Raw genomic sequence first — 53,869 nt, 5'->3', positions numbered from 1 at the left:
GACGATCGCCGCTCCGACCGCTCGCCCGAGATCATCGCCGGCTATCCCAAGCTCGGCACCTTTGCCGAGCTGGTCGAGTTCTGCCGGCTGGCGCGCGTCGACATGCTGATCATCGCTCTGCCGCTCTCGGCCGAGCGGCGGATCCTGACGCTGTTGCGCAAGCTGTGGGTGCTGCCGATCGATATCCGGTTGGCCGCTCATGCGAACAATCTGCGCTTCAGGCCGCGCAACTATTCCCACATCGGCCAGGTGGCCATGCTCGACATCTTCGACAAGCCGATTGCCGACTGGGACTCGGTCGCCAAGCGGATTTTCGACGTCACCTTCACTCTCTTGGCGCTCATGCTGTTCTGGCCTGTCATGATTGCCGCCGCCATCGCCGTCAAATTCTCCTCTCCCGGCCCTGTCTTCTTCAAGCAGAAGCGCCACGGCTTCAACAATGAGGAGATCGAGGTGCTGAAGTTCCGGTCGATGTATACAAATCAGGCCGACCCGAGCGCACGCAGAGCGGTCACCCGGGGCGATCCGCGCGTCACGCCGATTGGCCGCTTTCTGCGCAAAAGCTCGATCGACGAACTGCCCCAGCTCTTCAATGTGCTCAAAGGCGATCTGTCGCTGGTCGGCCCGAGACCGCATGCGGTTGCCGGCCAGACAGCCGACCGCACCTATGTCGAGATCGTCGAAAGCTATTTCGCCCGTCACCGGGTGAAGCCCGGCGTAACCGGCTGGGCCCAGATCAATGGCTGGCGCGGCGAGATCGACAGCGACGACAAGATCCGCTTTCGCACGGCCCATGACCTCTATTACATCGAAAACTGGTCGCTTTGGTTCGACCTGAAGATCCTCCTGCTCACGCCGATCCGGCTTCTGAACACGGAGAACGCCTATTGACCCTCGTGGCCTCCTCCGAGGGACTGCGGCTGCGCATCCACGCCGACACCCTTGCCGATGGCGCCCTGTGGCTGGGCGTGTTTCTCTCCGGCTTCGTCATCGTGGAACCTGCGCCCTATGAACTGATGATGGCCGGGCTGATCGCGCTCTGGGTGCCGATCGCCTTCCGGCTATCGCGCACGGTGGCGCTTCTGGCGGCGTTCCTCCTGGTCTTCATGATCGGCGGCCTGCTGTCGCTGACGATGGTCACGGATTTAAGCATCGGCCCGATGTATATGGCGGTCTCGGGCTTCCTGGCACTGACCGCGATCTTCTATGCCGGCGTAATCGAGGCGCGGGCGGCCCGCATCGCGCTGATCTTCCGTGCCTGGAGCATTTCGGCGGTGATTACCGCGCTGCTGGGCATTTTCGGCTATTTCCACCTTCTGCCCAATAGCGAGATCTTCACGCTCTATGACCGTGCCAAGGGCGCGTTTCAGGATCCGAACGTTTTCGCACCCTTCCTGGTGCCGCCCTCGCTGCACCTCTTGCATGGCGCACTGAAGGGACGGCTGGCCGACCTTCCACTACGCGCCGCCGGCCTGCTCATTCTCGGCCTGGCGGTTTTCCTCTCCTTTTCGCGCGCCGGCTGGGGGCTCTATGTCTTCGCCGTGGCGATGCTCGTGCTGGTGATGCTGATCCATGAGCGCTCCGGCGCCTTTCGCCTGCGCATGCTGATGGTCGTGCTCGCAGGCGCTTTCGCCATGGTGCTGGCGCTGTCTCTGGCGCTGCAGATCCCGCGCGTGGCCAATCTCTTTTCCAACCGCTCGCAACTGGTGCAGGAATATGATGGCGGCCATCTCGGCCGGTTCGAGCGCCATCGCATCGGCTTTCGCATGATGCTCGAGAAGCCGCTTGGCATCGGCCCGCTGGAATTCAGCAAGATCTTTCCGGAAGACGAACATAATATCTGGCTGAAGTGCCTCACGACCTATGGCTGGCTGGGCTTTGCCGCCTATCTCTCGTTGACGATCACGACGCTGTCGGTGGGGTTTAGGCTGCTGCTTTATGATCGACCTTGGCAGCCCTTTCTGACGGTGGCCTGGATCTCGCTTCTCGGCCATATCATGATCGCCGCCGTGATCGACATAGACCACTGGCGCCATGTCTATCTGCTGTTCGGTATCCTCTGGGGCTGCTTCGCGCTGGAGATCCGCTGGCGCCGGGTGAGTCATGCTCCAGGGTGAACTTGGCCGCCTCTGATCCTGACCGGCAAGGCTGGGCGCTGTCACGCGCGTTCGTCAGCACCTCAGCAGATCAACCATAACGACGAAAGGCGGGCCATACGCGGCCCGCCTCGCCTTTTCGCACTGGTCTGCCCTCAACTGTAAGGCGAATAGCACTGACGGCGGGGGCCGTTATAGGGCTGGTAGCTGTTGTCATAGGCGCGATAGGAGCGGTAGCGCGCAGAGCACCAGTTGACATGCGAGCCGCCGACGCTGCGATAGACCCTGCGCGGCGGGGGCGGAGCGGCAATGGCGCCGCCGATGATGGCGCCGGCAGCCAGCGCGCCGAGCGGCACGCCCCAGTCGCGATAATGATGGCGGTAGGAACGATCATGGCGCCAGCCATAATGGCGATGACGCCGGTCCCAACCGCGATCGTGGCGCCAGCCCCCCCGATCATGGCGCCAGCCGCGGTTATAGCCGTGATGCGGTCGCCAGCGGCGATGATCGTCCACCCGGATGACGTCGGACGACGCCTCGGGCGCAACAACCGGCGCGCGCGGCATGGCCTGCGTCGGCATGGCAACCGGCAAGGACAAAGCTGCCGACAGAACAAGAATCAAAAGCTTTTTCATCTGCCTCTCCCTTCTGGCGCAGCTCATGGAACGGCCACGCTCTGTCACGCGAAACGCGGGCATATGCGCCGCCGTCTCGGCGGGCTAATGGCACGAAGGGCGAAGAGGTTCCCGACAAGCCATCACGTTTTCGCGACCGCGACCCTGATCAGGCAGGAGAAAGCTGCGCTAAAGACGATACCGGCTTTTGAAGGACGTAAACCTGGAAAAGCTTCACTGGCGAGAAAGGCAAAGGGCAACAGGAAAATCGACATATGGAAAAGGATCGTGTCCCGCAGCGTGGTGTAGCTGACAAGGTGGCCACCAGTGTTTTCCGGTAGGGTCGGGTTGCTTAGAGCCTGACGGACTCTATCAAAATTTGGAGGAAGTTCAGGGACTCAGGTCACCATGTTCTCCTGATCGGGGTGCGCGACTATTCGCTGGCAAGTATTCCGTCTCTGTCGTCGGTGGGGCCAAGCGTTGACGCCATGGCCACATGGTGGAGTGAACTGATGGGGCATCCACCCCATCAGTTCAGGGGCCGCTTCGCCACGAGGATGCCTGTCTTCCAAGTTGGAATGCGACAATGCCCAGTGCCGTCTGCCCGTTTGGCTTCGTGGTGACGTGGACATCAGAACTCCTTCCAACTGTCGCCGCCCGCCAAGGCCGCGTTCCCCTGGAACGCATGAACAACCTTGGCTGTCATCTGACGCACCGCGTTGGCCGCCGGGCAAGGTGTCGTCGATGCACTCTTGAGAGCCCCACGTTGGGAATGCGTTTCGCCGATATTGAACTGGGACAAAAGGTGGAAGAGGGCGTCGGCTTCTTTCGCCAGACCATGCGCGGCCGCGGATGTCTCCTCGACCATCGCAGCGTTTTGCTGGGTGCCTTGGTCAATGGTGTTGACGGCCATATTGATCTCTTTCAGACCTGTCGCTTGTTCTCGGGACGCTTCGACGATCGCGCCGACATTGCTGTCGACATGGACCACCTGCCCGACGATCTCCTCCAATGCCTTGCCGGTTTCGCCGACGAGAGAGACGCCATTCTTGACATGTCCGTTAGACGCACCGATGAGATCTTTGATCTCCTTCGCCGCTTTGGCAGAGCGCTGGGCAAGCTCCCGAACCTCCTGCGCGACAACCGCGAAGCCTTTGCCGGCCTCGCCGGCGCGGGCAGCTTCAACGCCCGCATTCAAGGCGAGAAGATTCGTCTGGAACGCGATTTCGTCGATCACGCCAATGATATTGGCGATTTCAGCTGCTGACGCCTCGATCTTACCCATGGCTTCAACTGCCTGCTTAACCACCGAGCCGGAGCGGTCGGCGCTCTCCTTCGTCTTGCGGACGAGTTGGCCAGCCTCCCGAGCCCGCGTGCTGGAATCGGATACGGTCGTCGTGATCTCCTCCAGGGCGGCGGCCGTCTCCTCGACGGAAGCAGCCTGCTGCTCGGTGCGGCGTGAAAGATCATCGGAGGCTGCTCTGATTTCCTGCGATGCAGCGGCGATCGCACTGGCATTCTGCGACACCGTCTCCATGGCAGACAGGAGTTTAGACGCAGCGCCGTTGAAATCCGTTCGAAGCTTTTCCAATGTCGGCAGGAAGGGCATGCCGAGTTTCTGGGTAAGATCACCTTCGGCAAGTCCTCGCAGCGCGGAGGCAAGCTGGTCGACGTTTTCAACGCGCTTCGTGACGTCGGTTGCGAACTTGACGACCTTGAAGACCTTGCCCTTCATATCGAAGATCGGGTTGTATGAGGCTTGGATGTAGACCTTCTTTCCGTTCTTCCCAAGGCGCATGAACTCATCGGCTATGAACTCGCCCCCTGCCAATCTTGTCCAAAAGCGGCGGTAGTCCTCGCTGTTGGTGTAGGTAGGGTCGCAGAACATAGAGTGATGCTTGCCCTTGATTTCAGCCAGCTGGTATCCAAGCGTGCTGAGAAAGTTCTCGTTGGCCGTCAAAATCTCGCCTGCAGGCGTGAACTCGATCACGGCCGAAGCCCGTGACAGGGCGTCCAGCTTTCCGGCGTCGTCGGCGCTTTTAAGCTTTATCGCAGTGATATCGGTCGCGAATTTCACCACTTTGTAGGGTTTGCCGCGCTTGAACACCGGGTTGTAGGAAGCCTCGATCCATATTTCTTGACCGCCTTTCCCGATGCGCCTGTATTGGCGTTTGTCAAATTTCCCGTCTGCAAGATCGCGCCAGAACTGGCGGTATTCCGTGCTCGAGGCCTCGGTCGGATCGACAAACATCCTGTGATGCTGCCCGACGATTTCGCTCAGCTCATAGCCGATCGCGGCACAAAAATTCGCGTTGGCGGACAGAATTTTGCCAGTGAGATCAAATTCGATGATCGCCTGAGACCTGCTCATTGCGGCGAGCACGGCACTCGCATCGGACGAGAAACCAAAAGACATAACACCCACAACACGCTCCATGTCTGCCGAGGGCCTGGGCTGGATGGTTCGCACCGGCGCCGCGGCAATTTGCTTTGGTTAAGCCAGGTTGACATCTCTCTCATGCTCTCCCGACACCCCCAGTTTTGGGAGCGACTTCTAAAAAAGGTCTTAAAGACAATGCAAGCAGGTGAGGAATAGCTAAATAAGCACTCCTTTTCCCCGTTACTAACTAGTGACCAATCACTAGAACGCAAAAGGGCCGCCTTATAACGGCAGCTCTTTTTGCAGTCGCATTCGGATAGATTGTCGGCTACGTGACAAGTCCTCTACGGATTGCCTCGGCGATCGCGTGAACGCGGTTTTCAGCCTTGAGCTTCCGGATAGCGGTCTTCATATAGCTGTTGACGGTATCAGGTGTGTAGCCGCTCACCGCGGCGATCTCGTCCGTCGTTTTGCCCAGGCTGGCGAATTTCAAACAGGTGATCTCGCCCTCGATCAGCTTCAGGGTCTGCGCAGAGAACCTTTCCATGATTGGTCGCGTCAGGACGCGGTGCGTGGTCTCCGCGACTTCACCCAGAAACTCGATTTCTTCACTGGAGAAAGGCGTCGCACGTGAGAAGGTCACTGCGCCGAACCCTACCTCGCCCCGCCTGATCGGAAACAGAGTGCGGTTAAGAACCCCAAAAGTCCTGGCAAGATATTGCAAGCGCTGAGGCGGAGGCGTCTTCGCGTAGACTTCCTCTTCAATGACAACCTTGTTTGTGTGCATGGAGGCTATCACAAAAGGGTCGGTTTTCAGGAGGTCATCGCCGTAATAGGCATCGAGAAAAGCTGGTGGAACATCGGTGTCGATCGAATGTCCGCTTCCGAACCGGTAGCCATCGAAATCCAGGCCTGTCACTGCGAAGAAATCAAACGGGACGGCTGCACGCAGTCTTTCAATAAACGGATGCGACACCACGTGCCTCCGCACGGGCAGCGACCGCAAATCAGGAGCTTCATCCAGAGGGATGCTAGGAGCAAGTGCGCGGGAAAATGGCAATTCCAATCTCCAAATCAGAATAGAATTCAATTTCTGGAGGTGGGCGGTTAAAAATCAGTAAATGCGCAATTCGGAGACTTATCCCGCGCATCGCACAATTCAGCCGTGCCATGCTTCTGTTCGCTGTCGTCGTACATGACTGAAGTGTTTGCTTTGATGGCATCGCTGCTAGGCGTGAAAGAACGGACGGCCTTTCGCCATCCGCCGAGCATTCACGGCGCGAGCTTTTAAAGACAAGTCAAAATGACCGTCCACGACATACGCTTTCCGGCCGATATTTCGCTCGGCGCCTCCGGTGGCCCGGAGCGCAAGGCGGACATCGTGGCGCTTGCCTCGGGGCATGAACAGCGCAACGCGCCCTGGGTCAATTCGCGCCGGCGCTATGATGCCGGAAAGCGCGGCGCGCGAGCGCATCCGTTTCGCACTGCCGCCAAGCCTGTTGCGGCTTGAGCCTTCGGATGTCGTGCAATTCGTGCCGACGCGCAAGCTCGTGCGGCTCACCGACGTGACGGATGGCACGGCGCGCATGATGGAGGGGGCGTGGGTCGAGCCGCTGGCTTTCGCGCCGCTCGCCATCAGCCACTCGCTTGGCAAGGTGCCTGTGCGCACCCGCCACCTGGAAGCAAAGGCCGTCTTCATCGATGGACCGCTGTTGCAGGATGGCGACCGCGATCATGCCGCCTATGTCGGCGGCGTCATGCTGCCTTTGCGCAAGGAGATCGCGCTTTACCGGACGCCTGGCGAATCGGGCTTTGTCCTCGATGGCGTCCTCACCATGGCGGCGACGATGGGTGTCACCACCGCGCCGCTTCATGCCGGCCCGCTCTGGCGCTGGGATCGCGGCAACAGCCTGTCGGTCAGGGCTTGTGCGCGGCACGCTGGCCTCTCATTCGGACACTGTCGTCTTCGGCGGCGCAAATGCCCTGCTCGTCGAGAATCAGGATGGCGAATGGGAATTGCTGCAATTCGCCGATGCCATGGGCGATCCTGTACCGGCCGGCGCGCGCGTGATCGTTGCGAACACGGCGCTGGGCCAGACCGGCATCTCGGCCGACATGCTCGGCCTGGCGCTCAACTGGCGGGCCGGGCCGGCGGGAAGCTCTCTTGGCGGCGACGATTATGTCGCGCAGACCGTGACGCTGCGGGGCAAGGCAAGGCGCCCGCTCGCGCCGGTTCATCTGCGATCGATCCAGCTATCAAACGGTGACTGGCGCCTGTCCTGGATCAGGCGAACGCGGATCGGCGGCGATAGCTGGGATCAGGCCGACGTGCCGCTCGGCGAGGAAAGGGAAGCCTATGAGGTCGACATTCTCGATCCGGTGAACGGTCATGTGCGCCGGGTCGTCAGGGCCATCACCGCGCCGAGCCTGACCGACATCGTACTGGACGGTGAACGACAATCTCGAAACGGGGCTTGAGGTGGACGTGGAAGCCAATAGCGCAGGCGCGCATGTCTACGGCAACATGCAAATCAACACCAACAAGGGTTCGAAAGATTGCTGGGCCATGTATGGCCAGAGGGGCCAGGGTCCGGGCCCGACCGATGCCTATCATCTGAGCCTGAAAACCGAAATCGAAACGCCTTATAGCGATTCGACAAGCACGGGCTATATCGCCGCCACCATCAATGTCGCGCTCGATGCCAATGCGACATGCGCAATCTCGATTCAACGCCAGTGGGGATATCGCCGCTTTCCGGCCACGGCCCTGCCCAACTAGCCGTTCGTGCGGACAATTCCCGATGTGGCCTTGCGATCATCCAAGCCAGAGTGTTCCGGGGATTTTCCGGGACATTCCGCATTCAAACCGGATTTTTGGATCTCTTATGTTCCGCTTGAAGGCGTGGCAATGATCGATAGGCACGAAAGAGATGACAGGGATATCAAGAAGTTAGATGGTCGGAGCGGCGGGATTCGAACCCACGACCCCTTGACCCCCAGTCAAGTGCGCTACCGGGCTGCGCTACGCTCCGACACGGCGAGATCCCTATAGGACCAATGTTTTAGGCGCAAGCCCCCTTCGCGAATTTTCTTTGGGAAATGGAACAGAAGGGGCCAAAATGCGCGATGCAGAACAGAAAGTCCCACCAGTTTCCCACGATACGTTTTCCGTTCGTTCCGTGATCGGCGAAGCCGCCACGCCAGCATCCATTAATCAGCAAACAGGGTTAATTCAGCACAGCCGAATAATTTCTTAATCTCTTGAGCTCAATTGAACCATAATCAGGTCGTTCAATGCGAATGCCGTTGACTCTTCGTCCATGGACTGTCCAATTATCTGCTAGGAGATAGTTCGTGGCAGACCCTGTGGATGTTGAAGGTTGGCTAGCTCTTGTGAGCCAGCATGAGCAGGCGGCTCGCAAGCTTAGCGAAGACAAAAAGAGTGCGCGGATGGGCTATTTCCACGCCGTGATGGCGGTCGAATGCGCATTGAAAGCATATATCTGGTATATTGAGCGCTTCAATCAGCCACCTGACATAAAAACAAGGCCCGATTTATTCAGCCACAACCTTAGGCTTCTCAAGGACAAGGCTGGCATCAAGGTAAAGTCGACGGACGCGCAGGCTCCATCGTGGCTTGTCATTCTACAAGCGGATCGATCACAATATTACGATCCGGCCCCTATGCCTCGAAAAACCGCCCGCGCAATGGCCGATGCAGCATTCGGTGAGAAAGGAGTGGTCACATGGATACGCACAGCCTTGACAAGGCGCTCCTAGAATGCGGGCATAAGTATGTAGACGCTCTTGAGCATCTCGGCATGAAGCCAGAATGCGCATTTTGGGCTTACGACGAAGAGCTTGAGCAGTTTTTTTTGGTGCTGATCACCAGCATGTTTGACTATGCTGGACCTTTAAAGTTGGCGGAGAAACTTTTCAAAGCATACAACAGTCATGGCCTTCCGGCGGAGATTGACCCTTTCCAAGTGCGCCTACATAGTCCCAAACAAACCATCTATCGCAATATAGCCCCTTTGCTTACTCAGCGCATAACTGGTGCTGACTTTGCATTGGAGAACCCTCATGTAAATATTCCAGAGTCACTTTTATCACAGCCAATCGCAATTAGGTCTGATGGCCTCTATGTGCATCCTGATTGGATCTACCGTTTCGCCCCGGTCAAACGGAATGAGGTTGGGAGACAATGGAATAAGTTTGTGACGCGTGTTGATTCCTTAGCCGCGTGAAGGCGTTCAATGGGTGAGCTGTTCTCCTCAAGTACTCCAATTGGATACATTAACAAAGCTGAAGCCTATCGCGTCGGAGCGCAGGTGCTGGCCCGTGACCTGAAAGGCGTCGGCGGCTGGGCAGGCGATCCAACACGCTATTTATATTATCATTGCATTGAGCTCTACATGAAGGCAGCTTTGATCTCGGCAGGGAAGACGGAAGCCCAGCTACGATCATTAGGACATGGCTTTGTGAAGCTCGCTAAAGCCTGCAACGAACAAGGGTTAGGCTTGAATGACGATGACGACCTCAAAATACTTGCACTAATCGACACTGAGAACAATTATATCAAATCGCGCTACCACCATGTGGGCAACTTCACGGTTGCTACGGTTCAAGCTCTTGATTGGACTGCTAGTGAACTAGCAGTGCTAGTAGTGAAAATGGTCCGGCGCTCAGGCCTTCAGGTACACGCACCCAGACCAGCATTGCCCTGTGAGTATAGGTTTCAGAGCATGTGAGAACGCGCGCTTTGAAGAGGCCACCTGCGCTATCTACTACGTCGTTTCTAACGATTCACAGCCATTATTCTAGCCCATGCCTGTGTTGAAATTCAATATTCGCAATGCTTTAGCGTCATTCTAGACACGTCTGCCCTATCGCATTTCATTGCGCTTTTCGGATTAGTATCCAGGCATTCGATCTGGCCGATGATCTCCGCACCACCAGTCGGATTGACCCTTCCCCTTGTCATAGCCGAAGCAGCCCCAGCGCTTACAGCCCGGCGCCTGACACCAATGCTCGACATGCACCGCGTCTGTGGACCCGGCGGCTCGCTTATCCTCTGTCATTTTTACCCCTTGATGTTCTTATTTCGTTCGCTCATGCTTTAGGACATGAAGCATAGGGATAGGACAGAAATCAAGGTGAGATGGTGACGGTTGATCCTGTCGAACGGCTGCGCGAGGCGGCCTCCATGCATTATCGCCTGATGCCGCAGTCCTATCGACGGCGCTTTGCCGGTATGGCCGTGGGAAAGCGAAGGGATTTGACCGTGGTTTCCCCGATCGCGAGCGGCATGATCGAGCGAATGGTCTTTGAATTTGAGGGGAAGCCGGCACCCGACTCGATGGTTCAGCAGCCCATCGAGGGCGCCTTGCTGGCCGTCTCCGATCAAGACGCTTATGCCACGCTGCTGATGAATGGGCCTGAAGGCATAGCTGCCATAGACGCCATGGTCCAACGGATCGTTGCGGCGCTATCGTCGACCTTCGAGATGCGTGAGGCCGTGCGGAATATTTACTATAGCCCCGTGCACTCCGACCCGGAAAAGCCCAAGGCTCCTGCGCTGCCCAACGGCTGGATGCCCTGCCATAGGATATCCCTGGAAGCCAAGCCGAAGCGGCGATGGGTGCGGACGTGGCTGGACGGCGATGATTTCATCGGCTTTGACGGCGCGATCGTGATGGGTCGCATTTTTCGCATCGCTGCCTTGAGCGAAGGTGACCGGGAAAAATGGCTTTGGCTGCTGGCGCATGCACCTGCGCAGATCAAGCTGGATCATCCATCCTGCGGATGGGAAGAGACGGCGCGGCAAGCCGCTGTCCGGGTCGAAAACTGTTATGAGAAAATTCTCCGCTCGATCCATCGAGACGCCTATGACACCCTGCAGAAGCAGGGGAAGCGCTAGGAGGCCGGAATGTGCAATCTGTACAATGTGAGCACCAACCAGGAAGCCTTGCGCGCCTTTCGCCAGGCGCTTGATCGCCTGGGCAACCTTGAGCCGTCGATCGATATATATCCTGACCGCCCGGCGCCCGTCCTGCGACGGACTGGAGATGGCGAGGCTTGGGATCGGCTCACCTGGGGCATGCCCACGCCGCGCTCGATCCTGGGCGACAAGCCGGATACGGGCGTCACCAACATCCGCAATGTCACCTCGCCGCACTGGCGCCGCTGGCTCGCGCCTGAGAACCGGTGCGTCGTGCCTTGGACGACCTTTTGCGAATGGGAAGACACCAAGCCGAAGAAGCGCAAGCGTTGGTTCGCGATCGACGAAGACAGGCCCCTCGCCTTCTTCGCTGGCATATGGACGGACTGGAAGGGAACGCGGGGATCCATGAAGAACCCGCGCGAAGGAGAGCACCAGCTCTTCGGCTTCCTCACCACGGAACCGAATGCCGTGGTCAAGCCGATCCACCCGAAGGCCATGCCGGTTATTCTCACGACTGCCGAGGAAGTCGATGTCTGGATGCGGGCGGAATGGGCCGAGGCGAAGGCGCTTCAGCGGCCGTTGCCGGATGACGGGCTGCTGCTTCTGCCGGCGGAGGATTAAGCCCTATTCATCCCCTGCCACGCTGTCAGTGAAGGACAATAGGTAGACAGAGTGATCGGCTTCCGCCGACGACTTGAAGGAGAGAACGATGACAAGCAAGGGCAAGCTGATTGTGCTGGCAGCGTTTGACAAGGACGATGAAGGCAATCTTCTACAGGCTTTTGACCCTAGGCAGGTCGACACAGAGGAGCGGGCGAAACGGGAAGCGCGAGCCATCGCCGACAAACACACTGGTGTCGTCGCGTGGAGTCGCGAAGCTGATCCAACTCTAGGCGAATACGGACCGCCGATCGTGCTGTTCCAGTCGGGGGAAGTACCGGAGCTCGAGTAACAAGATCATGGAGAGCGCAGCGAGCGATGGCGTCAGATCGGAGGGACCGGCAGAAAAGCATCATAGACCACGAAAGCGCGCCGCCAACGCGTCTTCCGTTATGGGGGTCATTTATTCGATGATCGTCTGGTTGATGCTTATCGCGATCAGCATGCTGCTGATCGCTCGGTGTGCCGGCGCCGTCGAGATCTGCTCGGGTGGACATCGCGCAGAACGAAAGGTGACATGCGTCGTTGACGGTGACACGATCTGGCAACGTGGCTTAAAAATGCGATTGCTGGACATCGACGCGCCGGAGACGTTCGGTGCGGAATGTCCGCGAGAAAAGGCGTTGGGAGAAAAGGCCAAGCTCAGGCTGCAGGAGCTGATGGGCGGCGGCTACAGAATCGCGAACAGTGGCCTAAGCGACCGGACGACTGATCATCGTGCGCTTGTTCGTGTGTTTATTCGGAACGGTCGAGATGCGGGCCAAGAACTTGTCAAAGAGGGGCTTGCTCAACCCTGGCCGAATAAGGGGAATAAGTGGTGTGGACGGTGACGCCAGCCGCGCCGGTGATCCCAGAGGTAAGCTTTACAGAATCAGTGAGTGACAATCGGCCGTTTATCGCGGCCGATTGTCCTCAGTCATAGCGGTTACATCCTTCGCCCACCGGTGACTTTTCTATTCGTCACAGGCTGACCACCCGCGCCTGCCTCAATCGCCGCCATTCCGATCAGGTAGACCAGCAACGGCTGCTGATCTCTCGGTACTGGGCGTGCCAATTCCACTAGCGTGCTTGCGACGTATTGCAATGTATGCTCGTTCATTAGAATCTCCTTTTATGAACGGGCATATGAACTCGTGTTAATTCAACTAAGGGATAGGTCTACATCGCACTTTCTGTACGGATCGGGCCTATGCGACGGTTTGCCACAAACGCAAACGGCCGCCCGAAGGCGGCCGAGTGGCATTGTCACGTACAGCTTTAAAAGGCCGGCATGTCGTATCGACGATACCCCCAAGGGCGCGACAGCGATACCGCGGCCGTTCCATTCGCAGGAATGGCGACATATACGACGAGGGCGGCATAGGCCGTCGCCGTCGACCCAGGCAAAGTGCCCTCGATCTCAGTCTTGAGATCGATATGATAGGCAGATGTCGGCCCTGGGCCTTGAGAAGGCAACCCAAAGAGCGCCCATGCGTTTTTCGTGCCGCCGCCAGCTGTGCTGATTTCGAGCGCGCCGTAGACATGCGCGCCGCCTGAATTCGCCTCGACATCGACGCCGACGCCGGCCTCAAGCAGGTCCTGGATCTGCCAGTATGTGGTCGGCGGACTGTCAAATTCGATGCGTGCCACGACGGCCGAAGCACCAGCCGTCAAGGCGAAACGGACTTTGTTGCCGCTATTGGCGTCAGCCGCGTCATAAGCAGCGCTGGTGATCGCGACCGAGCAAGGTCCACTTGGCGCTGGTGCCGAGATCTTCGTGTTGGCCGGAACCGTACCGCTGGACACGGTAACGTTAGCGCCCGTGATCCCACCGGAAAGCGTCAGGAAAAACGGGTTGGTGATGATCTGGCGCGGATTGTTGGGGCGGCTGTCCGCTGCTGTCGCCACACCCTTGTCGCGATACACGAAGTTGGCCTTGATCCAGTCCACCGGCCCGGCATTGGCCTGAAGGAAGGCGCCGAGCGAGGAGAAATGCGTGGGATCAGACGGCTGCAGCACGCCGCTCTTGAAACGGAGCAACGTCCCGCTCTGTGTCGCCGCCCAGACGACTGGCCCGAAGTCGAACAGGTGCACGCTCTTTGCTTCTGCCCAGGCCTTTTGCCGGAGATTGAAATCCAGCACTGCATTGACCTGGGCGGCGTTGAGCGCGGTCGATCCGGTTTCCGCGACCAGGACAACCTTCTTCCCGCTGTCAAGATCGAGCTGCCATTCCGCGACGAGGTTTGCGTAGGCAACCTGGACAACATTGCTCACGTCGACATAGACGCCGGTGATCGTATCCGTGTAACCCGTCGAGGTGATCGTGGTCGAGGCGACTGTCTGGGCCGTATCGACCTGATAAGTGCCTTCTTTGCCGGGCGTCCCAGTGAGCTGACTGACGATTTTTGTCCCAGGCGTGACACCCGAGCCGCTCAAGATGCCGCCGGGGTTGAATGTGCCCGCAACGGTATTGACCACAAGGGTCATCGTTGTGCCGGCAATAGATCCCGTTGCGGTCTGCGCACCGGCATGGGAAACATCGTTCACGACCGGAAAATTCCAGATCGAGATCCCGGCATTGGATGCCAGACGGCTATCCCTGTAGTAGCTGATATACTGGTCACTCCGGAAGCCGGAGACCGCGAAAAGGCGGTTGATCCGCAGGCGGTTGCCGGTCAGAGCATTGGCCCAGTTGAGCCAGTGGATATTCGATAGCCCGATATGCCGCGCAGGCGGAATAACGGCAACACCGCCCTGGGCAGCACGGGAATCGCCGTTGATATCCGCCAGATAGGCGTTGAGGGACCGCTTCCAAAGGGTGGATGCGGAAAGGGTTCTTGCTGCCATCACACGGCCTCCGTGATCCGCGCGCCATCGATATCCGTCAGGATCGCGCTGTCATTGTCAGAAAGAAAAATGGATCCGAATGGCGCCCTCGGCACGCTGGTGCCGGGTTTGTCGCCCAGCACCTTGACTGACTTGCGCAAGCCGCCGAACTTGTTGAGAGCATTCATGCCAGCACCCATGCCAGCTTGTCGCCGACTGCCACATAGCGATCGACGGGACCATCGTCCGGCAGAATCAGCTCGCGCGCCGAGCTCGTGGTGGAGCCAGTCGTCTGGCTTGCATCCGGCGCAGACCCCGTCGCGATGTAAGTCGGCGCCGAGACGCGCACGCGGAAGATGGACCCGGCGGACGCTGCGGCATTGGTGGTAGTCCCCGCCGCCGCCATGGTCTGCGACCACTGCGGCGAGACCAGCAGAGGCTGGCGGGTATTGCTGTAGTCACCGTCCTGGCCGGCAAGGGCGCACAGGACATGGAGCCCGGAAAAAGCCATGGTCATTCTCCAATTTTCGAGAGGTTGAGGAAAGGACAGGCGGCGCGAAGGCTGTCTTAGCGGCCGATAAGCAGGGCGCCGATACGACGCAAAGCCTCGCCGAAGGTGACGCCGATCGCCATGCCGCCAATGCCGATCATGCCCAAAGCGCCGAGGCCCATAAGCTTCCAGCGGCGGACATCATCCGTCACGGGTCGCATCTCGGATACATCGCCACGTACATCGGCGATGTTGGCCTCGACGGCTGCCAAGCGGCTGTTGGTGTCATCGATCTTGCGGTACATTTCCGCCCGGCTGGCGGACGCCTTGTCGTCGGCACGACGCAGCGTTTCCTTGACCTCCGTTTGCGTCTCACTGATCGAGCGCAAAGAGGCGGCCATTTCGCCAAGCTGGCGATGGATGCTCGGATCCGTATCAGGGGCCATCGGCACTACCGCCCGATGGGCCGGCGCGCCTTGAGCCGACCATAGAGCGCATAACCCGCCCCGAGGATCGGCGCGGCGGCAAGGATGAGGTCGATCAGCTTGCTCTGCATCTCCAGGTCAAAGCCGACGCCGAACAGCGCCAGGATGGCGGCAAGGATCGTCATCAACGACCCCAGCACCACGCGCGAGCGATACCAGGGCTCGTTATTGGTGGCGTGCAGCACATCGGGAAGCACGGTTTGCGTGACGGCCGCTATGATCGGGCCAGCGGCCTCGGGCGCAGCGTTGACATCGGGATCCTGCACTGCCCGCGTCACGGCTGTCGTGATCGCTGCCTGCAGGGTGCGCGCATTGTCGTTCATGGATGCGATCCTTTCGCGAGGGAGTAATGAAGATCAGAGGCGCGCGGCCTGGACGTGCATCCAGTCGAAGTCGCGTGCGCGGCCGAGCGAGAGCCAGCCTTGTGTCTCCCAGGCCAGCCAGAAGGAGACGGCGTCGGGATGCGAGAGCCGCGCCTGCGGCTTGGCCGTGGTCAGCCCGTTTCGCTCGGGGTCGAAGTCGATGGCGATGCCCCAGCTATGCATGCTGTAAGCCTTGCCGCCCCGCATGCGCCGGACGTTGAGGGAGCCGCCGAAGATATCGATGCCGAGATCGGCCCGCTCTTTGGCCGAGTAGACCTCGGCGATCCGCTGGAGTGCGATGAGCGCCGAGGGCGCCACCTTCTCATGCAGTGTCATCTTGCGCACGACGGTTGATCGCGCCCAGGCCAGCCGCATGTCGAACGGGATATCAATCGTTGTCTGCCGCGTCCCGACCGGACCATAAAACTCCATGCAATCGGCCTGGCGCGGCCACTGGATGGCCGAGGGCTGGCGCACATCGATCGTCGGCACACGGTCGCGATCGGGGATTTGCGTCATGGTCTTGGGCGGTACGGCGCTGGCGCTGGCCTTGAGCGCCGCCACCACGGCCGGATCGGCGATACCATCCACTTTGAGGCCGTTCGCGCCCTCGAAGGCTTTGAGCGCGGCGATCGTCGCCGTGCCGATCTTACCGTCGATGGGCCCCACGGCATAGCCGTGCGCCGTCAGCCGGCTTTGCAGCCACTGTTCAAACGTCATAGCGATGTTCCTTGAGTGTGCGGGCGCGCTTAGACCGCGCCCATCCGGGCGCGGTTGACGTCCCAGTCCTGGGCGATCATTTCTTCCATGGTCCGCTTTGACTTCGCAAAGTCCTGCAGCCAGGCGCGGCGGAAATTGCCTTGGAAGGTGCCGCCGGTAAAATCGGCCGGGCAACCGATCAGCGCGTTGCCCGCTGTCGTGGCGGGCAAAAATTCGCGCACCTTGGGAACGGCTGTGCGCGCCCCGCGCAAACCACGGCCGAGATAAAAGCGCTGGTCGAAATGCGTACCCGCCTGGTTCTCCTCATATTCATACCCCATCAGCAGGATGGACGAATTGAAGATATCGTTGGCAACCGATAAGCCTGAAATAGAGGCCAGCCCGTAGGTCGTATCGCCCGGCCGGCAGTAGAATTCGAGTTGCGCGACCTTGTTGGTGTTGTCGCCCGTAGGCGCCACATACCACTGGTTCACATTGCCAGGCGCGTTAAAGCCGGCAATCCGGTTGTTAAACCCTTCCCGAATCGTCGGCCCCATCTGCACCCAGAAGGCCATCCCGAAATGTTTCAGGCCCGTATCCAGCTTCCACGCCGGGGGCAGCACAAGGTTTTCGCCCTTGTCGCCATCAAAGGCAATTGCACCACCGGCGACCGTAAGCGGATGGTTGAACTTAACCGGCGGCCCCTCCTGCTCGAAGGCGCGCGCATCGAACTGCTTGTACTCCTTCGTCGTCGAGACAGGCGTGACGATCTCGTAATCGGGCCAGGTATAAGGGTCCATGAAATCGATGACGGAGAGCGTGCCCTCATCCATGATTTCATCCGGCATCAAAAGCGGCCCGGAGGCCACCACGTCGCGAAGCTGCGTATAGAGACCGGCCATCACGCCCATCCTTTTGCCTGGAAGATGTTGACATAAAACGTCGCCGTGACGGTGCGTCCGGCCGCGTTGGGGTGGATCCTGTCGGGCTGCATCAGCGAGGGAGGCGGATAGCCGGCGGCGATTGCCGCGGCATCGTCAGGATCGGCAGGATTGCCGGCCGCGATGAAGGCCGCCAGCTTGTCCACGGTATTGTCTGGCCAGCGCTTTCGGCATTCGGCCAGAAGCCAGGCGCGGTTGCGCGCGCGAGGATGGTTCGTGAGGACCTCGTCCCGCTCCGGCATGAAGGGGCAGACAAGGAATTGTTTGACCGCCGTCGGCTGCGCCGCGATCGTCGCCTCGAAGTCGGCCAGGATCCGCTCCGGCTCATCCGGATTGTTGCGCCCCCAATCGAGGATTAGACGGCGCTCCAGAAGATCCGGAAGAGCAGCGCCGGTAATGTTTTCGATCGGCGGCCAAATGCAGGGCAACGATCCAGTGAGCGGAATGGCTGCGCCCGGCGTGGTGCGGGTCCAGCGCATGACACCGGACGGGCGATCCCAGGAGAGCATTCCCGCCACCCCGCCCCAGAGGGCGGGGATGCCGGAGACCGAGCCCTCTGCGTAGAACGAGGCGAAGCCCAGCTTGTCCAGCGTCGAAACCTGGACAGTGCCGGAGGCCGGGATCTCGCCGGTCACCGAATAGAGCCGCAGCGGCACGGCGCCGACGCGTGCCGCACAGTTGCGGCTCGTGGCTGCGGATCGTCCGATGTTGCGGAAGGGGATCCCGCTCATCGTGGCGAATTCCGCCCCCCAGTCGGCCTCCATCAGACTGTCGCCGACGCCCAGCACCTCGCGCATCGGCATCACCCGATGCGACTTTGCGACATCAACAGGGGAAAACCAGGTGGTGCCGTCCGCCGTCCAGCGCGCCATTCCATCCGGAGCGATGAGCGGCGCGCTCGCCACCTGCCCGGTGCGTGAGAGCTTGAGCCGCGCACCTGTCTTCCGATCATTCGAGATGACCGCGCCGCCTTCGAGCGTAAGCTCAAACCCATGATCCGGCGGATCCGGCTGCACCTCACCTTCGGCATAGCGCGTCCCGTCAGCCTTGACGGCGGTCAGGATGTTTCGCGCGGGATCGACATCGGCGCGCAGGAAGCCGGAGCGCGCCAGCGCACGGGGATCGATCCCGTTCCACGCCTGAAACCGCGTCTGAATACCGGCCGCGCCGATCATCTCGCGATCGAGGCGCGGATGCTGGCCTCGGATCAGGTGCCCGGCTCGGTCAAAAAGGGCACCGACAATGCCCGAGCGCGCATATTTGTCGCCCCGATCCAGGCGGATACCCGCCACGTCGAGGCGGCGGCCGAAAAACACATGCGCGCCGTCCCGCAGGCGATAGGCGGAGATCAGGCGTCGCGCGCTATCGATCACCGGAGCGATCAGACCGGAACGCCCCAGCCGGCGTTCCTTCGCCATGCGCCAGCCGCCGCCTGTCTCCAGGCCCGTGGCGCCGATCAGAAAGGTATCATCGCGCAGCCGAAGGCCTGTAACGATCCGGCCGAGACGGTCGAGGACCGCCGCGGCGAGACCGGACCGGAGAAAGCGGGGATCGTTGTCGACACGGTAGGCGGCCATTTCGAGCGCGCGCGTGCCGATGATCGATGTATCGTCGCGTTCGCGATAGGCCGAGAGGATGCGCCAGTTGATGCCGAAAACGACATTGTCATAGCCAGCGCGGACGTATTTTTTGGCGAGATCGAGAATGTCCCGGCTGCCATAGCCGCTGATCTTGTCGTCGTGGATTGCATCGGCTGCCAGACGCGCGGTTACTTCATCCGCAAGCGCCTGATCGCCGGCATCGAGCCGCCCATCCAGCGTCGGAAAACCGTTGCGCGCCGTCGTCACCTCCAGCTCCAGCGCATCGGTGCGCCCATCAAGAGCGTGGTCGGCCGCCTCGCGCGCAGCCACCTCATCCGCAAGCGCCTGATCGCCGGCATCGAGCCGCCCGTCCAGCGACGGGAAGCCGTTGCGTGCCGTCGTCACCTCCAGCTCCAGCGCATCGGCGCGCCCATCAAGGGCATTATCGCCCGCCTCGCGCGCTTCACGCTCGCTAACCACAGACGTGCGGATCATTGCATCCTGTCGTTCGCGCTCGTCCGCCTCGAACTGCAGATCGCCGCGAAATCCGTCCAGATCCTGGCGCAGCTCGGCATCGTCGGCGGCCCGCTCGTCTCTCTCGGTCTCGATGGCCTGATCGATGTCCTGCAGGCGGTTCTGCAGCCCGTCGATCCCCGGAATATTCAGGTCGGACCGACGCGCGAAATGCTCCTCTGGGAACAGGGCTGCAGAGTCGAGGTCAAGCTTTTCGCGCGCGGGCGCGGCGCGCAGGTCCAGCGCATCCAGCAAGGAGATTGCCATACGGCAGATCCTCTTTGTTCAGATTGTTAAGGATGTCGGGCGGAAGAGCCGCCGGGTCAGTGCGCGATCCAGTGCACCGTGCCGGCGCGCAGCATGAAATATTCGCCGGCGGGAATGCTGACCGTCGCGGCGCCACTGCCCTTCGGGCCGACGAACTGACCGGAGGGCGTGGCGAGCGTGTAGGCGATCGAGCCGGAATTGTAGATTTCCAGCTCCGCGCCCGAGAAGTCCGAGGGGTTGGGCAACGTTACGGTATAGGTCGTGGCGCCGCCAAGCTGGACATAGCCCCCCAGGGCGCTTGGCGGCAGGGTTCTGGCGGCGCCGAGAAGCGTGAAGGAATAGCTTTGATAGACCACCACCCAGTTGTCGTAGCCGGCAATGACCCAGACGAAGGCATTGCGGGGCAATGTCAGGGTCGGGCCATTGGACCCGCGCGGACCCACGAAATTCCCGCTTGGCGTCGCCAGCGTCTTTTCGGATGCGCCGGCATTGTAAAACCAGTACATGCCGCCCGTCGTCGTCGCCGCCTCCGGCGCCGGAAGGGTGATCGTGTAGGAGCCGCCACCCGTCACCTCGATATATTTGCGTAAGTGCGCCTGGGTCAGAGTGACCGCGCTGGCGACGCCGACGAAACCGGGGTGATCGACATAGGCGCGCGTGGCCGCATGCAGATCCTGCGAGGGCGCACCGGGCAGCGTCAGCGGGCCCGTCAGCGTGCCGCCGGCAAGCGGCAGATACTGGTTGCCAAGCGGACGGCCGGCGCGCCAAACCGTTCCGTCATAGACCAGCGTCAGGATCTCACCCGCCAGCGCATCGCCCGCCTGCAGCTCGGAGCCATCCGAGCGGCGCACTGACTTGGCGCCCTTGCCATTGAGATTGAGGGTCACGGGGCCGTTGTTGGATACGAACAGGAACAGCGTGACCGTAAAGCCAGCCGGGAAATCCACCGGCACCGGGGCCAGGGTGGCAATCCAGGCGTTCTGATTGCCACCCTGGGCCGAGGCGCCGGCAAAATTCATCTGCCCCCGCTGGATCGCGGTGGCAAGTTGCTGGCCGTTCTGGGTCGGCGTGAGTCCGCCGGCCTGGATCAGGCCGAGCAGCTCGGCTTGCGTCGCGTTGAAAAACTCGGCGGGCACGGCCGAACCGCGCTGCGCCGTCTGCGCATTGCGGTCGACATAGGGCGCGTTCGGGTCGGCGGACCCGTACGGTGGGATATAGCGCATGATGATGGAAGCCTTTCAGAGGATCAAGCCGAAGCGGCAGAGATCTCAGAGCGGGGGCGCGTCGAAGACGTAGTCGTCGTCGAGCGTGAGGTATTCGGGCGGATCGGTGCCATCGAGGACGATCCAGTTCAGGCCCGGCGGCAGCTCCGCCGGCGGCTCCAGCGCATCGAGCGAGAGCACGGGAATGGTCCAGGCCGGAGCGATGCGGCGCATGATGCACAGCAGGCGCTCGCCATCGGCAAAGGAAAACAGCGGGTCGTAACCGCACTCGCTGTCGCCGCACCGGAAATAATCCACTGCCGAGTTCACCACCTGGACGATCCAGTAGATCTCCTCGCGAGGGCTTCCCAGCTCGTGATCGCCGCCGCATTCGGAAAAGCCGCATTGCCAGATGGCCGGCTCCCGCACGAAGATCTTGAAGCCGTAGGCTGCGGCGATGCGGATGAAATCGCCAATGGCGATTGCTGCAACGCTGTTGACCTTGGCCTCCAGCGCCCGGAGACGCTCGGCGACCCCCGTTTCACCCGAAACGCAGGAATCGGGCAGCCCGTAATCCGCCTCCCATTCGGTCAGGAGTTCGTCGGCGCCAAACACCGTGCTTTCCAAAGCCAGGCGATAGGCTCTTTGATAGAGCGTCTCGAAGGGCGAGAGGAGCGCGCGGGTCAGCCGGGCGATCCGGCTTTCGAGCGGCACGGCCTGCCCGTCCGGGCTACCGAAGGCCGCGCCCTGCGGCCAGAGCGACAGGGCAGCGCCGATCAGATCGTCATTGACGGGCTGCGACAGCGTATCCCAAGGCAAGGGCGCGGAGACCACGCCATCGAGCACGGTCGGCACGGAGGTGTAGCTGGCCAGCCCCGGATCACGCGACATAGGCGATCGTCCCGTTCACCGGAAACTGCCCTGATGTCAGCACGATATCGGCCGAGGGGGCGACCAGCCGGTGACGCTCCTCCCCCGCCACCCCCGAAATCACCTCCGAGATCCAGGAGATCGGCAGGGTGAAACTGTCGTCGGGATAGCCCGGCCGGCAACGGGCCACATACATGGCGGCAATGCCGGCGGCGATCGCCGCCCTGATCTCGTCCGTATCCGACTGCAAGCCGCCGATCGTGACATTGACGGGCCGCGCGATTGGCGCCACGGCGACACTATCGTCAAGGCGGATCATGCGGCGCGCATCGATCGCCGCCTGTACGACGGCGACATCGGACGGTTGCGGGATCGAGCCCGCGCGGCCGGCGAAGAGGAAGTAGACCACCAGCATGCCCGGCGCATTCTGGGGCCGGTACGCCCAGGCCTTGAGCACGCCCGGCACATCCGTCGCCATCCGCTCGTAATCGGTCAGCGTGCCGCCGCCGGGCGGATTGCGCTTGCGCGCCAGCGCCCGCGCGCGCAGCTCCTCGATGCCCTCGACATCGGCCCCGCCGCCCAGTCCACCTGCGCCCACTGTCCATTCCAGCGACAGGGAGGGATGCAAGGCCGGATCGGCAAGCCCCAGGAGGCCACCGGCCTCGCGGTTGCCCGCAACGCCCTTGATCTCGCAGGCAACGGCAAAGGACAGGCTGCCATCGGCACCCGAGAGCGCCGGCGCCGTCGTCAGATAGGTCATGTCGCCGGAGACAAGCCGGATCCCGGCCGGATAGACCGCCTGCGCCGCCCCGGAGCCCGTGACAAGCCCTGCCGCCGCCGATGGTTGCCGCTGATAAATTCCGATCTCGGAGGCATGCAGCCGGACCCAGCGCAAATCCGTCGCCGTGGTCAGAAACATCTGACGCGACAGGGCCGCCATGCGCAGCTCGAATTCATGCGCCAGCAGCGCCAGGACCTTGACGATAACCGTCAGGACATTGTTCTTCAGCGCGGTATCGGTGCCCGGCAGGTACTGACGGAACGCGCCGCGCAGTCGTCCGGAAATCTCAGCGGGTGAGCGGATGATCCACGCCATCGATCTGGCTCCACAGCAGTTGGAATTTCTGTTCGTAGACAAGAGCGCCACTGCGCCCCTTGATTGCCACCGCATAGTCCACGCGGTTGCGCGGCCGGTCGGCCGTCACGGTGACATCAAGCGAGACCGCCACGCCCTGGTCGAGGAGCGGCTGCAAGGCCATGCGCACATAGTCCTCCACGACGGTTTCGATCCCGTCGAAGATCGGACGGCGGCGCAAAAGCCAGAGCCTGGAGCCCATCGGGCTTTCCCCTTGCGCCAGGTCGAAGCCGTCGCCGACCCAGCCCCGGTTTTCCACGCCGTCCGGCAGCTCGCTCGCCTCGACCCTGACATCGGTCATCAGGCAGATCAGGACCTGTGTGGCCAGGCCCTGCTCGGCCTTGAGATCGCCGGGCGCTTGCGGATGGGTGAGCGCATTGACGGCCAGATCCCCCGCAATGCCATCCCAGACGAGATCGGGCGCGCGATAGGGCTCCTGCTCCGGTTCGATCGGGATGATCCTGACCATGCTGTCCCTCGTTCGCCGTCTTTGTCAGATCACGCCGGCGTGCCGGTATTGCCGCTGCCGGGAACGACCCCGCCATGCACATGGGTGTCATCCACCCTGACGCCGTTGACCTTGAGGAAACCGCCGGTGATCTCGACACCGCCGGCGGAGATGGTCAGGGTCACTCCGCCTTTCGTCAGCGTCATGGAAGCGCCCGCGATATCGATGCGGATCCCGTCGCCCATGACCATGCGGATGATGTTGCCGCCCGCGTCGTAAAGCGCCGTCCCGCCCCCCGGCATTCCCGCGGGCCGCATTCCGGGATTTTCGAGCCCCAGAACGAAGCCCAGATCGGGATGCGGCGCGAGCAGGAGGCCCTTGGCGCCCTTGACCGGCATGGAGGCAAAGCCATGGGTCTCGACCCGGTGAATGCGCGTCCAGCCATCGCCGAACAGCGCTCGACCGGACACGAATTGTTGGCCGTCGCGCTCGTCCATCCGACCGTCGAATTCAAAGCGTCTCAGATCCATCCTACTCATCCCCGAACACCGGCTTGACCGGCCCCGGCGCGCCATAGCCGGAGGCGCTCCTGCCGCGCGGGTTCTCGCCGCCCAGCGCCCGGGGATCGGCGAGCGACAGTATGGCCTCCGTGCGGTCGCCCTGTTCCAGCGAAACGGATTTGATCACCATGAGACCGTCGATCCCCAGATAGGGATCTTCGACCTGCACCAGCCAGTTCGGCGACCAGATCCGTCCGGCGGCATCGCGCCAGCCCGAAACCGTGATCGAGGCGGTCGAGCCATTGCCGGCCGCGCGCTTGGCCTGCCAGAGGGCCCGCGTCTTCATGCGGTCGCTGGTGGTCTCGCCCTCATGCGGCACGATCAGCACGCGGCGGCGCGACACGCCGTCATCGACCACCGTCGCCTCGCCGCGCAGCTGCGCCTTGCCGACCCCCTCGCCCGCCTGGCCACGCACCTTGACATGGCTGTAGCGCCCGGCCTCGGTAAAGGTGGCGCTGCCGGCCAGGATGTTGACCCCGAAGACCAGGCCGCCGGCATGGGTGCCTTCCGGCTTCATGGCCAGCTTGATGCGACCCTCGGCCGTGTCATGGATCAGCACGCCCCGGCCGCGCGCGCGCCGCTCGATCGAGGCGAAGGCGCTTTCTCCCGGCTGCAGCTTGTGGCGCGGCTCCCGGGGAAAATCGCCGTCTGCCTCGATACCGATCCCCGATGCATCGAGCTCTTTCGCGATCGCCGAGAGATCCTTGTCGAGGATCTCGCCCGAGGGGTGATCCGCCGAGCACTCGACATAATCGATGGTGCGCGAGACCAGGCTGACGGAAAGCGTGTGGCTCTCGGCTTCATGGGCGGGATTGACATCCCTCACATAGCCCGTCAGCAGCACTTCTCCCGAGGCCTTGAGCACCACGGGCGTGCCGATCGACACCGGCAGACCAGGCCCCAGAACGAGCAGATCGAGCGTTGCCGTGCGCGCGGCCTCTTCAGCCGAAATCGAGACACGCGTGGTCTTGATCGGCGGCAGTCCCTCCGCCGTTACCCTTTCGAGGATCATGACAACTCCCTGAAATTCACGCTCCCGCGCCGCGCCCTATCTTTCGAGCGCTTCGAACGTGACCGGCATCAGCATCGGCGTCAGGCTGCGCGCCACATCGGCCAGCCCTTCCGCCCTGCCCGCATCGCCATAGAGCTTCCAGGCGAGCACGCTGGCCGGCAGCGACACACCCGTCTCCACCCGCACCATCGGCACGGCATTGGCCGCGAGATCCGAGAGGATGCGCAAGGCAACGCCGCCCAGATCCGAGAGCCAGGCGTAAAGGTCCACGCCCGCTGCCCCGCGCGCCGAGCCGATGTCGAGCGCTGCCTCGAGCGCGTCTGCCAGGGCCGCGCGGGCCGTGCGCGCCTCCGGCCGCGAGGGCCAGTCGATCCTCGGCGCCGCAAGCGACAGTCCGACCGCCAGCAGCACACGGCAGGCCTCAGACGTGGCCGCGTCGGTCTCGGCCGGCGCGACGAAGCGGGCGAAGTCGTCGGGCGCCCGGGCCCATTCGGCCGGCACGCGCATGAGGTCGAGCACCTCACCGGCGAAGTCCGCCCGACCGAGCCCACGCGCCGCCTCGATGCGGTCGAGCAGATCGGCGAGATCGATGGGGCTTGCCACCAGCGTGGTGGCGAGATCGGCGACCCATGCGAGAATGATCGAACGATCGGCCGCCATCAGAACAGCCCCGCGAAAGAGGCCGCAGCCTTCGACACGCCGGATTGAAAGGCCGCAGCGAGATTGCCGAGCCCCAGCGCCGCGACGGCCCCCGCCCCTGCCGGTACCGCCGTCAGTCCGAAGGCGATGTAGCCCATGCGGTCGCGCTCCCGCATCCGGGAAAACTCCTCGACATAGGCCATGCGCGGCAGATCGACCGGCAGGCAGAGGAGGCCCGGCCCCGGCATCTGGCAGGCCGCGCGCAGGGCGGCGCCCTGCAGATCCGCGACATCGCCGAGCAGATAGGCCGTGACCGAGACGCGCTCGGCGCGCGCGCCCATCTCCTCGACATAGGCCGTATAGCCGCCCGCCAGCTCGTGCAGCCCCAGCCGCTTGCCGCCATCATGCGTGTCGCTTTCGACGTAAAACGGCACGCCGCGATAGCTCGCCGCCCGAAGGAGCTTGACCCAGTCGCGCATGAGCGCCTCCCGTAGATGATTGGACCGTCACCGCCCGCCGGCAGGGCCGAAGGTGGTCGGCGGCATGCTGCGGCCGGTATCGGCATTGACGCGCGGCCGGTAGGACGAGCCGTCACTGTTGAAAGCCATGGACGAGCGACCCGCCTGGAGGAGCGCCTGGGCAGCGCGCGAAATGGCTGCCGCCACATCGTATCCGGCCACGCGGAAGGCGGAAGCGCTGTCGTCGATGTGCTTGCCCGCCTCGCGCCCGCCTTCCGCCAGATTTTCCCCCGCACGCTCCCACTCCCGCTCTCCCTTTCCAGGGACGATCTTGAGGGCATCCCTGACCTGGTCTGCCGAAGGCGGCGAAAAGAACCGTTGAATGGCCTGACCTGCGTCAGGTGAAAGAAAGGCCGGGTTCACTTCCGGCTTTGCCGGCACAGGCGTCGAAGAGGAATGACGGCCAACAGATGGCTTGGCCCGCTGCGCCTCATAGATCCGCTTATTGTAGTCCTCGACAAAGGCCGGATCCTTGTAGCCGCCGGCGATCGCCATGCGGTCCTTTTCGATCTGATCGCTCGTCAGACCGAATTTCGTGCGGTTCCAGAAACCGTTGACGCCGTTCTTTTCCAGTCCGCGATTGACCGCGGTGTGATAGTCGATGACACCGGTCAGGGCATCAATGGCTTCGGTTCCGCCATTGATTGCAACGCCCTTACCGAAAGCCGTCTTCAGCTGGCTCCAGCTATTCGAAAGCGCGTCGATTGACGCTTGGGTGTCGTGCATGACCCGCTGCACATCACGCCAGACGGTGCCCTTCACATCCGGCGCATTCATCGCCTCAAGAAAGCGCTTAAGACTATCCTGGCTGGTGATCAGCGACTGCATGCCAAGGCGGAATTGCTCATCGGTGAACAACTGAGGGAGCTTTTTTAGGTCCCCTTTGATGGACTCATTGGAAATCCGCGTGAATGCAGAGACAACATCTTCGCCGTTTCTGGCGGCATCATCCAATTCCTTATTCAGGTCTATGCCCAAATCTTTGAATTTCTTGATGTTATCTGTGCTGTATATTTTCGCGAAGACATTCTGCGCATATGTCGCCGCAGAAGAGTCGTCGCCGGTATCCTCTCGAATCGTCTGAAGGATTGCCACGAGCTGCTTGAGCCCAGACTCGCCCTTATAGCCAAGAGACGCGAAGCTGTTGGCGAGGCCGGGAATGTACTGAGACATGGCTTTTAGCTCAAACTGCCCCGCCTTGCCGCCAGTCACCATGACGTCAAAAGCATCCTGCATATTTCTTGCTTCGATCCCCAAAGCGGAGGCCGTCTTCAAACCAGTATTGGCGATATCGTTGGTGGCGGCCCCCGATGCCTGCGCCGTTGCCAATACGGATGGCAAAAACTCTAGCGATTCCTTGATGCTCTTGCCGGAGGCCACCATCGTGTCCATTGCTTCGACGGCAGGAGCAACGCTGTCATAGCGTAGGTCCTTCGCAATCCTCTGCATATCGGCGAAGGCGGACTCCATCTCCTCAGCGGTGGCGCCCGAGGTCGTTCCCATCCGGGTCATTTGCCGCTCAGCAGCGGCAAAGTCGAAAACAGCATCCTTGATGCCCTTTCCGACACCATAAGCCGCAAGCGCGCCAAGTCCCGTCTTGACGCCCGACATCGCCGTCTCGACACCCTGCGCGGCGCGCTGCACCGCGCCCGTGCGCTTGGTAATCTCGCCGATCCGACGATCCATCGACGCAGCCGTCCGGTTGAACTGCGCCATCTGGCGCTCGACCTGCCCCATGCGCAGGGCGACAGAGCGAAAAGCGGGTCCGCTATTGTCTCGCCCCTGAAACTCCAGCTCCGCCTTGATCTTACGATTTGCCATCAAATCCTCACTTGAACAGGACGCGTTCCAGCTCATGCACCATGCGCGGCAGCATGTATTCCTGGATCACCTCAGCCATGACATCGAGATAGGTCTCGGGGTCATTGGTAATGGCATGGGCGGGATTTGCACCGAACAGCTCGCGGATCTGCTCCCGCTTTGTCTGCCTGCTCGGCATTTGCGTTCCGGGGATGCGCTGCATGACGCCGACATGCCCCGAGGCGAACTGCGCAACAAAGGCATGATCATACTGCCCGCGCCGGTTGACATAGCTGCCCTTGGCATTCTGGACGGCCCCCAGCGCCTGCAGCGGGATCCAGTTCGAATTGACGACGACCGTCGAAGTATTGCCGCCGGCGTTGAAGGCCGCTGTTGTCAAGGCCCTGACGATTGCCGCCGGCATCTGCGTGTGTTTCGACGAGCGCGCGACGATGCGCGTGCGCGCCATCGAGCCCAGCCGCCGCATGACCCGCGCCAGAACCTTTGTCTGGATCTCGCCCGGCATGCGCTGAAAACTGCGCTGAAGCTGCGCGATATCCGCGCTGGAAAGCTTGAGATCCATTGCCGCCCCGCTACCCGTCCGGTTGCCGCCTGGCGCGCTCGACCAGGCGCATGGCCCAGTAGCCGATTTCCCGCAACGTCATTCCGGCGACGCGGCCGGGCTCCCATCCGAGCCGGAAGACAAATTCGTCGGCGATGCGGTCGAGCCCGTCGGTTCCAGAAAAAAACCTGCTAGCGCCGCCTCCAGGCGGCCGCCATCTGTGGCCGAGATCCCGGAGATATGCTCGTAGCCGGGGGAGACGATCAGCCGCTGCAGATAGGCGTCCACGACTTCGGGATAGGTCACCACCATGCCGCCACCCCGCCCGTTCGGCTGCCATTCCTGCGGAAGGCCGAGGCCGGACATATAGCGATCGGCATAGGTCGGTTCCCGCAGCGTCACACGGTCAAAGGGCGCAACGCCGGGAACCTCGTAGCGCCTGGAGAGGATCACTTCCTTGGCTGCCATGATCAGCCTCCCGTCTTGCGATAGACTTCACCGACCAGCGTCAGGCCGCTGACCTCGCCATTCATGCGGTTGTTCTCGGGGTCACCCGAGAAAAATGCGTTGATGAAATGGTGAGTGACGCCAGTGAACTCCTCGACGATGGTGACCGACATGCGGGGCGCCTTCATCAGGGCCGCATAGTCGATGCCACCATCGGCAAAGGCGACGTTGGCGCGCGGTGACGTGGGCGTGCCGACGCGGTCGGTGGAGCCGTTCTGGTTGGTAATCGCCTCATTCGTCTGGCTGGCGACCAGAACGGAAAAGGTGCCGCGCAGCGACATGACCGGCCCGCTCGAAAGCCGGAACGAGATCTTGCCGCCGAAATCCTTGCCTGCCATGGAGTTACTCCTTTAAAAAATTGGGCCGATCAGGCGTAGACGCGGGCGAGACCGGCGAAGATGTCCAGCGGATTGGCGCGGTCGAGCGGCAGCACCATATCGACGCGGTTTCGGTTGTCGGCGTTGCGCGTCACGCGGATCTCGGCGAAGGCCGCTTCCGTCGCCTCGATCACGCCGCGCCGGGCTAACTCCATGGTCGAAGTCACGAGCGTCGCCTGGATATCGCGCGCGGTGACCAGCGTCGGCAGATCGGCCGGATTGTCATCGACGATCGCCTTGTTGGAATGCTCGAAGGCCAGCTGCGCGCGGACATATTTGAGCGCATAGGTGATCTGATAGACCGCCTGAATATCGCGCAGCGCCGTATCCGGCACGCCATTGGTGGTCTGCTGTTGCGTCACGATCTTGTCGATCAGCACATTGCCCGAGACATCGACCTTCCAGGCGCTCACGCTGTTTTTCAGGAGCGCATCGCGCGTGGCATAATCAGGCCAGTAATTGCGGTCGCGCGGCGCAAGGACGCCCTCGACCACCAGCCCGCTCTGATTGGCCGAGACACGGCCATCGACGCCGGAGCCCAGGAAGGACGCGATCCGCGCGACAAGGGCGGTCACAAATTCATAGGCCGGCGTGCCGTTGCCGGCATTGGAAAACACCGGGATCATGGTCAGGTGCCAGCTGTCGCGCGCAAGCGCCCAGGTGGTGAGTTCGGCGACCGTGCCGGTGCGCGGGTAGAAGGCATGGCCATAGAGCTGCTGCGCGTAAGACCACCGGCCAGAAACCGACGACAGGAATTGATCGAGCAGGAGGCGGCTTGTGTCGTCGCCGAAGGCCGAAACCATGATCTCGAAGGGATCGTCGCCCATGGCCGCCAGCACCGGCGCGAGATCCGGGGCACCCGCACCGGCCGTTGCCGTGGCGAAGGTCAAGAGCCCGGAAAAGGCATTGACGCCATCGGTGACTGGAACGAACAGGTCGAGACCGCCGGCATAGGCGCCCCTGTGCCGTGCTGTCAGCGTGACGACGGCGCCCACGACGGTCGCCGTGAAGGGCAGGCTTTTTTTCGTCAGGGCGTTGAAAAAGCCGTTGATGGCGGCGGCGAGCTGCGCCGCCACCGTCGAGGCCGACGAGCTCGCTGCAATCTGCACCGCGACGCGCTCGCCGGCAACCTGCAGAATGCCCTGCCCGCCGGCGGCCGGCGGCGTGCCGACAGTCACCGTGCGCACCTCCGCCGTGCCGGAATCATCCACCCGCGCAAGATAGATTTCCTGCGCAGGCGCGTTCTGCCGGGCGCGGATGAACATGCTTTCCAGCATCGAGCCACGGCCTGCGAGATAGCGGGCCTGATCCACCGTGGTGCAAAGCGCGATGGCGCCGGCGGCCAGCGCTGCGCCCGCCAGCCCGTGGCCAAGCAGGATCATCCGGGTTTCGGAGGAAAACAGGCCGGCGGACTCGACATCAAAGGCAAGCAGCGGCGCGACGATATCGCCGGGAATGTTGGTGGCCATGGATCAGGTCCTTTTCGGGGTCTTTGGCGCAGGAGACGGCGCGGAGGCGGGCGCGGGATCTGCATCTGGCGGCGGCAGCGCGACCAGATCGCCATCGCGCACGAGGTTGCGATGAAAGGTGGAGACAGGGTCGATCGGCGCGCCCTCAGTGGGCCAGCCACCGGGGATGGAAAGCCCGGGGCGGGGAACGTAAAGCGGGGGCATGATGGCTCCTCAGTCTGTGACGCCGAAGACGATGCCCTCGGCCGCGGTAACGCCGCGCATCTCGGTCAATGCGGCGGGCGCTTCCGCTGCAAAGGCATCGGCAAGTTCGGCAAGCTTGGCCTTGGCATAGGAGCCCGCCGGCAGCGCCTCGGCGATCTGCCGCAAGGGCTGCGGCAGTCCGCCGGCCAGGTCGAAATCATCGTCTGGGATCGACAGATGAAACCGCAGGACCATGCCGTGCCAGCGCAGGCCATATTCCGGCACACCATAGGTCTTGATTTCGATCTCGCGCACCTGGCGCACGATCCGACGCCAGGGCCCACCGGCGGCCGAGCGCTCCAGGAGATGCCGAACCTGGGCGGCAAGCGCAGCCAGCACCAGCCGGGCCGTCGGATCGGTCTCGGCCATGGCCGCGACATAATCCGGCGCGCCGGACTGGGGATCGCTGGCAACCACAGCCAGCTCGCAGACGACATCGAGAATGCAATCGGCTTCCGTATCGCCCGCCGGCGCATGCGGGCCGCGCAGCCGCGCCCCGCTTTCGGGCGTATAGAGGCTGACGACGGGCGTGTAGGGTGCCGCGCGGTCGAGATCGGCGATCGCGGCCGGACGACTGTCCAGCACCCGGCCGCGCGCCATGGTCGGAAACGGCCCATCCGGCAGGGACGCGGTGGGCAGCAGGGTCTCCACCGCCAGGAGACGGACGGCCTCAGCCGAGAGCATGACGGACCTCCATCAGATAGCAGGTGGCGCGGTCGGACCCGTCGCGGTCGATCGTTTCGATCCGCCAGCTCTTGCCGCCCGAGAGCACCACATCGCGCTTGACCGGCCGCCAGGGCCACTCGGTCATGCGCGCCGACAGGACCGCATCATAGGAGACGATCCCGCCCGTGGTGCCGGGATCAGATGGCAGCGCCCGCATCATCGTGCGCGGCGGAGGCTGCAGGTCGATGCTCCCGAGGAAGTCGAAGGGCGGTCGCCCCGGATCCTCCGCCTCCGGATGATTGACCGACTGCCCCGTGCGCATCCCGACAAGGCGGCAGGGCGTGAGGTCGAAAATTCCCGAGCACGCGTGTTCGGTGAAGGCACGCGCGGCGGCCCAGTCCACCATGAGGCACCCTTTCGATGGCCGCGCCGGGCTCACGCCCGGCCGCAACATCAGTTGGAGGTGATGATCTCGACCTGTGTTTCCGGCCGCTTGTTGACGGCGAGGAAGTTGGACTGGCTCTTGATCTCGTAGCCGGCGCCATGGTCGAGCTGCTTGGTGGTGATGAGGATCGGCTCCTCACCCTCGATCGGCCGATTGACGAGATCGATATGAAACGCCGGCCCGTCATAGGTGCGCATCGTGTTCTGGGTTCCGGTCGGATAGGCATGGCCCTTGCCGGCGGCGACGTTGGGCTCAGAGACGATTTCGCCGCTCGCCGTCTTGACCGGCAGGCTGCCCTTATATTCCCGCCAGAGGATATCGCCGAACAGGAACAGGCGACCCCAGTTGTTACCGAGATTGGAACGGCCGATCTGCGACTGATAGTTGGCGTTCTGTGCGTTCAGCCAGAATTTCTCAGCGTTCGGGTGGCTCACCAGCCGGGAGAACAGCGTGGGGCTGGTGATCACCTCGATGCCGTCGGAGGTCTCGCCCTTGAGGTTGGTCTGGACGTGGTCGCGGATTTCCTCGCACTTGTCCATCAGGTTCGTGGCCGTGCCGAGCTGGAGATCAACGACCTTCTTGGAGATCCCGAAGACATCGTAAAGGTCATAGAGCGTGCGGCCCTTGCCGTCCTTGATCAGGCCCTTGAGCATGCCGAGGCGGATATATTCGCGCGTGATCGCATGCTTGACGCGGATCTTCGCAAGCTTGCGCCCCAGCTCGCGATCCAGCGAGGCCGGCGTGACCTGACCATTGACGATCTCCAGGAGGCCGTCGATGTCGTCGGGCGCGATGAAATCGATATGGGGGAAATGCGGGATTTCCAGGATGATCGAGTTCTCGCTGTCGTTCGGTCCGACATCGCCCGGCGCGCCGCGCGGCGCCTGGGCCAGCACGTAGATCTGGCCATCGCGATAGCCGATGCGAACATAGCGCGAGCCCTTGCGCTCGCTGGGCGCGATATTGAGCGCATTGAGCAGCCCATAGGTATTGGGGATGCGGTTGACCTCTTCGGTCATCTCCACATCGGTATAGGGGAGAAGAATTTCCGGCATAGCGGAGCCTTTCAGGCTGGGCGGGTGGGCGTGCAGCCCAACCGGTCAGGGAAACAGGGGATCAGGTGCGGATGGCAAGCGCCAGGCGCTCATCGATGCGGGCAATGGCCGCCGCCTTCTGGGCATCCGTCGCGGCGGTGGGCCAGAGGATTGCTCCTGCGCGCAGCACCGACAGGCGACGGATGGCGAGCCCGTCCGTGGTGTTGTCCACGCCGACGGCAGCGGTCACTTCGCGGATGGAAAAGCCCCAGATGTGCTGGGTGCCGTCGATGGCCGTCGGGTCCCATTCCTTGACCTTGCCATCATCCGCGCCGACGCCCTGCGACACCGTGACGGTAAAGGTATCGCCGACGGCAAAGGCCGTGGCGCCACCCGCGATGGTGAAGCGCACCGCCTTGGAAAAGGCCGCGCCGCCCGTGGCCGTACCCACCACGACGCCATCGGGGTCCTCAACCCGGAACTTCGACGTTCCGTCCGCGCCGCCCACGCTGCAGGTCACCGCGTAATCGCCGACCTTGACACCCGTGCCGAAGGCGGGATTGGCCAGCGTCAGCGTGCCATTGCCGGTATTGCCGGCGACGGCGGCGGCGACAACGGCAAGCGCGCCGCTTGCGGCAATACGGCCCAGCGGCGTGCCGAGGCGGACCGTGCGCGGCGTGCCGACGCCGCCAAGCAGGGTAAAGACCTCGCGGCCAAGTTCGGGATCGAGTTCGCGCTTGACCAGATCGGACACCTGGTTCGGGCGCGTGGTCTTGAAGACAGCCATGGGCATGGGGGAGTTCTCCGGTAACAGGGGTCAGAGGGGTCAGCGCGCCTTGATGGCGCTGATCTCGGCATTGACGGCCTTGCGCAGCCCGCTTTCGGCCTTGGCCGGCTGGGCGGCGCCGGGCATGGCGAGCTGCGCGGCGGCAAGCCGTTGCTGCTCGTAGGTGGCAACGGGCGCGGCAGGGACAGCGGCGGCTGCAGGTGCCGCAGCAGGAGCGGCCGCCGTTTCCGCTGCGCCAGCGGCGACAGGCGCCGCCGCGACATTGGCCGTGACAAAGGCCACGACGGCATCGGCCGCCATGCCGGGCGCGGCGGTGGCAAGGTCGAAGGCCGCCGCCATGCGCGAGGCGTTGCCCTTGATGCCGTCCGCGCCGAGAACGGCGCCCATCCGCGTCATGGCCGCGGTATAGCCATCGGCATAGGTGGATTGCGGCTGCGCAGCGGAGGCGGACAGTGCGGCAAGGCTTGCCGCTACTGCCGGCGGAGCATCCGCCGCAGCGGGCGCCGGCGGCGCGGCAGCCGTCGGCGTGCCCGCCTGATCGGCCAGAAAAGCAGCCTCGTCGAGGACGAGTTCGGGCGCTCCCGGGCGGGCCGCGCCCCGGATGATGTCAAGCAAATTGGTCATGGGGGATCAGCTCCGGTTAACTTCGGCGACGAAGGCGTTGAAGGCGTCGAGCGGGTCGGCGATCGCATCGATCAGCCCGAGCGCGAGGGCATCGGTGGCGTCATAGGCATCGGCCTCGGTCGCCATCGCCCTGGCTTTGGTGATCCGGCCGCGCCGCCCTTTGGCGACCAGCTCGGCGAAATCGCCCCGGATGGCCTCCGCCTGGGCGGTCCATTGCTCGGCGAGATCGGCCGGCAGGGCCTCGTAAGGATTGCCCACCGCCTTTTTCTTGCCGGCGCGGATGATGGTCAGGGCGACGCCGTCCTGTTCCATCTTTTTCGACATGTCCGCATGGATCATGATCACACCGATCGAGCCGGCCCCGCCATATTTCGGGGCGACGATCGCGCGCGTCTGGCTGGCCTGCATATAGGCCGCGGAATAGGCGAAATCGGTCAGGATCGAGATCGTCGGCTTGATCTTGGACAACCGCGCGATCATTGCCGCCGTCTCGAAGCCGCCATTGACGGCGCCGCCATAGCTGTCGAACTCGAAGGCCACCCCGCGCACCCGTGGCGACTGGGCCGCCATGGCGATCTGCGCCTGCAGTCCCTGATAGGAGGTGAGGCCCGAGGACGCGCCGAGCCAGCCGCCCTTATGGACGAGGGAGCCCTCGACCGGAATGATCGCGACGCCCTGCACCATGTCGAAGGGCAGAAGCCCCGCCGCGCCATAGGCGCGCTCGATACGCCCCCCGACCTTACCGGCGATCGGCCGGCCATTGCCGCCGCCGACGTGATCCACCGCGCCCGCGCCATTGGTTATGATGACCGAGGAGCCGGCGAGGCGTCCGCCGAGGCCTTCAAGAAAAGCCTCGGCCTTGCGATCGTCATAAAGCAGCGGCGTGTTGAACACCTTCTGGGCGATATGACCGTAATGAATGCTCATGATCGCCCTCCTTCAGTAGCGCAACGGCCAGCGCCGGGACGGGCGGCAACCGGTCATTTTGGCTTGGCAGGCGGCCTGTAGCCGCACCAGTTCCTTGTCGATATCGGCGATGCTGGAGGAGGCCACCTTGACCCGCTGGCGCATCACCGGCGATTGCAATTCGCTTTCCTCCACCGCCTCGCCCGCCAGCCGCTTGGCCTTGGCAGCGGCGAGCGCCGCATAGAGCGCGCAAGGATCGTCGGCATCCACGGGGATGCCGGCGATGGTCACGAGATTGGTCATGGCTTGGCGCCCCGCTGATTGTCGTTTTCCTGCGCGGCATTGGCGGACTTGCTGGCCTGCCCGCGCTCAAAGGGCGACGGCATGCCCGCCTCCTTGTAGCGATTGTGCCAGAGGAGCCGGCTCTGAAAGACCTCTTCCGGATCCTGACCCAGCTCGCCGTTTTCGCCCTCCAACGTGCCCGTGCCATTGGCCAGACGCTCGCTCGATGCGCGTGCGCGCTTTTCGTCATCCGCCGTCGGCTTGGACGGCCCCTGACACAGCGCCCATTGCACCGCGTCCCGGTTTGCCCTGTAGGCCTCGACGCCGCCGCGAAAGGGAATGTCCCCTTCCTCGATCATTTCGTCGAGCCAGCTGGCATAGGGCACCAGCACATGCGGCGCGGCGATGCGATCGGTGCGCCGCTGCGCGATCGGCCAGAGCGCCGAGTTCTCCATATTGGTCGAGGCATAGGTGGCCTGGCTGTAATCCAGCGTGTAGCCGCCATAGCTCATGCCAAGCGCCCGCGCGGTTTCGCGGTGGAGCGAGGCCATGAAGGCGCCATTGTCGGGACCGGGCGAGGTGATGGTTTTAAACTCCAGGTCCTCGCCCGGCGCCAGATGCGAGACGCCGGCGCCGGCACCCAAGCGGATCTCGGCTTCCGCCGCGCGGTCCAGCTGCGCCTTGAAGTAATTGGCGAAGTCGGAGGCGATCGCGGAAACCATCTCGCCGCCGCCGACATCTTTGAGCGTTTCCAGCGCCTCAAAGGCCTCCGCGCTCGGCTTGTCGCTTTTCAGAACCGCCGCATAGATCGTCTGCAGGAAGCGGACCTGCGCCGTCGCATCATCGACGTTCTCGGCCATCAGATACTTGCGGAATGTGGCCACCAAAGGCGAGATCCCGCGCACGTCCTCGGCAGAGAACGGGTCGAAGGCATGCATCACCATCTGCCGCCCCTGCGCATCCCAGGCCGCATAATCGACCGTGGCCTGCATGCCGTCGCGGTCCTCCCGGAAGCGATAGCGCTGCGGGCGGCCGTAGGCATCGTGAAAGATCCCCTGATAGAGACCTTCGAATTCCATGGTCTCCTGCACCAGCTTGTGCGGCGAGATGAGCAGGAATTTCGTGCCCGTGCGCGTGCCCGGCAGGCGCTGCGCCCGCGGCAGATAGACGATGACGCCCGTACTTTCGCCATAGGCCAGCCAGTTCCGCACGCCGATATCGGTCTGCTGGGCATTGGTCAGCTTCGCCCGGAGATCGCACTCGCGCGGGTTCCACGCATAGGTTTTCCACTTCGCCTTGATCAGCCGCACCAGCTCGACCGACTCGGCCGGCGTATAGCCCAGCCGCTCCAGATCGGGGCGCGGATTGAGCTGCAGCTCGACGCCGACCGTATCGGCGATGATCTGATCCGCTGCGCCGCGCAGCCGTCCGCTGTTCTGCAGGAGATCGATCGCCAAGCCAGCCGCGCGCGTCCAGACCCGGCGGATCTCGTCGCGGTGCTCGCGCAGCGAGGCCGGTCGCGCCGCGATGACGCCGGATTGCGAGTCCCGCATATAGGCCGAGCGGAACCCGGGACGCCCTCCGACACCAGACGGCCCCGCCGGCGCGACAGGGCGCTGACCGGCGGGCACCTTGACCCTAGGTTTTTCCGGCATTGCGTTTCTTCCACCTGTTTTCGAGCGTCGGCGGCTTTGGCGCGGGCGGCGCCGAAGGAACGGTCGAGGTAACTGGCGCCGCAGGCTTGGCCTCTTCAGGCCGGGCCACCGCTTTGACGACGGCCTGCATGGCCGTGATCAGCGGCGCCACCGACAGAAGATCCGTCGGCACTTCCGGCTCCAGCCGGGCCCGCAACGCGGCCCACTCGCTTTTGGTCTTGCGCGACAGCCCGAGGTGCTCGGCAATCGCCATCGCGTAGATGCGGCAGTCGAGATAGTGGTTGTCCGCCCTGCGGGTCATCCACTCCTCATGCAGACGCCCCTTCACAAGCTTCGACGAAAAATATTCAGCCGTAAGCTGCTGAAAATATTCTTCGTTCAGGCCCTTGTGAAAGTGGCAGTAACCCGGCGGGTCGCATGGTTGCCCGGCCGCCAAGCCATCCTTGTGCAGGTTCCCGTAAAACTCGGCCTTGAGTGCCCAGGTGCCCACGGGCCAGGTCATGGCCGAGCCGAACCGCTTGCGTTTGCCACGCTTGTTGACCGACTTGCGCGTCGGAATGCTGATGGCAGGGATACCGCGCCCGGGCATGCCCTTGATGGCGTAGGTATCGGGATGCCGGCGGCACCATTCTAGCACCTGATTGGTCCGGTAGCCGCTATCGACCGCCAGCGCATCGAGACGGCGCAGCACCCCCCAGCAATCCGGAAATTCGCGCGCGGCGAAATCTTCCAGGAGCAGCCAAGCGCCGGCCGCCGGATTGTCTGTCGCCCCCTTGAAATACTCTGCGGACACGGTCCAGCTCTGGCGATCCTCGCCAAAGGCCACGACCTCCAGATAGATGCCGTGGCTCTGGATGTCGGCGCCGCCGACGAAGATCAGGCCACCGGCGGGAATTGTATCGGCAGGGTAGTCCTCTCGCCGTTGCATCAGGCCCTTGTGATCGGGGGCGTTGCCCCTCATGGCGTAGGGGAGCGCGCACACCAGATTGTTATAATCCTTCGCGCCCGCCTCGCCCTTGGCGGCATAGGCTATCTTGTCCTCGGCAATCGCCTCGTAGGACATCATCAAGCTCATGAAGGCATCGACATGGAAGCCGGGATGCCGATCCTCGCCGGGCGCGGTGGCGATGTATCGGCCCTGCCGAACGGCCGCCACGCGCTCCATTTCCGAAATATGATGGCCGCAGCTGGGGCAGGCCATCACGGTCTTGTGCGGGTGATCCCTGTCGATCAGCAGGAAGGCGTCCTGCTGCACCAGTTCCTCGCCGCATTCCGGGCAGCCGATGTTCCAAAAGCGCTGGTCGGACTGGCGAAACGACCGGTCGATGCGGCAATGCCCGGGCCCCTCGCCCAGCGGATCGCCGCTATCCAGTTCCGGAGTAGACAGCTCGAAAATCTTGTAGCTCTTCTGCCGGCGAAAGGCCGTGAAGCGGCCGAAGAACAGGTTTTCCGGGTCGGCGCCGTTCGGCAGCTCCTGCCATTTGGACACCTCGTCCTTCACGCCGTAGCGCGTCGTCTTGGCCGAGAGATCCATGACCGCGTTCGCGTTGGCGAGGTAGAGCGTCCCGCCGGCAAACTTCTTCTGGAACGTGCTCGACCCCTCGCCCGAGCGCGACGTGGTCGGGTAGACCACGCTCTTGCCGGTTTCGCGCTGCCACTCGTCGATGAGCGGCTGCATCTTGCCGGAATTGATATCCCGGAGCGCGTCGAGGCCCGGCACGCCGTAGAGGCAGTTATCGGGGCAGGTCTCGGCGATGTAGAGCATCCAGGCAAGCGCCAGGATCGAGACGCCCGTTTGCTGGCTCTTGCGCACCGTGACGCGGGTGCAAGGGTGCTCTTGCGTCAGGCAGGCGGCGATCTCGACCAGATAGGGCGCATCTTCCGCCGTCCAGAACTCGCCTTTTCTCGGCCCGTCCACCAGGACGATGTTCTTTCCGATCCACTCATGAAACGGCACCGGCGGCGTGGGGCGGATCGCATCGGCCAGCGTCTGGCCGACAAACCGCAACGCGCCGGGATGGATCGTCATATGTCCTCGCTCTCGATCAGCGGATCGCTCTCCGGCGCGGCCTCGGCGATCGCCGCCATCTTGTCGGCGATCTTGTTGCCCATCGCGAAGGCGATCGTGCGCAGCACCTGCCGCACCCCGTGGACGCCTTCCTTGGAAATGGCCAGCGCCACCTCGTCGGCATGATTTGGCAGTCCACGAATGACGGACTGGATCTCGGCCCCCAGCTTCTTATGGGCCTCCTCGACCATGTCCAGGCGGACCAACTGGCCGCATTCCTGCTGGTGCCGGATCTTCTCGCGTCCGACCTTCAGCCATTCCGACTGCCGGCGCGCCTCGTCGAAGGAATCGCTCGGATCGAGCCTGGGCAGACTCGGCGGACTGTCGCTACTGACCTCGCGGATCGGCGCCGACGCCTTGGCGGGGTTGACGAACCGGGCCCGGTACTCGTCGTAGTGCGCCAGCGAGATCGAGGCGATCCGCCCCTGACCATCGCGCACCACCGGCGTCTCCGGATGCGCTTCGAGCAGCTTTTTGATCGCCTTGGAGACAGCCGCCTTCGAGACGCCATCACGGGCCGCGATCTGCGCGACCGACCACATGACATCGCTCATCCGTCAACCTCGTTAACCGACAGCCATCAACCCATTAACCCCGTTAACCCAACATTTTGAGCACTCTAACTGTCCCCCGCCCGGGGTCGTCCCGGCCCGCGGGCGGGGAAATCCGGGTACGGTCCCTTACCCAGGGGGGGGTGGGGTCAGGGGGCGGTGGGGGCACCCCCTATCGAAGGAGGGCAGTAGGGGGGCATCGGTCGATGATGACCCATGCCCTCACATGGCGAAGGCGACCCCGAAGGCCGCCTTGTCTGTTGTCTGTCCATAGCAGTAGCACGGACCCTGAATCGATGCCTCAAGTGGTCGAGGCCGTCAGGGATGGGGCTTGCCGGTGTACCGACCCGGGAGAAATTTTTCTCCGCTCGCCTTCGGTCGCAATGCCGTCGGCTCAAGGGCTCACTATCAGGATCACAAGCTCATCCGTGGGCGGATTCATGCTCACAGTTTTTCGATCTGCGCAAGAGCCATGCTAACGGACGTGGGCCGACCGAAGATGATCACCTCAACATCGACACGAGACCTCCGCTCATCGACCGAGAGGATCTTCGCGGGCACGTCGCCAAACGGGCAATCGTCGAGACGCACGCGCTCTCCCACCTGAAACGGAACCGGCCCTCCCCTATCATCGTAGTCGCCAGCTTCTGCTTTCCCCAGCATCTTCTTGATGTTTTTCAAAGGGATGAAGAAGGGCTTCTCAGCGCCGCCAAGAATGCCAAGAACCCGCTTTCGCGGATCGAAATGAAGAAGCCCCAGTACAGAGGCAGGCGTGACAACGCACCGGACGAACAGATATCCCGGCATAGCCGCCAGATCCTTGGGGGGAATAATGCGCCCGCGAATTCGCATTTCCTGCCCCTTCCGCTTGGGCAACGCCGCATGCACATCAAGCGCGCGCAGCTCTTTTTCCACAGCCAGCTCACGCCCCGCCACAACCTTCAGGCAGATCCAGCGGGCTAGATGCGGATAGTCGTCGGCGATTCTCTGGCTGGCCATGCCGATCTGTTCGACCCTGATTCGCGCCTCGCGCTGCGCTTTGTCGAGCTGGCGATAGACCTTTTCGCGGATCTCTATCGGCTGCGCCGCGCGGATCTCATCAATTTTCGTTGCCATCATCGCCCCTCTCCCAAGATCGCCTTCACCGCCTGCTGAAACGCCCCTAACTCATCAGGACCACCCGGCGGGTAGTAGGCATGGCCGGGATGCGATCCCATGTCGGGCAAGAGTGGCCAGCCCGTCACCTCCTCCAGCGCCCGCCATTCCGCCAAGAGCTGCGAGCCAGCAGGAACCGCCTCGACCAGATCGGCGAGAGGCGCGTGCGCGGCATCGGTCGAGCCCGCGCGGCGGGCAAGTGCGTCCTCATGCAGACGCTTGACCTCGGGATAACCCTCGTCGCGATAGCGCCGGACGATGTCGCGCGTTTCGAAATCCTCGGGAAAGATCAGCGTGCCATCCGTCGCCACCGCGACGCCTCGCCGCGCGAGCAAGCGCTGTCCACGCTCCGGATTGATCTGGACCCATCCAGCGTAAAACTCCTCCGTCGAAGCCCGGAGATCGAGCGGGAGATTGATCGCTTCAGGGCCAGCCAGCAGCGCACGCATACGCAGCGCAAACCACAGCTTGCCGAAGGGCGGCACGGGGACGAACTTCGGAGCGGCTCGACGCCGGGCCAGCTCGGCGAAATCGGCATCGGTCAGCCGCTCCCAGCGCCGCTCGCTAAAATACAGATTGTAGCGGCATACCTTGCCGGAAAGGATTTCGACATAGTCCGCCTGCAGCGCCAGCGCGAGCCGCTGCGCCTCCTCATCCAGCGCCAGAAAGGCCTTTTCGACCAGCGCCGCACGATCCTCGAGACGCGTCGGCCAGGTCTCATGCGCCTTGTGCAGTCGGCGCAGCAGCGTGTCGCGGCTGGGCTTGGAACGAACCTCCGTCACGGCGCGCCCTCCTCAGCAGAACGCGCCTTGACGACGCTCTCGACCAAAGCCCGTACCCGAGCCTTGGCCTCTTCGCTGGCCGCCGGCCTTTGCGCCTTGGCCAGCCTCAGGCTGTCGCGGGTTTCGATCGCTCGTCGCCGATCGTCCGCCAGCCGCCGCGCCTCCGCGCGCACCAGCGCAGCCAGTTCTGGCGGCCGAGGCAGATAGCCATTCTCCGGCTGACCGCATTCGCCGCGGATCAGACTGCGCGCAACGCTCCTCAGCGCAATCGCCGGCAAGCCATCCAGCGCGTAGGCGTAGACCTTGCCGACAACGTCGGGCCGGATGTTTCCGGGGATGGAAAACCCAGCCGTCATCAGGCTTTCCAGCGCGTCCAGCACCACGCCGCTATCCGTGGCGCGAATGCGGTCGGTGAGATCGATAGTCTCCGGCGTCGAGATCGAGGGTCGCGCCGTCATGGGCTGGATTTCGGTCATGTCGGTCTCCGGGCATTGGGTCGGGTCGGGAGGCTTGCTGCGCACGATGGATGGCGGCGAGCGCCGCAGCATCGCGCTCCTGTCGCGCCGAAGGCGGCGAGCGGGGCCGGGCCTGCGGCGTCACGACGACGGGTTGATCGGCCCAGCGGTCCTGGTTGAGCCACGTAGCCGGATTGCACCAGGGCCGGTCGTCGGTCTTGGCGGCGTAGCGCTCCAGTCCGGCGAGGATCTCACCCAGATCGGCGCGGCGAATGGCCCTGACGAAGGCTTTGAGCGCATCGGGCTTGCCGACCTTGTTCGGGTATCGAGCCCAGAAATCGGCAAAGTCGGCGGGGGAATGCCCCCCTTTAGGGGGGCTAGGGGGTAAGGATAGATGGGGGTTAGGAAAGGGGGGTGTGGGGGGAAAACCTTCGGGGGAAGGAAGGGTCTCCGGCGTAACGCCCGTAACGCTTTCCGTAACGCCCCGTAACGCCTCGCCACTGTCCAAGGCCGCAAAGAGATCGCGATCGCCCGATACGTCATCTCGTGCATCGTCGGCCGTTTTTGCCTGAATTTCCGCGTCGGCCGCCCGTTTTTTGCGGAATTTGGCCTGCCGCTCGGCCGCCGCCGTCCGCTTTTTCGCATTTCCGTTCGTAACATCAGGCGTTACGCCAAGCGTTACGCGTAACGCCTCAAGCGTTACGGGCGTAACGTTTTCGCGCACGCACTCCATCTCCTCCACCGCCGCCACGATGGCATCGGCAGACATCCCGGCAGCCAGCATATGCTTGAGGGCCACGGCGATCACACTCACTCGGCCGCCTCCCTCTGAATGGCGAGATGGCCGCAATTGGCCGCGACGATGGCGGCATAAGGCGGAGGCGACACGCTATTGCCGACACAGGACACCTGCACGCTCTTCGGAAAATCGACCCAGATCGGGCCTTGATCGCCCTGCTGATCCCAGCCGCCGTCAATCACATAATCAGGCGGGAAGCCCTGTGCGTTGTAGAGTTCGCGTGGCGCGAGCATGCGCATGCCGATATCGACGATGACGAAGACATGCCCGTCGATGTCGAGTGTGACGAATTCGCCGCCCGTCCAGACGCCATGCGCCCGCAGGAATTCGGCAACCTGGCGCGCGCGGGCTTCCTGTTCCCGGGTGAATGGCGGGGCGGCGAATGATGCTTCGACATGTCCGTGACGATCCTTTGTCGTCACGGTGCGGGCGGGCTCGTCGAGCCGGGCGCCATCGCCGGTGCCATAGTAGGCTTGCAGGTAAGGAGCGATAAGCTGCGATTTGTTGACGCCAGCCGTCACGGTCGCGGATGGCTCTTCAATGCCATGGCCGACCGACGCGCCGAACTGACGCGCCACGAAAGCCGAGACGACGCTTTGCTGACTGCCTGACGCCGTGACGGTAGAAAGCGGAGCATCAGCCGGACGGCCTGGGCGCGGCGCCTCCTTTAGTTCGCTGCCAAGCGTCCGGGGATCGCTGTTCTGCTGCGCCAGGAAAGCCACCGCCGCGCAGGCGTCAGCCTTGGCCGTGATCGTCGCCATCGGCTCGTCGCCGCCACGCGGCCGGCTTTGCCCGGCGCGTCCGCCGCAGCCGACAAGCGTCGGCACGATGACGGCATTCTGGTCTTTCTGGCTTGCCGTGATGGTATGGCAGGGCGCATCTGGAGAACGCACCGATCCGCCATGCTGCGCGGCGGTCAACACCGGCGCAATGACAGCATGTCGGTTTTCCGTGGTGACCACGCGCAACGGCTCGTCTGCCGGCGCAGCGCGGTTTTGACCGCCCTCGCCTGCGCCATAGAAAGCAGACAGATGCGGCGCCACCAGCGTCAGCCCAGCCCCGCCGGCTGTGATCGTATGGGTCGGCTCATCCGCTCCGTTGAAGGGCTTGCCAGAGTTACGCATCGTCATCAGATGCGGGGCGATGATGCCTAGCGGCGCAGCGCCGCCCGGGCGCTTGATGTAGCTGTTCGCGGTAATGGTCGAAAGCGGCTCGCGCAGATCCTGTCCGGTTGCGCCCGTGTTGAAACGAATGACAGACGGGGCGACGACAGCTTGCTTGCCGCCGCCCGCCTGCACTGTCGTCAAAGGCTCGTCGAGTCCGTATTCCCTGCGGCCTCCACTATCCCCGTGGGCTATTCCAACAAGAAAGGGCCGTTTGGCGGCAATCACATAGCGACCCATCCCGCGCGCCACGCGGGCCATGGTCGCGTCCGCAAGCGGCCGGATGGCCCGCAGGCCATGCTTCGCGAAGATCTCGGCCGCCGTATCGAAGATCGAAGGGCATGGCAGGGACCAGTCGATGCATTCCGCCGCCGTGCGCCAGGGCAGCTTGCGGCCGGCGATCACGTCGGGATGGTCAGGCGCGCCGTGCGTCGGCTCCGGCCAGACGATCGGCTTTCCGTCGCAGCGGGCGACCAGAAACAGCCGCTTGCGGATGGTCGGCGCGCCGTAGTCGCAGGCGCGGATTTCGCGCTTGTCGATCTTGTAACCCAGCCGGCGCAGGGCCTTGCACCATTGCTGATAGGTCTCGCCGCGGCGCTCCGGATCTGGCATCAGGCCCTTTTCGGTCTCGATCAACGGCCCCCAGTCCTTCCACTCCTCGACGTTCTCCATAGTGATCACGTCAGGGCGCACCCGCTCTGCCCAGAGCACCACCACCCACGCAAGATCGCGAATGTTGCGCTCCACCGGCTTGCCGCCCTTGGCCTTGGAGAAGTGCTTGCAGTCGGGCGAGAAGTGCGCGAGCCCGACATGCCGGCCGCGCACGTAATCCAGCGGGTCCACCCGATAGATGTTTTCGGACAGGTGCAGCGTGTCGGGATGATTGGCGGCATGGAGCGCCAACGCCGCCGCATTATGGTTGATGGCGATATCGGGCGAGCGGCCCAACGCCATTTCGATTCCCGTGGACGCGCCGCCGCCGCCGGCAAAGCTGTCAACGATCAGGGGGCGGCCGGTGGACAGGCGCGGTTCGGCCTCGCCGATCGCGAAGAGATCGGACTTCATGGCGCCACCCCGCACTTCGCATTCGCCGGCAGAACCCGACCCGTCCGCGCGTCGATCAGCAGCAGATGCAGCGGGCAAAGGATCGCCCCATCAATGACCGGCATGCTCGCAAGCGGAACGTTGCGGTGCGGGCAAACCCAGCCCTGGCCATCATGGCGCGCCTGGCGTCCCGCCCATTCGCTCAGGTGGCAATCGAAATTTGCGACCTGCCTCTTGGCGAGATCCGCCCGAAACTCGCGCGCCTTCGGATTCTCCAGCCGCTGGCATTTGCGCCGGCGCCAGACCGGCGCGGGCAGACCATCTGGATTTATCCGGTTGGAGATCATCAGGGGCTGAGATTGCACGGATCGCCAGTACCACCCATTGCCGACGAGAAAGCGCGGATCGAGGTGGTAGTGCTGGAAGTCGAACTGGAGGCAATGCGCATCGCTATGGCGCGGGCCGATCACCGGCCAGCGGGCAAGCCGGTCGTTCCAGCGTCCTTCGACCGTTGGGACCAGATAATAGCGGCCGATCTCCGGCGCGGCCGAAAGGGTTTCGATGCGCGGCGTGTTCATGGATCGCACCCCGGCCCGACCGAGCCCGCATCGTCCGCCGCAACAAAATCGCGCCAATGCTTCCAGCCCTTGGGGCAGTGAAAGCCCCAGTCGCGGATCTTGGGGCCGGTCAGAAACAGCGTCTTGCAGGCGCCACCCTCCGGCAGCTCCAGCCGGTGCGCCGAGTCGGCGTTGCGCAGGACGATATCGCCGGCGCTTAAGGCCCGCCGCGTCAGGCCATCGGCGGAAAGCACCTCGACCATCTCACCCTCCAGCACCAGCGACAGGCTCCACCAGGGATGGTCGTGCAAGGCGCGATCGTCGTCGGAGCGGCGGATGTGGTGGTGGTAGATGTTGAAAAACCGGTTTCGCGGGATCACGAACCAGCGCAGCATGTAGGGCCGATCCCACCCGCCGATGATGAAATCCGGCGCGCGCGTCAGCCCACGGTGCAACAGGGCAAGCACTAGGCGCGCCAGCCAGCGGGCGCGCAGCGGCTGGGCCGGGCTGGCCTCCACGCTATCGGTCACCTGCCAGGAGCCGCAGGACGGGCAATCCATGCAGCACGCATCCCACGCGTCGCCGAGCGTCTGCTCGCTGGAGCCGCGCCAGCCGCAACGTAGGCATGCGGCGCGACAATAGGGCTCCCGAACGGGAATCGGCCTCGGAAAAATCGGTTCGCGCGAAAACACCTCGGTCATGCCGCGTCACTCCCCCAGTCCAGAATCGGATGCGCGCCGCCGTCATCGGCCGGGCCGAGAAGCCCGACGGCGCAGAATTCGTCGATCAATGCGATGGCCGTCGCGTCGCGGATGCCGAGCTGCTGGCGCAGCGTCCGGCGGTCGAGCTGGGTTCGCCCCTGCCCGCGCGCCGCCGCCAACCAGGCGCGCACCTGTTCGCGCACGGCCTCCACGGATTCGGCGAGGGTTCGCCGCGGCGTCTGCCGCGTAAAATCCTCGGCATCGACATCGACGAAGCTGGCGCGGCCGAAGGCGCCGGCATAGTTGGGCGAGAGCGGGTCGCGCCCGGCAAAGTCTTCCCAATCGATGCGGTGGAGCAGCGTCGAGCGGCCATAGCTGCCGTCCTCCTGCCGCTCCCAGACGAACCAGCCCGTGTTCATCCGGCTGGAGGCCTTTTCGCCCTCCCATCCGTCGCGGTGCATCATCGGCAGTCGGTGCTTGAAGGCATAGACGCGGGCCGGCGGATGGTCCTCCATCCAGAAGGTCCGGTCCGGATCCGCGTAGCCGCAGATCACATTCAGGTTGAGCAGCAGCGCCATCTTGCGCGGCCGGTGTTCGCGCAGCGCATGGGCCACGAAGCGGTTGAGATCCTCGCCATAAGGCGGATTCGTCACGATATCCGGCCCCGCACCACCCTCCGGCGCGCGCGAGGCCAGGAAGTTGCCCACCTCCTGCGCCGTGCCGTCCTCGCTTTGCGTGCCGTAGTCCCTGAGATCCGAAAGCCGCAGCTGATAGCCCGAGGCTTCCAGCACGCGGGCGATGGCGCCGCGCCCGCAGGCGGGCTCCCAGACGAGATCCGAAAAGCGCTCCAGCGCCAGCAGCGAGAGCGTGGCCTCGGGCGGCGTCTGGTAGAGATTGTCGCCCCTGTCGGCCTTGCCGGCCGAGGCGGTGCCGATGGCGGCGCGCAGATTGGCGCGCGTCGGCGAAAGCCCGGCCTTGATCCGCTCGCCCAGCGTCACGCGCACAAAGTCCGGCATCTGGCGCACCACCTCGCGCAGCCGCCGGGCCTCGTGCAGCTGCTGCCGCGTCACGCCGAGATCGGCGATGCGAAAACCGTCCCCGCCAGCGACGGTTTTCGGGCGGCCGCCGCGCGCGGAAATCAGCCCCGCCGCCTGCGCCGCATCCACCTCATCCGCCAGCCCGACCGTGGCCATGGCCTCGATTTCCAGCGCCGAGAGCTGCATTTCGCGCGCCTTGGCGATCAGCCGGTCGCTCGCCTTGACCCGCTGGGCATGATCCACGGCCGCCTTGGCCTGCTCATAGGCCCCGGCCGAAAGCAGCCGCGCCGCGACATAATCGCCCTCGTCGAGCAGTGCCCGCGCGCGCTCGACCGATTGCAGCAGACCGGCGGGGATGACAGGCGTGACCGCGTTCATGACGGCACCCTTTCGAGGGCGTAGCCCAGACCCTCAGCCCGCGCATCACCCATGGCGCACCCGCTTGCGGTTGAGGTAGATAACCGATGCAAGAGCGCGCCATAGCGGCATCTTGCGCTCATGGCCAAAGCGTTGCGCCTCGCTGAAAAGGGTGCTCATCTGCGCCGAGATCACCACCGCGATCCGCTCCGCATCGATCTCGCCCTTGTACTCGGCAGAATGCAGCAGATGCTCCACCGCGCGGATCAGAGCTGCCGACACGGGCGCCGCGCCGGCTTTCACGCACACCTCCAGGACCTCACGTGCACCGCGCGCATGACGGCGATTGACCAGGCCGGAAATGACCGAAACAGCAAGCGTCTCGCCCACAGCAAACCGCGCCATGGACGGCGGATGCTTGAGGATTTTCACCCCTGCACGGGCACAGACCTGATCGACGGTCAGCGCATCCTCATCCCCCGCCGAGACCAGCGCCGCATGCAGCTGCGTGGAGGTAACGGAAATCCGGTCCCGGTTGTGGCGCACGAAGGCCGAGGCACGGGTCTCGCGCTTAGGTGCGGCGATCACCATCACCGGAATCGCCGGGATGCCGCCATGGGTCACGGCGCCGATCGCCGTGTGCTGCCCGTCGATCACGTTCAGCCGCCCATCGACCTCAACGACAACGGGCGGCTTGAACGCCGCCCAGGACCATTCGGAGACGATCTTGCGGATCAGCCGGACCGACCGTTCGGACAGCCCGCGCTGATAGCTCTCATCCACCCAGAGTTCCGCCGGCGCGACCATGCGCATGACAGGCGGCGCGCCCTCGACCGCGCCGGGCGAGAGATCGGGAAAATCGAGCGCGGCCACAGCCCGCAAAGCCTGTCCATCGGTCATCAATGCGCCCTCCTGAAATCATCAAGCCAGTCGCGGCCGCGCCGCGTCATCACAGCCATGGTCACGCCGCCCTCGCCCGGCTCGGGCAGGATCAGGCCCAGCGCCATGCAGCTCAGCGCATGCAGGCGGTCCTCGCTGGTGAGTTCGCAGCGCCCGCCGGCCGCCCCGAGCGCGCGCATCCAGGCGCGGTCGGCCGCCGTCATCGGCAGGGGCTCGGCATAGGAGACGAGCAGCGGCGTCATGGCGACATGCCCCGCTCCTGATAGGCGGCGCGCAACGCATTGCGATTTAGGCGATCGACCTCAGCGAGCACCTCCACCAGACCGATCTTGCCGGCCAGATACGCATCCGCAATTCGCGTGGCGCAAAGGTCGAAGGGCGCAGAAGCCAAGGCCTTGCGAAGCATCTTCGGGAGATGGTCGAAAGCCTCAATCTCCTCGCGAGCGCCCTTGTCCTCGCCGTAAATTATCCCGGGAACATGCGCGCCGACATTCGTGTCCATCACTGCGGCTCCCCGAAAAGGCCGCGCGCGCGCACGTCGCGAAACGCGCGCAGGAAGCGCACCAGGGTCGCATCGTCGCTCTCGCCGCGCTGGACCGAGAGCAGCGCGGCCAGCACCAGCACCAGATACAGCGCCTCGTCGGGATCGTCGGGCAGCAGCCTCTGCAGGGCGGCAAGCGTCTCCGTGCGGGGTTCGAGGAGGTCGCTCATCCCGCCCCTCCCACCATCAGCGCGTCGAGCCGGGCCAGCTCCTGCTTTGCGGCGATGATCTTGGCCCGCACGGCCTGGCGCTCGCGCGCATCCACATGCCCGTCTTCGATCGCCTGGGCGATCTCGCGCACCACATCGTCCAGCACGCCGTCGAGCCGCAGAATGGCCGAGGCCGTCACCTCGCCAAAGCCCGAGACGGGCTTGTTCTGCACCAGGCGCGACATGGCCGTGTGCAGAAACGCATGCGGCGTCCGCCGGTCGATCTCCACCGCAAGGTCGAGCCGGATGAAACTGTCGGCCCATTCGGGCGAGGTGGAGGCGTATTTGCTCAAGGTGGACGATCCGACCTTGAGCAGGCTTGCCGCCTGACGCACGCCGCCAAGCGCTTCGATACCGGCGGCCGTGGCGGCCTTGATGGCGTGAGCATGCTCGTCAGAAATAGCGCGCACGAAAGCACCCTTTGAAAAGGTCAAGGAAAATCGGAGCGGAAAGGATTCCGTGAGATCGGACGCGGGGACGCCTACAACCTCACGTCAGGGCCCCATTGGCGGCCCGCAGCAAACAGGGGAGACCACGGCATGAACCGGATCGAATCGAAGAGCGGGCGGCGACGGGAGACGAGCACCGTCGCCGCCCTGGCGGCCACACGCACAGCCCGGGCGCGTGGTCGATGGAAGCGGTGCCCGGCCCAGGGAACGTCGAGGCCGGGCACCGCGCGCAGCCTGGCCCTTGAGAGGAGACGACCGGCGCGCAGGGGAAGGAAAGACAAAAGGCAGGGAGAGGCCACAACCTGCTTGCCGCATGTCACGGATCATGCTCAACCTTCCGTTAGAACAACCAAAAGGAAGCATAGGCCCGTGGATTTGGACGAAGAGAACACGGAAAGAGCGCGTGCCAACGCCGACCTTCGAGGCCGTGTCAGCCTGCTGCATGCGGCGATTACCAACTTGATCGCGATCCATCCCGAGAAGGACGCACTTCTGGCCGGACTGGAACAGGTCGCTCGCGAAATGGTGGATCTCGCATTCGAAATGCCGCCGGGACAGGAATCGTTCGCAGATTTCGCGCACGGCTTTCGCAGCAGCGCAAAAGAGATCGCAAACGCGGTCGAGCTGCTGGCGAAGAAGCAGGCGCCATCGCGAACGCACTGATAGGTGGTGAGCCAGGATTGGCGCGACACGACGCAGCGCGTCAGCGCGGCGGGGAAAGCGCATCATGAATGCTCTGCAGATGCGCTTCCGTGTCCCTGCATCGCCGCTCAAGCTTGCGGATAGCCGAGTGATGTTGCCCCAGAATGAGCTGCAGGCGGAAAATTTCCGGCTCTGGCACGGACGGATCGAGACTTGCTGCCGCCTTGCGGCAGAGCGCAGCGAGGCGCCGCCGGAGATCAGAGATGGACATGGGCCAGCACTCCAAACACGAGAAAGACCCTCCGGGCCGCAGCGCAGCGCCGGAGAGAGGGAGGCTGCACAAGGCCGCCGGGGGAACAGGGGCGAGGCGCTCATTCGGCGGCCTCTAAGGCTGCCGCCGCCAGCTGGGCCAAGCGCTGATAACTGACACCATCGAGCCCGCGCTTTTCCGCACCATCAACGGCACGAACCCAATAGGCCGATGGAATCGACCCCCTGCGTCGCATGGCCTTTGCGGCGCCATAGCTCACGCCGATGTCAGACGCGAAGTCGCCGATGGTCGGCCAGCCATTAATGATGTCAGCGTGGGTCATGCATCAGAGGGTATTAATTGTACCCTGAATGTCAAGCGCCCAGTAGGATTACTTATACCTTTTGTCTGGGTATTTTTTGTACCATGTTGAAAGAAAATAAGATTTTTGAGAAGCAAGGACGAGCCGCACGGCTCCAGGAGGCGCGCAAGCTAGCGGGCTTCACGAGCGCCGTAGCGGCATCAGAGCGCTTTGGCTGGAACCCCAACAGCTACAAAGCTCATGAAGCAGGAAGAAACGACTTTGTCTCTGGGTACATCAAAGAGTACGCCAAAGCATTCAAAGTGAGCCTAAATTGGCTTCAGCACGGTATTGGGCTGCCAACAGACGATGATGCCGCTACCGTCAATGTCCTTGATGTACCCATCATATCTTGGGTCAGCGCGGGGCAGCTCACCGAACAGGATGGTATAACGGATTTTTCGGAATTTCCGACCGTAGCGACACTGGATCTTCCAGAGGGCGATTGGATTGCTCTGAAAGTCGATGGAAACTCGATGAACAAAATCAGCCCACCGGGATCGATCATTTTTGTTAACAGACGCGACCGGCGCTTGGCTCCGAACGCGCTTTATGTCGTCGCCGATGAAACGGGGTCCGCCGTTTACAAGAGATACCGCCCAGGCGAGCAACCACCCTTTCAGCCAGTAAGCTACGATGATGTTGCAGCACCGAAATTTGAGGGAGCAGTTTCAGTAATCGGCAGAGTGCGCCGATCAATTATTGATTTTTGAGCATTACTTCGAACGCGTGCCCTTAATGCAGGCGAGCTGGCTGTCATCTCGAAATTCACCAACTGCACTTTTTTTGTTGTCATCCGTACTAAACATCGGGCGTTCGTAAGCAGCGATAACCAAGGCCTCAAAAACCTTGGCCGTCCCTTCTGGGCCGACTTTCCTGACAAGCTCCAGGCTGCTTTGTAAAGACGACCCATTCTGTCGCCTCTGCATGATTGCCTCTGCGATTTGACCAACCACTTCGCACATATCCTTTTCTGCACGGGCAGTCTGAGCACCGGTCAATGCAGAAAGCATGATCAACACGCACGCACAGATGAAACGCATAACAAGCCCTCCCCTAAGCCACCCGTACTGGCTTACCTTGAGAGACTAGCAACCTAAAATTTATAATCAATACACGCGCTTATCGCTTTCTGAGGTATTATTTGTACCCGATGCGTTGACAGTTTAGGGTACGATAGGTACCTTTTCCCCATCACCCCAGACCGGGGCGGCGCGGAACAGGTCTCGCATCCCGCGCCGCCCTTGGGGTCACCAGGGAGCGCGCGGATGCATCGTCACATCAAAATCGGTTCGGTTGGCTCACGCGCCCTGTTCCATGAGCTCGCGCCGCGTCCTGTAGTCGTACCCCTCATAGGCCCAGACCTGGCCGAGGATGCGGTGCCACCAGGGAATGACGACGCGCTGATCTTCAGGGTAGAGCCGCGTTCCGGCGAGCGCGTCGTTATAGGCCTTGGCATCGAGCGCGCGCAGCATCGGCGGCTCGTCGGCCGCGATGCGGGTCAGGCGGCTTTGCCACCCCGCGCAATCGGCGGCGTTCGCCACAGGCACGGCCTCGTTATCGGCCAGCAGGTGGTAATAATCCCGCTGCAGCGCCTGATGGTCGCGCCCCTTTCCGGCAAAATCGAACACCAGCTGCAAGCCGCCGATCAGCGCCGTCAGGAAGCCGGAGATGAGCGCGAAGCTGTCGATCTCCAGCCGGCGGCTCAGATCCGCAAAGGCGCCCGCGCCCAGGAGCAGCACCGCCAGATTGCACCAGCGGCTCCAGCGCTCGAAGGTGAGACGCCGCGACGTGTGGTAGAGCGCGTTACGCAAGGCATTGAACGCAATGCTGTTTCTCGCGTCGAGCCAGTCGCTGCTCTCCACGGTCTCGGGGCTCTGCACATCGTCGCGGGTCATGGTCCTTCCTCAAGGTTTGGGGCGCGGCTGCGGCGCCGGAACGGGCTGTCGCGGCCCGGCAGGGCCGCCATCGGGTCGGGGCGGGCTCGTCGGCAGGGCCAGACGGGCGCGCGGCTCGGTCATCGGATCATTCATCGCACGGTTCCTTTCTTTCGGTGCGGTGGATGCCAGGGAGCGGCGGGCTTGCTCCGCCTGCCGCTCCCGACCCTTTCAAGCTGGCCCCAACCCACACGTGTTGCAATCCCCCGTTGATGTGATTTTTTGAGAGGAGGCCCGCCATGCAGAAAATATCGATCGAGGTGATGCGCGCCCTTGATGCCGCCATTGTTCGCGGCGCGACCCTGACGCTGCAGGGCCAGATGGACCGCAAGCT

67 protein-coding genes, 1 tRNA gene and 2 pseudogenes (2 of these 70 cut by a window edge) are annotated in these 53,869 nt (G+C 63.2%); 16 read left to right on the top strand and 54 right to left on the bottom strand.

Going from position 1 to position 53,869, the window contains the following annotated elements; genetic code table 11:
* Positions 1-891, top strand: the 3' portion of a protein-coding gene (locus tag BJF92_RS06225; protein ID WP_078057882.1) for an undecaprenyl-phosphate glucose phosphotransferase. The gene continues 666 nt to the left of window position 1, outside the view; 891 of the gene's 1,557 nt are visible here — the last part of the coding sequence; its start codon lies beyond the left edge, outside the window; its stop codon occupies positions 889-891.
* Entirely contained in the window at positions 888-2,117 is a 1,230-nt protein-coding gene (locus BJF92_RS06220; RefSeq protein ID WP_425356448.1) for an O-antigen ligase family protein, read from the top strand. The genes BJF92_RS06225 and BJF92_RS06220 overlap by 4 nt, the downstream gene beginning before the upstream one ends.
* Before the next feature lie 134 nt (positions 2,118-2,251).
* Here the strand turns inward: BJF92_RS06220 and BJF92_RS06215 are convergent, their stop codons facing one another.
* The 3 genes from BJF92_RS06215 to BJF92_RS06205 all read right to left on the bottom strand — a co-directional run bounded on the left by BJF92_RS06215 (position 2,252) and on the right by BJF92_RS06205 (position 6,066).
* On the bottom strand, positions 2,252-2,731 hold the full coding sequence (locus tag BJF92_RS06215; protein WP_075633871.1) for a BA14K family protein: 480 nt from the start codon (positions 2,729-2,731) through the stop codon (positions 2,252-2,254).
* A 610-nt stretch (positions 2,732-3,341) separates the two neighbouring features.
* Positions 3,342-5,126, bottom strand: a complete 1,785-nt coding sequence (locus BJF92_RS06210; RefSeq protein ID WP_245294672.1) for a methyl-accepting chemotaxis protein — start codon at positions 5,124-5,126, stop codon at positions 3,342-3,344.
* A 292-nt stretch (positions 5,127-5,418) separates the two neighbouring features.
* On the bottom strand, positions 5,419-6,066 hold the full coding sequence (locus BJF92_RS06205) for a helix-turn-helix transcriptional regulator (protein ID WP_245294662.1): 648 nt from the start codon (positions 6,064-6,066) through the stop codon (positions 5,419-5,421).
* Positions 6,067-6,393: 327 nt separating this feature from the next.
* Here BJF92_RS06205 and BJF92_RS06200 point away from each other — a divergent pair.
* From BJF92_RS06200 to BJF92_RS06190, 4 genes and pseudogenes are all read left to right on the top strand, one after another.
* Positions 6,394-6,498: pseudogene (locus BJF92_RS06200) on the top strand (DUF2460 domain-containing protein); the annotation flags it as partial.
* A pseudogene (locus BJF92_RS26415) lies at positions 6,491-6,604 on the top strand (hypothetical protein); the annotation flags it as partial. The pseudogenes BJF92_RS06200 and BJF92_RS26415, both read left to right, overlap by 8 nt.
* A gap of 358 nt (positions 6,605-6,962) precedes the next feature.
* Positions 6,963-7,568: a GTA baseplate fiber-binding domain-containing protein gene (locus BJF92_RS25960; RefSeq protein ID WP_245294661.1), complete on the top strand. Its 606-nt coding sequence runs from the start codon at positions 6,963-6,965 to the stop codon at positions 7,566-7,568.
* Positions 7,540-7,869: a hypothetical protein gene (locus tag BJF92_RS06190; RefSeq protein ID WP_143523927.1), complete on the top strand. Its 330-nt coding sequence runs from the start codon at positions 7,540-7,542 to the stop codon at positions 7,867-7,869. Before BJF92_RS25960 ends, BJF92_RS06190 begins: the two co-directional genes overlap by 29 nt.
* 176 nt (positions 7,870-8,045) lie before the next feature.
* Here the strand turns inward: BJF92_RS06190 and BJF92_RS06185 are convergent.
* A tRNA-Pro gene (locus BJF92_RS06185) sits at positions 8,046-8,122 on the bottom strand.
* 322 nt (positions 8,123-8,444) lie between these two features.
* Between BJF92_RS06185 and BJF92_RS25040 the strand changes: the two genes are divergently transcribed.
* From BJF92_RS25040 to BJF92_RS25035, 3 genes are read left to right on the top strand one after another with little or no spacing between them, the layout of a single operon-like run.
* Complete coding sequence (locus tag BJF92_RS25040; RefSeq protein WP_143523926.1) at positions 8,445-8,870, top strand: hypothetical protein; 426 nt, start codon at positions 8,445-8,447, stop codon at positions 8,868-8,870.
* A complete protein-coding gene (locus BJF92_RS06180; protein WP_075633866.1) occupies positions 8,837-9,337 on the top strand; it encodes a hypothetical protein in 501 nt (166 codons plus the stop codon). Before BJF92_RS25040 ends, BJF92_RS06180 begins: the two co-directional genes overlap by 34 nt.
* A gap of 9 nt (positions 9,338-9,346) precedes the next feature.
* The gene (locus BJF92_RS25035; RefSeq protein WP_143523925.1) at positions 9,347-9,841 is read left to right on the top strand and encodes a HEPN domain-containing protein; all 495 of its coding nucleotides are present in this window, start codon (positions 9,347-9,349) and stop codon (positions 9,839-9,841) included.
* Between the two features lie 162 nt (positions 9,842-10,003).
* Here BJF92_RS25035 and BJF92_RS26410 read toward each other — a convergent pair whose 3' ends face one another.
* On the bottom strand, positions 10,004-10,171 hold the full coding sequence (locus BJF92_RS26410; protein ID WP_425356447.1) for a hypothetical protein: 168 nt from the start codon (positions 10,169-10,171) through the stop codon (positions 10,004-10,006).
* Between the two features lie 80 nt (positions 10,172-10,251).
* Here BJF92_RS26410 and BJF92_RS24665 point away from each other — a divergent pair, with 80 nt between their 5' ends.
* The 4 genes from BJF92_RS24665 (at position 10,252) to BJF92_RS06160 (ending at position 12,524) form a co-directional block, all read left to right on the top strand.
* Complete coding sequence (locus BJF92_RS24665; RefSeq protein ID WP_078057863.1) at positions 10,252-11,010, top strand: hypothetical protein; 759 nt, start codon at positions 10,252-10,254, stop codon at positions 11,008-11,010.
* 9 nt (positions 11,011-11,019) lie between these two features.
* Positions 11,020-11,655 carry an SOS response-associated peptidase gene (locus BJF92_RS06170; protein ID WP_075633865.1) on the top strand — a complete coding sequence of 212 codons (636 nt, stop codon included), beginning with the start codon at positions 11,020-11,022 and terminating at the stop codon, positions 11,653-11,655.
* Between the two features lie 88 nt (positions 11,656-11,743).
* A complete protein-coding gene (locus tag BJF92_RS06165) occupies positions 11,744-11,986 on the top strand; it encodes a hypothetical protein (RefSeq protein WP_075633864.1) in 243 nt (80 codons plus the stop codon).
* A 118-nt stretch (positions 11,987-12,104) separates the two neighbouring features.
* Positions 12,105-12,524, top strand: coding sequence for a thermonuclease family protein (locus tag BJF92_RS06160; protein ID WP_158032200.1), 420 nt, complete (start codon positions 12,105-12,107; stop codon positions 12,522-12,524).
* 95 nt (positions 12,525-12,619) lie between these two features.
* Here the strand turns inward: BJF92_RS06160 and BJF92_RS25505 are convergent, their stop codons facing one another.
* The 46 genes from BJF92_RS25505 to BJF92_RS05950 all read right to left on the bottom strand — a co-directional run bounded on the left by BJF92_RS25505 (position 12,620) and on the right by BJF92_RS05950 (position 50,306).
* Positions 12,620-12,793 carry a hypothetical protein gene (locus BJF92_RS25505; protein WP_158032199.1) on the bottom strand — a complete coding sequence of 58 codons (174 nt, stop codon included), beginning with the start codon at positions 12,791-12,793 and terminating at the stop codon, positions 12,620-12,622.
* A 158-nt stretch (positions 12,794-12,951) separates the two neighbouring features.
* The gene (locus BJF92_RS06155; RefSeq protein WP_075633862.1) at positions 12,952-14,520 is read right to left on the bottom strand and encodes a hypothetical protein; all 1,569 of its coding nucleotides are present in this window, start codon (positions 14,518-14,520) and stop codon (positions 12,952-12,954) included.
* Positions 14,520-14,687, bottom strand: coding sequence for a hypothetical protein (locus tag BJF92_RS25500; protein WP_158032198.1), 168 nt, complete (start codon positions 14,685-14,687; stop codon positions 14,520-14,522). The genes BJF92_RS06155 and BJF92_RS25500 overlap by 1 nt, the downstream gene beginning before the upstream one ends.
* Positions 14,684-15,016 (bottom strand): hypothetical protein, encoded by a 333-nt coding sequence (locus BJF92_RS06150; protein WP_143523924.1) that lies wholly within the window; start codon positions 15,014-15,016, stop codon positions 14,684-14,686. Before BJF92_RS06150 ends, BJF92_RS25500 begins: the two co-directional genes overlap by 4 nt.
* Before the next feature lie 50 nt (positions 15,017-15,066).
* The gene (locus BJF92_RS06145; protein ID WP_075633860.1) at positions 15,067-15,435 is read right to left on the bottom strand and encodes a DUF1515 family protein; all 369 of its coding nucleotides are present in this window, start codon (positions 15,433-15,435) and stop codon (positions 15,067-15,069) included.
* 5 nt (positions 15,436-15,440) lie between these two features.
* Positions 15,441-15,797: a hypothetical protein gene (locus BJF92_RS06140; protein ID WP_075633859.1), complete on the bottom strand. Its 357-nt coding sequence runs from the start codon at positions 15,795-15,797 to the stop codon at positions 15,441-15,443.
* A 33-nt stretch (positions 15,798-15,830) separates the two neighbouring features.
* A complete protein-coding gene (locus BJF92_RS06135; RefSeq protein WP_075633858.1) occupies positions 15,831-16,556 on the bottom strand; it encodes a M15 family metallopeptidase in 726 nt (241 codons plus the stop codon).
* Between the two features lie 29 nt (positions 16,557-16,585).
* Positions 16,586-17,437: a hypothetical protein gene (locus BJF92_RS06130; protein WP_075633857.1), complete on the bottom strand. Its 852-nt coding sequence runs from the start codon at positions 17,435-17,437 to the stop codon at positions 16,586-16,588.
* The gene (locus BJF92_RS06125) at positions 17,437-19,836 is read right to left on the bottom strand and encodes an SGNH/GDSL hydrolase family protein (RefSeq protein ID WP_075633856.1); all 2,400 of its coding nucleotides are present in this window, start codon (positions 19,834-19,836) and stop codon (positions 17,437-17,439) included. Before BJF92_RS06125 ends, BJF92_RS06130 begins: the two co-directional genes overlap by 1 nt.
* A 56-nt stretch (positions 19,837-19,892) precedes the next feature.
* The gene (locus tag BJF92_RS06120; protein WP_075633855.1) at positions 19,893-21,059 is read right to left on the bottom strand and encodes a hypothetical protein; all 1,167 of its coding nucleotides are present in this window, start codon (positions 21,057-21,059) and stop codon (positions 19,893-19,895) included.
* Positions 21,060-21,104: 45 nt separating this feature from the next.
* A complete protein-coding gene (locus BJF92_RS06115) occupies positions 21,105-21,929 on the bottom strand; it encodes a putative phage tail protein (protein WP_075633854.1) in 825 nt (274 codons plus the stop codon).
* Positions 21,919-23,004, bottom strand: a complete 1,086-nt coding sequence (locus BJF92_RS06110) for a baseplate J/gp47 family protein (protein WP_075633853.1) — start codon at positions 23,002-23,004, stop codon at positions 21,919-21,921. Before BJF92_RS06110 ends, BJF92_RS06115 begins: the two co-directional genes overlap by 11 nt.
* Complete coding sequence (locus BJF92_RS06105; protein ID WP_075633852.1) at positions 22,976-23,512, bottom strand: phage GP46 family protein; 537 nt, start codon at positions 23,510-23,512, stop codon at positions 22,976-22,978. Before BJF92_RS06105 ends, BJF92_RS06110 begins: the two co-directional genes overlap by 29 nt.
* 29 nt (positions 23,513-23,541) lie before the next feature.
* Positions 23,542-24,021, bottom strand: a complete 480-nt coding sequence (locus BJF92_RS06100) for a phage baseplate assembly protein (protein WP_075633851.1) — start codon at positions 24,019-24,021, stop codon at positions 23,542-23,544.
* 1 nt (position 24,022) lies between these two features.
* Positions 24,023-25,063: a phage baseplate assembly protein gene (locus BJF92_RS06095; protein ID WP_075633850.1), complete on the bottom strand. Its 1,041-nt coding sequence runs from the start codon at positions 25,061-25,063 to the stop codon at positions 24,023-24,025.
* Positions 25,064-25,099: 36 nt separating this feature from the next.
* Positions 25,100-25,723 (bottom strand): hypothetical protein, encoded by a 624-nt coding sequence (locus tag BJF92_RS06090; RefSeq protein ID WP_075633849.1) that lies wholly within the window; start codon positions 25,721-25,723, stop codon positions 25,100-25,102.
* Complete coding sequence (locus tag BJF92_RS06085; RefSeq protein ID WP_075633848.1) at positions 25,723-26,181, bottom strand: DNA circularization N-terminal domain-containing protein; 459 nt, start codon at positions 26,179-26,181, stop codon at positions 25,723-25,725. Before BJF92_RS06085 ends, BJF92_RS06090 begins: the two co-directional genes overlap by 1 nt.
* Before the next feature lie 27 nt (positions 26,182-26,208).
* Complete coding sequence (locus tag BJF92_RS06080; RefSeq protein WP_075633847.1) at positions 26,209-28,041, bottom strand: phage tail tape measure protein; 1,833 nt, start codon at positions 28,039-28,041, stop codon at positions 26,209-26,211.
* Positions 28,042-28,048: 7 nt separating this feature from the next.
* Entirely contained in the window at positions 28,049-28,603 is a 555-nt protein-coding gene (locus tag BJF92_RS06075) for a hypothetical protein (RefSeq protein ID WP_075633846.1), read from the bottom strand.
* Between the two features lie 78 nt (positions 28,604-28,681).
* On the bottom strand, positions 28,682-29,050 hold the full coding sequence (locus BJF92_RS06070) for a hypothetical protein (RefSeq protein WP_075633845.1): 369 nt from the start codon (positions 29,048-29,050) through the stop codon (positions 28,682-28,684).
* A 2-nt stretch (positions 29,051-29,052) separates the two neighbouring features.
* Positions 29,053-29,427: a phage tail tube protein gene (locus BJF92_RS06065; protein ID WP_075633844.1), complete on the bottom strand. Its 375-nt coding sequence runs from the start codon at positions 29,425-29,427 to the stop codon at positions 29,053-29,055.
* A 29-nt stretch (positions 29,428-29,456) separates the two neighbouring features.
* Positions 29,457-30,935, bottom strand: a complete 1,479-nt coding sequence (locus tag BJF92_RS06060; protein WP_075633843.1) for a hypothetical protein — start codon at positions 30,933-30,935, stop codon at positions 29,457-29,459.
* 3 nt (positions 30,936-30,938) lie between these two features.
* Entirely contained in the window at positions 30,939-31,139 is a 201-nt protein-coding gene (locus BJF92_RS25030) for a hypothetical protein (protein ID WP_143523923.1), read from the bottom strand.
* Between the two features lie 9 nt (positions 31,140-31,148).
* Entirely contained in the window at positions 31,149-31,862 is a 714-nt protein-coding gene (locus tag BJF92_RS06055; RefSeq protein ID WP_075633842.1) for a hypothetical protein, read from the bottom strand.
* Positions 31,849-32,250 carry a hypothetical protein gene (locus BJF92_RS06050; RefSeq protein WP_075633841.1) on the bottom strand — a complete coding sequence of 134 codons (402 nt, stop codon included), beginning with the start codon at positions 32,248-32,250 and terminating at the stop codon, positions 31,849-31,851. Before BJF92_RS06050 ends, BJF92_RS06055 begins: the two co-directional genes overlap by 14 nt.
* A 47-nt stretch (positions 32,251-32,297) precedes the next feature.
* Entirely contained in the window at positions 32,298-33,344 is a 1,047-nt protein-coding gene (locus tag BJF92_RS06045) for a major capsid protein (protein WP_075633840.1), read from the bottom strand.
* Between the two features lie 61 nt (positions 33,345-33,405).
* Positions 33,406-34,116 (bottom strand): head decoration protein, encoded by a 711-nt coding sequence (locus BJF92_RS06040; RefSeq protein WP_075633839.1) that lies wholly within the window; start codon positions 34,114-34,116, stop codon positions 33,406-33,408.
* Positions 34,117-34,149: 33 nt separating this feature from the next.
* A complete protein-coding gene (locus BJF92_RS06035; RefSeq protein WP_075633838.1) occupies positions 34,150-34,734 on the bottom strand; it encodes a hypothetical protein in 585 nt (194 codons plus the stop codon).
* A gap of 6 nt (positions 34,735-34,740) precedes the next feature.
* A complete protein-coding gene (locus BJF92_RS06030) occupies positions 34,741-35,661 on the bottom strand; it encodes a S49 family peptidase (protein ID WP_075633837.1) in 921 nt (306 codons plus the stop codon).
* A gap of 12 nt (positions 35,662-35,673) precedes the next feature.
* Entirely contained in the window at positions 35,674-35,943 is a 270-nt protein-coding gene (locus BJF92_RS06025; RefSeq protein ID WP_075633836.1) for a hypothetical protein, read from the bottom strand.
* Positions 35,940-37,577, bottom strand: a complete 1,638-nt coding sequence (locus tag BJF92_RS06020) for a phage portal protein (RefSeq protein WP_075633835.1) — start codon at positions 37,575-37,577, stop codon at positions 35,940-35,942. The genes BJF92_RS06025 and BJF92_RS06020 overlap by 4 nt, the downstream gene beginning before the upstream one ends.
* Positions 37,561-39,606 carry a terminase gpA endonuclease subunit gene (locus BJF92_RS06015; protein ID WP_075633834.1) on the bottom strand — a complete coding sequence of 682 codons (2,046 nt, stop codon included), beginning with the start codon at positions 39,604-39,606 and terminating at the stop codon, positions 37,561-37,563. Before BJF92_RS06015 ends, BJF92_RS06020 begins: the two co-directional genes overlap by 17 nt.
* Positions 39,603-40,199 carry a hypothetical protein gene (locus BJF92_RS06010; RefSeq protein ID WP_075633833.1) on the bottom strand — a complete coding sequence of 199 codons (597 nt, stop codon included), beginning with the start codon at positions 40,197-40,199 and terminating at the stop codon, positions 39,603-39,605. The genes BJF92_RS06015 and BJF92_RS06010 overlap by 4 nt, the downstream gene beginning before the upstream one ends.
* Positions 40,200-40,640: 441 nt before the next feature.
* Positions 40,641-41,312, bottom strand: coding sequence for a transcription termination/antitermination protein NusG (gene nusG, locus BJF92_RS06005; protein WP_210187599.1), 672 nt, complete (start codon positions 41,310-41,312; stop codon positions 40,641-40,643).
* Positions 41,312-42,133: a hypothetical protein gene (locus BJF92_RS06000; RefSeq protein ID WP_075633831.1), complete on the bottom strand. Its 822-nt coding sequence runs from the start codon at positions 42,131-42,133 to the stop codon at positions 41,312-41,314. The genes nusG and BJF92_RS06000 overlap by 1 nt, the downstream gene beginning before the upstream one ends.
* Positions 42,130-42,609 (bottom strand): hypothetical protein, encoded by a 480-nt coding sequence (locus BJF92_RS05995; RefSeq protein WP_143523922.1) that lies wholly within the window; start codon positions 42,607-42,609, stop codon positions 42,130-42,132. The genes BJF92_RS06000 and BJF92_RS05995 overlap by 4 nt, the downstream gene beginning before the upstream one ends.
* Positions 42,521-43,402, bottom strand: coding sequence for a hypothetical protein (locus BJF92_RS25025; RefSeq protein ID WP_143523921.1), 882 nt, complete (start codon positions 43,400-43,402; stop codon positions 42,521-42,523). Before BJF92_RS25025 ends, BJF92_RS05995 begins: the two co-directional genes overlap by 89 nt.
* Positions 43,399-45,615: a DNA cytosine methyltransferase gene (locus BJF92_RS05990; RefSeq protein WP_075633829.1), complete on the bottom strand. Its 2,217-nt coding sequence runs from the start codon at positions 45,613-45,615 to the stop codon at positions 43,399-43,401. The genes BJF92_RS25025 and BJF92_RS05990 overlap by 4 nt, the downstream gene beginning before the upstream one ends.
* Positions 45,612-46,172, bottom strand: coding sequence for a Rieske (2Fe-2S) protein (locus tag BJF92_RS05985; protein WP_075633828.1), 561 nt, complete (start codon positions 46,170-46,172; stop codon positions 45,612-45,614). The genes BJF92_RS05990 and BJF92_RS05985 overlap by 4 nt, the downstream gene beginning before the upstream one ends.
* Positions 46,169-46,852, bottom strand: coding sequence for a hypothetical protein (locus tag BJF92_RS05980; RefSeq protein ID WP_198931524.1), 684 nt, complete (start codon positions 46,850-46,852; stop codon positions 46,169-46,171). Before BJF92_RS05980 ends, BJF92_RS05985 begins: the two co-directional genes overlap by 4 nt.
* Positions 46,849-48,267 carry a TRM11 family methyltransferase gene (locus tag BJF92_RS05975; RefSeq protein WP_075633827.1) on the bottom strand — a complete coding sequence of 473 codons (1,419 nt, stop codon included), beginning with the start codon at positions 48,265-48,267 and terminating at the stop codon, positions 46,849-46,851. The genes BJF92_RS05980 and BJF92_RS05975 overlap by 4 nt, the downstream gene beginning before the upstream one ends.
* 45 nt (positions 48,268-48,312) lie before the next feature.
* On the bottom strand, positions 48,313-49,146 hold the full coding sequence (locus BJF92_RS05970; protein WP_075633826.1) for a DUF6551 family protein: 834 nt from the start codon (positions 49,144-49,146) through the stop codon (positions 48,313-48,315).
* On the bottom strand, positions 49,146-49,388 hold the full coding sequence (locus BJF92_RS05965; RefSeq protein ID WP_075633825.1) for a hypothetical protein: 243 nt from the start codon (positions 49,386-49,388) through the stop codon (positions 49,146-49,148). The genes BJF92_RS05970 and BJF92_RS05965 overlap by 1 nt, the downstream gene beginning before the upstream one ends.
* Entirely contained in the window at positions 49,385-49,648 is a 264-nt protein-coding gene (locus tag BJF92_RS05960; RefSeq protein ID WP_075633824.1) for a hypothetical protein, read from the bottom strand. Before BJF92_RS05960 ends, BJF92_RS05965 begins: the two co-directional genes overlap by 4 nt.
* The gene (locus tag BJF92_RS05955; protein WP_075633823.1) at positions 49,648-49,857 is read right to left on the bottom strand and encodes a hypothetical protein; all 210 of its coding nucleotides are present in this window, start codon (positions 49,855-49,857) and stop codon (positions 49,648-49,650) included. Before BJF92_RS05955 ends, BJF92_RS05960 begins: the two co-directional genes overlap by 1 nt.
* Positions 49,854-50,306: a hypothetical protein gene (locus tag BJF92_RS05950; RefSeq protein ID WP_075633822.1), complete on the bottom strand. Its 453-nt coding sequence runs from the start codon at positions 50,304-50,306 to the stop codon at positions 49,854-49,856. Before BJF92_RS05950 ends, BJF92_RS05955 begins: the two co-directional genes overlap by 4 nt.
* A gap of 408 nt (positions 50,307-50,714) precedes the next feature.
* Between BJF92_RS05950 and BJF92_RS05945 the strand changes: the two genes are divergently transcribed.
* Positions 50,715-51,008 (top strand): hypothetical protein, encoded by a 294-nt coding sequence (locus BJF92_RS05945; RefSeq protein ID WP_075633821.1) that lies wholly within the window; start codon positions 50,715-50,717, stop codon positions 51,006-51,008.
* Positions 51,009-51,358: 350 nt separating this feature from the next.
* Here the strand turns inward: BJF92_RS05945 and BJF92_RS05935 are convergent, their stop codons facing one another.
* Positions 51,359-51,580, bottom strand: coding sequence for a hypothetical protein (locus BJF92_RS05935; protein WP_075633819.1), 222 nt, complete (start codon positions 51,578-51,580; stop codon positions 51,359-51,361).
* An 83-nt stretch (positions 51,581-51,663) separates the two neighbouring features.
* On the opposite strand from BJF92_RS05935, the gene BJF92_RS05930 reads away from it, so the two are divergent.
* Positions 51,664-52,311: a S24 family peptidase gene (locus BJF92_RS05930; protein WP_075633818.1), complete on the top strand. Its 648-nt coding sequence runs from the start codon at positions 51,664-51,666 to the stop codon at positions 52,309-52,311.
* Positions 52,312-52,314: 3 nt separating this feature from the next.
* Here BJF92_RS05930 and BJF92_RS05925 read toward each other — a convergent pair whose 3' ends face one another.
* Both BJF92_RS05925 and BJF92_RS05920 read right to left on the bottom strand, forming a co-directional pair.
* Complete coding sequence (locus BJF92_RS05925) at positions 52,315-52,641, bottom strand: hypothetical protein (protein ID WP_143523920.1); 327 nt, start codon at positions 52,639-52,641, stop codon at positions 52,315-52,317.
* 258 nt (positions 52,642-52,899) lie between these two features.
* Positions 52,900-53,496 (bottom strand): hypothetical protein, encoded by a 597-nt coding sequence (locus tag BJF92_RS05920; protein ID WP_075633816.1) that lies wholly within the window; start codon positions 53,494-53,496, stop codon positions 52,900-52,902.
* A 278-nt stretch (positions 53,497-53,774) separates the two neighbouring features.
* Between BJF92_RS05920 and BJF92_RS05915 the strand changes: the two genes are divergently transcribed.
* A protein-coding gene (locus BJF92_RS05915; RefSeq protein ID WP_075633815.1) for a methyltransferase crosses the window boundary here: on the top strand, positions 53,775-53,869 show its 5' portion. Its footprint extends 643 nt past the window's final position; 95 of the gene's 738 nt are visible here — the first part of the coding sequence; its start codon is at positions 53,775-53,777; its stop codon lies beyond the right edge, outside the window.

It is taken from the genome of Xaviernesmea rhizosphaerae (assembly GCF_001938945.1).
Classification (GTDB): Bacteria; Pseudomonadota; Alphaproteobacteria; order Rhizobiales; family Rhizobiaceae; genus Xaviernesmea; species Xaviernesmea rhizosphaerae.
The sequence above is the reverse complement of the archived record's forward strand: the minus strand, read 5'-3'. Positions and strand labels throughout refer to the sequence as shown.

Coding starts and splice junctions, on each gene's coding strand:
- BJF92_RS06215 (WP_075633871.1), bottom strand. CDS start 2,731: ATGAAAAAGCTTTTGATTCTTGTTCTGTCGGCAGCTTTGTCCTTGCCG.
- BJF92_RS06210 (WP_245294672.1), bottom strand. CDS start 5,126: ATGTCTTTTGGTTTCTCGTCCGATGCGAGTGCCGTGCTCGCCGCAATG.
- BJF92_RS25960 (WP_245294661.1), top strand. CDS start 6,963: ATGCCGGCCCGCTCTGGCGCTGGGATCGCGGCAACAGCCTGTCGGTCA.
- BJF92_RS06180 (WP_075633866.1), top strand. CDS start 8,837: ATGGATACGCACAGCCTTGACAAGGCGCTCCTAGAATGCGGGCATAAG.
- BJF92_RS25035 (WP_143523925.1), top strand. CDS start 9,347: ATGGGTGAGCTGTTCTCCTCAAGTACTCCAATTGGATACATTAACAAA.
- BJF92_RS26410 (WP_425356447.1), bottom strand. CDS start 10,171: ATGACAGAGGATAAGCGAGCCGCCGGGTCCACAGACGCGGTGCATGTC.
- BJF92_RS24665 (WP_078057863.1), top strand. CDS start 10,252: ATGGTGACGGTTGATCCTGTCGAACGGCTGCGCGAGGCGGCCTCCATG.
- BJF92_RS06170 (WP_075633865.1), top strand. CDS start 11,020: ATGTGCAATCTGTACAATGTGAGCACCAACCAGGAAGCCTTGCGCGCC.
- BJF92_RS06165 (WP_075633864.1), top strand. CDS start 11,744: ATGACAAGCAAGGGCAAGCTGATTGTGCTGGCAGCGTTTGACAAGGAC.
- BJF92_RS06160 (WP_158032200.1), top strand. CDS start 12,105: ATGATCGTCTGGTTGATGCTTATCGCGATCAGCATGCTGCTGATCGCT.
- BJF92_RS25505 (WP_158032199.1), bottom strand. CDS start 12,793: ATGAACGAGCATACATTGCAATACGTCGCAAGCACGCTAGTGGAATTG.
- BJF92_RS06155 (WP_075633862.1), bottom strand. CDS start 14,520: ATGGCAGCAAGAACCCTTTCCGCATCCACCCTTTGGAAGCGGTCCCTC.
- BJF92_RS25500 (WP_158032198.1), bottom strand. CDS start 14,687: ATGAATGCTCTCAACAAGTTCGGCGGCTTGCGCAAGTCAGTCAAGGTG.
- BJF92_RS06150 (WP_143523924.1), bottom strand. CDS start 15,016: ATGACCATGGCTTTTTCCGGGCTCCATGTCCTGTGCGCCCTTGCCGGC.
- BJF92_RS06145 (WP_075633860.1), bottom strand. CDS start 15,435: ATGGCCCCTGATACGGATCCGAGCATCCATCGCCAGCTTGGCGAAATG.
- BJF92_RS06140 (WP_075633859.1), bottom strand. CDS start 15,797: ATGAACGACAATGCGCGCACCCTGCAGGCAGCGATCACGACAGCCGTG.
- BJF92_RS06135 (WP_075633858.1), bottom strand. CDS start 16,556: ATGACGTTTGAACAGTGGCTGCAAAGCCGGCTGACGGCGCACGGCTAT.
- BJF92_RS06130 (WP_075633857.1), bottom strand. CDS start 17,437: ATGGCCGGTCTCTATACGCAGCTTCGCGACGTGGTGGCCTCCGGGCCG.
- BJF92_RS06125 (WP_075633856.1), bottom strand. CDS start 19,836: ATGGCAATCTCCTTGCTGGATGCGCTGGACCTGCGCGCCGCGCCCGCG.
- BJF92_RS06120 (WP_075633855.1), bottom strand. CDS start 21,059: ATGCGCTATATCCCACCGTACGGGTCCGCCGACCCGAACGCGCCCTAT.
- BJF92_RS06115 (WP_075633854.1), bottom strand. CDS start 21,929: ATGTCGCGTGATCCGGGGCTGGCCAGCTACACCTCCGTGCCGACCGTG.
- BJF92_RS06110 (WP_075633853.1), bottom strand. CDS start 23,004: ATGGCGTGGATCATCCGCTCACCCGCTGAGATTTCCGGACGACTGCGC.
- BJF92_RS06105 (WP_075633852.1), bottom strand. CDS start 23,512: ATGGTCAGGATCATCCCGATCGAACCGGAGCAGGAGCCCTATCGCGCG.
- BJF92_RS06100 (WP_075633851.1), bottom strand. CDS start 24,021: ATGGATCTGAGACGCTTTGAATTCGACGGTCGGATGGACGAGCGCGAC.
- BJF92_RS06095 (WP_075633850.1), bottom strand. CDS start 25,063: ATGATCCTCGAAAGGGTAACGGCGGAGGGACTGCCGCCGATCAAGACC.
- BJF92_RS06090 (WP_075633849.1), bottom strand. CDS start 25,723: ATGGCGGCCGATCGTTCGATCATTCTCGCATGGGTCGCCGATCTCGCC.
- BJF92_RS06085 (WP_075633848.1), bottom strand. CDS start 26,181: ATGCGCGACTGGGTCAAGCTCCTTCGGGCGGCGAGCTATCGCGGCGTG.
- BJF92_RS06080 (WP_075633847.1), bottom strand. CDS start 28,041: ATGGCAAATCGTAAGATCAAGGCGGAGCTGGAGTTTCAGGGGCGAGAC.
- BJF92_RS06075 (WP_075633846.1), bottom strand. CDS start 28,603: ATGGATCTCAAGCTTTCCAGCGCGGATATCGCGCAGCTTCAGCGCAGT.
- BJF92_RS06070 (WP_075633845.1), bottom strand. CDS start 29,050: ATGGCAGCCAAGGAAGTGATCCTCTCCAGGCGCTACGAGGTTCCCGGC.
- BJF92_RS06065 (WP_075633844.1), bottom strand. CDS start 29,427: ATGGCAGGCAAGGATTTCGGCGGCAAGATCTCGTTCCGGCTTTCGAGC.
- BJF92_RS06060 (WP_075633843.1), bottom strand. CDS start 30,935: ATGGCCACCAACATTCCCGGCGATATCGTCGCGCCGCTGCTTGCCTTT.
- BJF92_RS25030 (WP_143523923.1), bottom strand. CDS start 31,139: ATGCCCCCGCTTTACGTTCCCCGCCCCGGGCTTTCCATCCCCGGTGGC.
- BJF92_RS06055 (WP_075633842.1), bottom strand. CDS start 31,862: ATGCTCTCGGCTGAGGCCGTCCGTCTCCTGGCGGTGGAGACCCTGCTG.
- BJF92_RS06050 (WP_075633841.1), bottom strand. CDS start 32,250: ATGGTGGACTGGGCCGCCGCGCGTGCCTTCACCGAACACGCGTGCTCG.
- BJF92_RS06045 (WP_075633840.1), bottom strand. CDS start 33,344: ATGCCGGAAATTCTTCTCCCCTATACCGATGTGGAGATGACCGAAGAG.
- BJF92_RS06040 (WP_075633839.1), bottom strand. CDS start 34,116: ATGCCCATGGCTGTCTTCAAGACCACGCGCCCGAACCAGGTGTCCGAT.
- BJF92_RS06035 (WP_075633838.1), bottom strand. CDS start 34,734: ATGACCAATTTGCTTGACATCATCCGGGGCGCGGCCCGCCCGGGAGCG.
- BJF92_RS06030 (WP_075633837.1), bottom strand. CDS start 35,661: ATGAGCATTCATTACGGTCATATCGCCCAGAAGGTGTTCAACACGCCG.
- BJF92_RS06025 (WP_075633836.1), bottom strand. CDS start 35,943: ATGACCAATCTCGTGACCATCGCCGGCATCCCCGTGGATGCCGACGAT.
- BJF92_RS06020 (WP_075633835.1), bottom strand. CDS start 37,577: ATGCCGGAAAAACCTAGGGTCAAGGTGCCCGCCGGTCAGCGCCCTGTC.
- BJF92_RS06015 (WP_075633834.1), bottom strand. CDS start 39,606: ATGACGATCCATCCCGGCGCGTTGCGGTTTGTCGGCCAGACGCTGGCC.
- BJF92_RS06010 (WP_075633833.1), bottom strand. CDS start 40,199: ATGAGCGATGTCATGTGGTCGGTCGCGCAGATCGCGGCCCGTGATGGC.
- nusG (WP_210187599.1), bottom strand. CDS start 41,312: ATGGCAACGAAAATTGATGAGATCCGCGCGGCGCAGCCGATAGAGATC.
- BJF92_RS05995 (WP_143523922.1), bottom strand. CDS start 42,609: ATGACCGAAATCCAGCCCATGACGGCGCGACCCTCGATCTCGACGCCG.
- BJF92_RS05990 (WP_075633829.1), bottom strand. CDS start 45,615: ATGAAGTCCGATCTCTTCGCGATCGGCGAGGCCGAACCGCGCCTGTCC.
- BJF92_RS05985 (WP_075633828.1), bottom strand. CDS start 46,172: ATGAACACGCCGCGCATCGAAACCCTTTCGGCCGCGCCGGAGATCGGC.
- BJF92_RS05980 (WP_198931524.1), bottom strand. CDS start 46,852: ATGACCGAGGTGTTTTCGCGCGAACCGATTTTTCCGAGGCCGATTCCC.
- BJF92_RS05975 (WP_075633827.1), bottom strand. CDS start 48,267: ATGAACGCGGTCACGCCTGTCATCCCCGCCGGTCTGCTGCAATCGGTC.
- BJF92_RS05970 (WP_075633826.1), bottom strand. CDS start 49,146: ATGACCGATGGACAGGCTTTGCGGGCTGTGGCCGCGCTCGATTTTCCC.
- BJF92_RS05965 (WP_075633825.1), bottom strand. CDS start 49,388: ATGACGCCGCTGCTCGTCTCCTATGCCGAGCCCCTGCCGATGACGGCG.
- BJF92_RS05960 (WP_075633824.1), bottom strand. CDS start 49,648: ATGGACACGAATGTCGGCGCGCATGTTCCCGGGATAATTTACGGCGAG.
- BJF92_RS05955 (WP_075633823.1), bottom strand. CDS start 49,857: ATGAGCGACCTCCTCGAACCCCGCACGGAGACGCTTGCCGCCCTGCAG.
- BJF92_RS05935 (WP_075633819.1), bottom strand. CDS start 51,580: ATGACCCACGCTGACATCATTAATGGCTGGCCGACCATCGGCGACTTC.
- BJF92_RS05930 (WP_075633818.1), top strand. CDS start 51,664: ATGTTGAAAGAAAATAAGATTTTTGAGAAGCAAGGACGAGCCGCACGG.
- BJF92_RS05925 (WP_143523920.1), bottom strand. CDS start 52,641: ATGCGTTTCATCTGTGCGTGCGTGTTGATCATGCTTTCTGCATTGACC.
- BJF92_RS05920 (WP_075633816.1), bottom strand. CDS start 53,496: ATGACCCGCGACGATGTGCAGAGCCCCGAGACCGTGGAGAGCAGCGAC.